51 protein-coding genes, 1 tRNA gene and 1 pseudogene (2 of these 53 only partly in view) are annotated in these 56,818 nt (G+C 63.2%); 22 read left to right on the top strand and 31 right to left on the bottom strand.

From position 1 onward, the window contains the following. From SO156_RS04745 to SO156_RS04725, 5 genes are all read right to left on the bottom strand, one after another. On the bottom strand, positions 1-1,361 hold the 5' portion of the coding sequence (locus tag SO156_RS04745) for a Dyp-type peroxidase (RefSeq protein WP_498534008.1). The gene continues 67 nt to the left of window position 1, outside the view; 1,361 of the gene's 1,428 nt are visible here — the first part of the coding sequence; the start codon lies at positions 1,359-1,361; its stop codon lies beyond the left edge, outside the window. Beyond that, positions 1,358-3,160 (bottom strand): hypothetical protein, encoded by a 1,803-nt coding sequence (locus tag SO156_RS04740; RefSeq protein ID WP_498534007.1) that lies wholly within the window; start codon positions 3,158-3,160, stop codon positions 1,358-1,360. The genes SO156_RS04745 and SO156_RS04740 overlap by 4 nt, the downstream gene beginning before the upstream one ends. Positions 3,161-3,180: 20 nt before the next feature. After that, positions 3,181-4,458: a cytochrome P450 gene (locus SO156_RS04735; protein ID WP_458146126.1), complete on the bottom strand. Its 1,278-nt coding sequence runs from the start codon at positions 4,456-4,458 to the stop codon at positions 3,181-3,183. After that, positions 4,455-7,457, bottom strand: a complete 3,003-nt coding sequence (locus SO156_RS04730) for an ATP-binding protein (RefSeq protein WP_498534006.1) — start codon at positions 7,455-7,457, stop codon at positions 4,455-4,457. The genes SO156_RS04735 and SO156_RS04730 overlap by 4 nt, the downstream gene beginning before the upstream one ends. Positions 7,458-8,312: 855 nt before the next feature. Next, the gene (locus SO156_RS04725) at positions 8,313-9,665 is read right to left on the bottom strand and encodes an Nramp family divalent metal transporter (RefSeq protein WP_498534005.1); all 1,353 of its coding nucleotides are present in this window, start codon (positions 9,663-9,665) and stop codon (positions 8,313-8,315) included. A 169-nt stretch (positions 9,666-9,834) separates the two neighbouring features. Here SO156_RS04725 and SO156_RS04720 point away from each other — a divergent pair, with 169 nt between their 5' ends. After that, a complete protein-coding gene (locus SO156_RS04720) occupies positions 9,835-11,082 on the top strand; it encodes an MFS transporter (protein WP_498534004.1) in 1,248 nt (415 codons plus the stop codon). A gap of 29 nt (positions 11,083-11,111) precedes the next feature. On the opposite strand, the gene pdxR is transcribed toward SO156_RS04720, so the two are convergent. Next, entirely contained in the window at positions 11,112-12,572 is a 1,461-nt protein-coding gene (gene pdxR / locus SO156_RS04715; RefSeq protein WP_498534003.1) for a MocR-like pyridoxine biosynthesis transcription factor PdxR, read from the bottom strand. 146 nt (positions 12,573-12,718) lie between these two features. Between pdxR and SO156_RS04710 the strand changes: the two genes are divergently transcribed. Beyond that, positions 12,719-13,282 (top strand): pyridoxamine 5'-phosphate oxidase family protein, encoded by a 564-nt coding sequence (locus SO156_RS04710; protein WP_498534002.1) that lies wholly within the window; start codon positions 12,719-12,721, stop codon positions 13,280-13,282. On the opposite strand, the gene SO156_RS04705 is transcribed toward SO156_RS04710, so the two are convergent. Next, entirely contained in the window at positions 13,279-14,538 is a 1,260-nt protein-coding gene (locus SO156_RS04705) for an adenylate/guanylate cyclase domain-containing protein (RefSeq protein WP_498534001.1), read from the bottom strand. The two genes, SO156_RS04710 and SO156_RS04705, sit on opposite strands and share 4 nt — an antisense overlap. Here SO156_RS04705 and SO156_RS04700 point away from each other — a divergent pair. The 3 genes from SO156_RS04700 to SO156_RS04690 are packed head-to-tail and all read left to right on the top strand — an operon-like array spanning position 14,537 to position 16,111. After that, positions 14,537-14,671, top strand: a complete 135-nt coding sequence (locus SO156_RS04700; RefSeq protein ID WP_498534000.1) for a hypothetical protein — start codon at positions 14,537-14,539, stop codon at positions 14,669-14,671. The two genes, SO156_RS04705 and SO156_RS04700, sit on opposite strands and share 2 nt — an antisense overlap. Positions 14,672-14,720: 49 nt before the next feature. Continuing rightward, the gene (locus SO156_RS04695; protein ID WP_458146118.1) at positions 14,721-15,878 is read left to right on the top strand and encodes an MFS transporter; all 1,158 of its coding nucleotides are present in this window, start codon (positions 14,721-14,723) and stop codon (positions 15,876-15,878) included. Positions 15,879-15,919: 41 nt separating this feature from the next. After that, on the top strand, positions 15,920-16,111 hold the full coding sequence (locus SO156_RS04690; RefSeq protein ID WP_458146117.1) for a hypothetical protein: 192 nt from the start codon (positions 15,920-15,922) through the stop codon (positions 16,109-16,111). 22 nt (positions 16,112-16,133) lie between these two features. On the opposite strand, the pseudogene SO156_RS04685 reads toward SO156_RS04690, so the two are convergent. The 3 genes and pseudogenes from SO156_RS04685 to dmeF all read right to left on the bottom strand — a co-directional run bounded on the left by SO156_RS04685 (position 16,134) and on the right by dmeF (position 18,983). After that, positions 16,134-17,002 (bottom strand): annotated as a pseudogene (locus SO156_RS04685) (DMT family transporter). Positions 17,003-17,099: 97 nt separating this feature from the next. After that, entirely contained in the window at positions 17,100-17,930 is an 831-nt protein-coding gene (locus SO156_RS04680) for an N-acyl homoserine lactonase family protein (RefSeq protein ID WP_498533999.1), read from the bottom strand. Between the two features lie 99 nt (positions 17,931-18,029). Continuing rightward, positions 18,030-18,983 carry a CDF family Co(II)/Ni(II) efflux transporter DmeF gene (gene dmeF, locus SO156_RS04675; RefSeq protein ID WP_458146114.1) on the bottom strand — a complete coding sequence of 318 codons (954 nt, stop codon included), beginning with the start codon at positions 18,981-18,983 and terminating at the stop codon, positions 18,030-18,032. 203 nt (positions 18,984-19,186) lie between these two features. On the opposite strand from dmeF, the gene SO156_RS04670 reads away from it, so the two are divergent. Both SO156_RS04670 and chrA read left to right on the top strand, forming a co-directional pair. Continuing rightward, positions 19,187-20,005: a chromate resistance protein ChrB domain-containing protein gene (locus tag SO156_RS04670; RefSeq protein ID WP_498533998.1), complete on the top strand. Its 819-nt coding sequence runs from the start codon at positions 19,187-19,189 to the stop codon at positions 20,003-20,005. Further along, on the top strand, positions 20,005-21,390 hold the full coding sequence (gene chrA / locus SO156_RS04665) for a chromate efflux transporter (RefSeq protein WP_498533997.1): 1,386 nt from the start codon (positions 20,005-20,007) through the stop codon (positions 21,388-21,390). The genes SO156_RS04670 and chrA overlap by 1 nt, the downstream gene beginning before the upstream one ends. Positions 21,391-21,714: 324 nt before the next feature. On the opposite strand, the gene SO156_RS04660 is transcribed toward chrA, so the two are convergent. Next, positions 21,715-23,070 carry an MFS transporter gene (locus SO156_RS04660; RefSeq protein WP_458146111.1) on the bottom strand — a complete coding sequence of 452 codons (1,356 nt, stop codon included), beginning with the start codon at positions 23,068-23,070 and terminating at the stop codon, positions 21,715-21,717. A gap of 554 nt (positions 23,071-23,624) precedes the next feature. On the opposite strand from SO156_RS04660, the gene SO156_RS04655 reads away from it, so the two are divergent. The 7 genes from SO156_RS04655 to SO156_RS04625 all read left to right on the top strand — a co-directional run bounded on the left by SO156_RS04655 (position 23,625) and on the right by SO156_RS04625 (position 30,490). Beyond that, positions 23,625-24,584 (top strand): ABC transporter substrate-binding protein, encoded by a 960-nt coding sequence (locus SO156_RS04655; protein ID WP_498533996.1) that lies wholly within the window; start codon positions 23,625-23,627, stop codon positions 24,582-24,584. A 521-nt stretch (positions 24,585-25,105) separates the two neighbouring features. After that, a complete protein-coding gene (locus SO156_RS04650) occupies positions 25,106-26,692 on the top strand; it encodes an FAD-dependent oxidoreductase (RefSeq protein ID WP_498534054.1) in 1,587 nt (528 codons plus the stop codon). 323 nt (positions 26,693-27,015) lie between these two features. Next, positions 27,016-27,177: a hypothetical protein gene (locus SO156_RS04645; protein WP_458143199.1), complete on the top strand. Its 162-nt coding sequence runs from the start codon at positions 27,016-27,018 to the stop codon at positions 27,175-27,177. Between the two features lie 572 nt (positions 27,178-27,749). Beyond that, the gene (locus SO156_RS04640; protein ID WP_498533995.1) at positions 27,750-28,673 is read left to right on the top strand and encodes a helix-turn-helix domain-containing protein; all 924 of its coding nucleotides are present in this window, start codon (positions 27,750-27,752) and stop codon (positions 28,671-28,673) included. Positions 28,674-28,756: 83 nt separating this feature from the next. Next, positions 28,757-29,695, top strand: a complete 939-nt coding sequence (locus SO156_RS04635) for an MBL fold metallo-hydrolase (RefSeq protein WP_458143195.1) — start codon at positions 28,757-28,759, stop codon at positions 29,693-29,695. A gap of 91 nt (positions 29,696-29,786) precedes the next feature. Next, a complete protein-coding gene (locus tag SO156_RS04630) occupies positions 29,787-30,278 on the top strand; it encodes a carboxymuconolactone decarboxylase family protein (RefSeq protein ID WP_458143194.1) in 492 nt (163 codons plus the stop codon). Further along, positions 30,275-30,490, top strand: coding sequence for a (2Fe-2S)-binding protein (locus tag SO156_RS04625; RefSeq protein ID WP_458143193.1), 216 nt, complete (start codon positions 30,275-30,277; stop codon positions 30,488-30,490). The genes SO156_RS04630 and SO156_RS04625 overlap by 4 nt, the downstream gene beginning before the upstream one ends. Positions 30,491-30,950: 460 nt before the next feature. Here the strand turns inward: SO156_RS04625 and SO156_RS04620 are convergent, their stop codons facing one another. Both SO156_RS04620 and SO156_RS04615 read right to left on the bottom strand, forming a co-directional pair. Further along, positions 30,951-31,394, bottom strand: coding sequence for a hypothetical protein (locus tag SO156_RS04620; protein WP_498533994.1), 444 nt, complete (start codon positions 31,392-31,394; stop codon positions 30,951-30,953). A gap of 785 nt (positions 31,395-32,179) precedes the next feature. Further along, entirely contained in the window at positions 32,180-32,605 is a 426-nt protein-coding gene (locus SO156_RS04615; RefSeq protein WP_498534053.1) for a hypothetical protein, read from the bottom strand. 318 nt (positions 32,606-32,923) lie between these two features. On the opposite strand from SO156_RS04615, the gene SO156_RS04610 reads away from it, so the two are divergent. After that, positions 32,924-34,231 carry a hypothetical protein gene (locus tag SO156_RS04610; protein ID WP_498533993.1) on the top strand — a complete coding sequence of 436 codons (1,308 nt, stop codon included), beginning with the start codon at positions 32,924-32,926 and terminating at the stop codon, positions 34,229-34,231. A gap of 70 nt (positions 34,232-34,301) precedes the next feature. Beyond that, positions 34,302-35,108: a hypothetical protein gene (locus SO156_RS04605; RefSeq protein ID WP_458143189.1), complete on the top strand. Its 807-nt coding sequence runs from the start codon at positions 34,302-34,304 to the stop codon at positions 35,106-35,108. Positions 35,109-35,323: 215 nt separating this feature from the next. On the opposite strand, the gene parC is transcribed toward SO156_RS04605, so the two are convergent. The 11 genes from parC to rpoZ all read right to left on the bottom strand — a co-directional run bounded on the left by parC (position 35,324) and on the right by rpoZ (position 46,322). Continuing rightward, the gene (parC, locus tag SO156_RS04600) at positions 35,324-37,582 is read right to left on the bottom strand and encodes a DNA topoisomerase IV subunit A (RefSeq protein WP_498533992.1); all 2,259 of its coding nucleotides are present in this window, start codon (positions 37,580-37,582) and stop codon (positions 35,324-35,326) included. Positions 37,583-37,815: 233 nt separating this feature from the next. Further along, the gene (locus tag SO156_RS04595) at positions 37,816-38,085 is read right to left on the bottom strand and encodes a hypothetical protein (RefSeq protein ID WP_498533991.1); all 270 of its coding nucleotides are present in this window, start codon (positions 38,083-38,085) and stop codon (positions 37,816-37,818) included. Between the two features lie 98 nt (positions 38,086-38,183). Beyond that, positions 38,184-38,933, bottom strand: a complete 750-nt coding sequence (gene recO, locus SO156_RS04590) for a DNA repair protein RecO (protein WP_498533990.1) — start codon at positions 38,931-38,933, stop codon at positions 38,184-38,186. Between the two features lie 135 nt (positions 38,934-39,068). Next, the gene (locus SO156_RS04585) at positions 39,069-39,449 is read right to left on the bottom strand and encodes a hypothetical protein (RefSeq protein WP_458143183.1); all 381 of its coding nucleotides are present in this window, start codon (positions 39,447-39,449) and stop codon (positions 39,069-39,071) included. A 22-nt stretch (positions 39,450-39,471) separates the two neighbouring features. Next, positions 39,472-40,401 carry a GTPase Era gene (gene era / locus SO156_RS04580; RefSeq protein ID WP_458143182.1) on the bottom strand — a complete coding sequence of 310 codons (930 nt, stop codon included), beginning with the start codon at positions 40,399-40,401 and terminating at the stop codon, positions 39,472-39,474. Further along, on the bottom strand, positions 40,391-41,206 hold the full coding sequence (gene rnc, locus SO156_RS04575; protein ID WP_458143180.1) for a ribonuclease III: 816 nt from the start codon (positions 41,204-41,206) through the stop codon (positions 40,391-40,393). Before rnc ends, era begins: the two co-directional genes overlap by 11 nt. Continuing rightward, positions 41,203-41,964 carry a signal peptidase I gene (gene lepB, locus SO156_RS04570; protein ID WP_458143179.1) on the bottom strand — a complete coding sequence of 254 codons (762 nt, stop codon included), beginning with the start codon at positions 41,962-41,964 and terminating at the stop codon, positions 41,203-41,205. The genes rnc and lepB overlap by 4 nt, the downstream gene beginning before the upstream one ends. 232 nt (positions 41,965-42,196) lie before the next feature. Then, a complete protein-coding gene (gene acpS, locus SO156_RS04565; protein WP_498533989.1) occupies positions 42,197-42,637 on the bottom strand; it encodes a holo-ACP synthase in 441 nt (146 codons plus the stop codon). Beyond that, positions 42,634-43,386 (bottom strand): pyridoxine 5'-phosphate synthase, encoded by a 753-nt coding sequence (locus tag SO156_RS04560; RefSeq protein ID WP_498533988.1) that lies wholly within the window; start codon positions 43,384-43,386, stop codon positions 42,634-42,636. The genes acpS and SO156_RS04560 overlap by 4 nt, the downstream gene beginning before the upstream one ends. Positions 43,387-43,424: 38 nt before the next feature. Further along, the gene (locus SO156_RS04555) at positions 43,425-45,710 is read right to left on the bottom strand and encodes a RelA/SpoT family protein (protein ID WP_498533987.1); all 2,286 of its coding nucleotides are present in this window, start codon (positions 45,708-45,710) and stop codon (positions 43,425-43,427) included. A 219-nt stretch (positions 45,711-45,929) separates the two neighbouring features. Next, complete coding sequence (rpoZ, locus tag SO156_RS04550; RefSeq protein ID WP_027522935.1) at positions 45,930-46,322, bottom strand: DNA-directed RNA polymerase subunit omega; 393 nt, start codon at positions 46,320-46,322, stop codon at positions 45,930-45,932. 326 nt (positions 46,323-46,648) lie between these two features. Here rpoZ and SO156_RS04545 point away from each other — a divergent pair, with 326 nt between their 5' ends. Together SO156_RS04545 and SO156_RS04540 are read left to right on the top strand one after the other, a co-directional pair. Next, positions 46,649-47,293, top strand: a complete 645-nt coding sequence (locus SO156_RS04545) for a LabA-like NYN domain-containing protein (RefSeq protein ID WP_254095709.1) — start codon at positions 46,649-46,651, stop codon at positions 47,291-47,293. Beyond that, on the top strand, positions 47,274-47,948 hold the full coding sequence (locus tag SO156_RS04540) for a uracil-DNA glycosylase (protein WP_458143173.1): 675 nt from the start codon (positions 47,274-47,276) through the stop codon (positions 47,946-47,948). The genes SO156_RS04545 and SO156_RS04540 overlap by 20 nt, the downstream gene beginning before the upstream one ends. On the opposite strand, the gene SO156_RS04535 is transcribed toward SO156_RS04540, so the two are convergent. From SO156_RS04535 to dapA, 4 genes are read right to left on the bottom strand one after another with little or no spacing between them, the layout of a single operon-like run. Further along, the gene (locus tag SO156_RS04535; protein WP_498533986.1) at positions 47,945-48,526 is read right to left on the bottom strand and encodes a peroxiredoxin; all 582 of its coding nucleotides are present in this window, start codon (positions 48,524-48,526) and stop codon (positions 47,945-47,947) included. The genes SO156_RS04540 and SO156_RS04535 overlap by 4 nt on opposite strands. Positions 48,527-48,530: 4 nt before the next feature. Then, positions 48,531-49,004, bottom strand: coding sequence for an SsrA-binding protein SmpB (smpB, locus tag SO156_RS04530; protein ID WP_449380856.1), 474 nt, complete (start codon positions 49,002-49,004; stop codon positions 48,531-48,533). Between the two features lie 59 nt (positions 49,005-49,063). Next, on the bottom strand, positions 49,064-49,477 hold the full coding sequence (gene mscL, locus SO156_RS04525; RefSeq protein ID WP_458143169.1) for a large conductance mechanosensitive channel protein MscL: 414 nt from the start codon (positions 49,475-49,477) through the stop codon (positions 49,064-49,066). Between the two features lie 42 nt (positions 49,478-49,519). After that, positions 49,520-50,410, bottom strand: a complete 891-nt coding sequence (gene dapA / locus SO156_RS04520) for a 4-hydroxy-tetrahydrodipicolinate synthase (protein WP_498533985.1) — start codon at positions 50,408-50,410, stop codon at positions 49,520-49,522. Positions 50,411-50,691: 281 nt separating this feature from the next. Here dapA and SO156_RS04515 point away from each other — a divergent pair, with 281 nt between their 5' ends. Beyond that, positions 50,692-53,061, top strand: a complete 2,370-nt coding sequence (locus SO156_RS04515) for a transglycosylase SLT domain-containing protein (protein WP_498534052.1) — start codon at positions 50,692-50,694, stop codon at positions 53,059-53,061. Between the two features lie 98 nt (positions 53,062-53,159). Continuing rightward, a complete protein-coding gene (locus tag SO156_RS04510) occupies positions 53,160-53,435 on the top strand; it encodes a DUF3551 domain-containing protein (protein ID WP_498533984.1) in 276 nt (91 codons plus the stop codon). Positions 53,436-53,582: 147 nt separating this feature from the next. Here the strand turns inward: SO156_RS04510 and SO156_RS04505 are convergent, their stop codons facing one another. Beyond that, positions 53,583-53,801: a DUF3551 domain-containing protein gene (locus tag SO156_RS04505; protein ID WP_458143210.1), complete on the bottom strand. Its 219-nt coding sequence runs from the start codon at positions 53,799-53,801 to the stop codon at positions 53,583-53,585. On the opposite strand from SO156_RS04505, the gene SO156_RS04500 reads away from it, so the two are divergent. Beyond that, positions 53,722-54,009, top strand: coding sequence for a hypothetical protein (locus tag SO156_RS04500; protein WP_458143216.1), 288 nt, complete (start codon positions 53,722-53,724; stop codon positions 54,007-54,009). The two genes, SO156_RS04505 and SO156_RS04500, sit on opposite strands and share 80 nt — an antisense overlap. Positions 54,010-54,028: 19 nt before the next feature. Here the strand turns inward: SO156_RS04500 and SO156_RS04495 are convergent, their stop codons facing one another. Further along, the gene (locus SO156_RS04495) at positions 54,029-55,531 is read right to left on the bottom strand and encodes a porin (protein WP_498533983.1); all 1,503 of its coding nucleotides are present in this window, start codon (positions 55,529-55,531) and stop codon (positions 54,029-54,031) included. A 634-nt stretch (positions 55,532-56,165) separates the two neighbouring features. Continuing rightward, positions 56,166-56,259, bottom strand: a tRNA-Ser gene (locus tag SO156_RS04490). Positions 56,260-56,603: 344 nt separating this feature from the next. Here SO156_RS04490 and SO156_RS04485 point away from each other — a divergent pair. After that, a protein-coding gene (locus SO156_RS04485; RefSeq protein ID WP_498533982.1) for an O-linked N-acetylglucosamine transferase, SPINDLY family protein crosses the window boundary here: on the top strand, positions 56,604-56,818 show its 5' portion. 1,795 nt of this gene lie beyond the right edge of the window; only the first 215 of its 2,010 coding nucleotides appear in the window; it begins with the start codon at positions 56,604-56,606; its stop codon lies off the right edge, out of view.

The following is a 56,818-nucleotide window of genomic DNA, read 5'->3' as shown; positions in this document are numbered from 1 at the left end:
AAGTCGAGCGCCGCGAGCCCGGGAAGGAAGAAGTAGCCCCCTCCGAGGGTCTGCGTGAAATACTCCAAAGAGACTTCACCGCCGCTCGGCAGGCCCGGAATGGTGAAGGTTTTCGGGCATTGTTGCGAACCCACGATCGGATCGTCCTGATTGTCGAGAGTCCCGAACCGGGGGTTTTGCACCCAGCGCTGGTGGATGAACTCGAATTGCCGCTCGAGATCCGCATTGCACGCAATGAAGAACAGGCCCTGGCTGCCCGACTTCTCGCGATAAGGACGTCCACGGCGAAGCAACCGATGCAGCTTGGATGACTTGATGCTCGATTGCACATCGACGCCCAAAGAATCTCGCGGGTTGGCCCGACGGACATGAGCTCCCTTGGGGCAAACGAAGCCGTTTGCATCCTGGACACGATAACGGAAGGCATCAGCGGCTGAATCCGATCCGGATTGGCCTTGCCATGATAGCGGCATGCCGTTCCTCCGACGCCCCATCAGCTTTTCACCGATCGTTATGCCGTTGGGGTCTTTGAACCCTTTGTTCGCATCCTCGAATGCCTTGAACTCGTCCACTTTCTGCTTGATCTGACGCACGGCCAGGTAGCTTCCGTTCAGGGTGAAGCTGCCGCTCGCGTGCGTCCATCCCTCCACGTTTGGACAGTAGGTGAGTTCGTCGTACTCATTGCGATAGCCGAGGATGAATTCGCCCGGCTCAACGACGCGATCTTCGTATAGAGCACCGGCGTCCTCCTTGGTCCGCTTCAGCGCTTTTCCGCTCTCATCCCTGAGGCCGCGGATCACCGGTTGTGCGAGACCATCGCGAAACCCAAATGGCTCGTGCAATTTGCCGTCTGCGTCGAAAAAGTCGGAGTCCTCTCCGATCTCGATGACCGAGAATGCGCTTTCATCAATCGTGGGCAGTCGCGAGGCTCGGTCCTTCCTCCTCCATTCGGCCAGCACAATATGCACCGTCTCGCCGCTGCCAGGTCCTTCGACATCTGCCCACCGCCATTGCCGATCGCCGTCTCTCAGAAGCTGGGCCCGCAACTCGCTGCCCATGCCACTGCGAAACGGCGTCGGGAACGGATGCTCGTTGCTCTCCTTGCAACCGAGTCTTGCAAGTCCCGAAAAGCTAAAGCCGATCGCCACGGCTGCATCGACAGGGTTCTTCTTCGTGTCGCCCACGTGCTTCGCACTGACGACCAAGCCAGTCTTGAGGAGCTCTGCCAGCCAAGCCCGGGCCCGGTCATCGTCGCGGATTGTCAGCAACCTGAAGCGGCTGGTGGTGAGCCAGCCGAAGCCACTCCTCATCATGCCCTGGATGTCGTGACTCTGTTCAGAGAGATTCGGCGCGTGCTTCATGTTTCGATGGCCCTCATGATCAGGTCGTCGTTTTTCTCGTTGCGCTCGCCGAACAGGGCGTCGCGCAGCCCGGTGGCGAGATTGATCTCGTCGATCGTCGCGTTGCACGCCACGAAGCGGTACAAGTTCGGAAGCATGCTGTCGCGCGCGTAGGATTTGAACTTCAGCTCACACTTCACGCCGCGGTAAATGACAAACCGCGTCGGCGGGAAACTGCGCGGCTGCGTGATGCCGGGCTGACCGTCAGCCGCCGGTGAGCGTGGGTTCAGCTCAGTCCACCGCCATGCCAGCGTCGTCCCGCTGGAAGCGCCATTGATGAAGTCGTCGAGGTAGCCGCCGAAATTCCCGTCATAATTGGAGCAGAACACGAAGCGGCGACCATTGTCGATGATGTGCCAGTGACCGAAATGGATGCCTGGCGCATCTCCCAGCAGCCCCTCCGTGAAAAACACGCGTCCAGCGAACGTCACGATGCGCAGGGCGACCCGGATGCACCACGCGCTCCACCCCTGCGGACCGCGCAAGTCCGTCAGGCTGATCATGTGCTGGATTCGGTTGACCTCTCGCGCCTCGCATCTCTCGATCGACGGGTGGATCTGCTGGGCGCGAGGAACGTCGTCTTCGAGTGGATGAAAGAACCTTTCGCTCAGCTTCGTGAACCGGCGATTGATCCAGGAAAACAACGCGCCGATGCAGAGCACCAGGATGATTGCAAAGATCGCAATGGCGCTGAGCTGCCATCCGGGAAGATTCGGGATCCAGGGCTCGATCGTGCCCGCGAGCCAGCTCGGGGCGAACGTGTAGGCAAGGGCGCCCGCAATGACGGCCGCGACCAGGGGCACGCCGATAAGCCAGCCGGCGATATAGGTGGCCAACGATGAGATCGTTTCTGTCGGACGTTCGAGCTCACGCTGAATGCTTTTCAGCCAGCGCCTCCACGGCTGGAACAGCGCCGGCAGCGCAACCAGGAACAGCCACGCGAGCAAGACGAGCGCAACTAACGCCAGTAGACCACGCCCGCTCACCTCCAGCAGCCCCTGGCTCACCTTGCTTACGGCGTTGAGAATGGACTGGATGATGGGATGCGGTTCTCCGAAGAACCAGACGTCGAACCTCATCAACCCCCTCGACAGCGCGCCAACCACCCAGACGGTGACGAACCAGAGAACGACCGCGCCCACCGGATACTTGAGCTTGGCGCCGATGCCTGCGCCCTTGCCGCGCCAATAGGATCGCGGTGCAGGCTCGGCCGCCCACTCGAAGCGAGGATTCGTGTATGCCCATCGTGCCAGCGCCAGGGCGAACGCGGTGCGATCATTGCCGTATTTCGGCTTCAGCGACCGCGCTTCGTTTCGCGTCTGCTCGAGCAGATCCCCCTCCATCTGGATCTGCCGAACCGACCGGTCGCGGGCGCCAACGAAGGCGCCATCGGCGATGCTGTGGCACTCCATCAGCCGATCGAGCAATTGCTGCTTGTGCTGATCTGTCAGCTCTTCGACATTTGGGAAATACATGCTGCCGAACAGCGACCACATCGCGCCGCCGGCATGGTAGATGAGCCGATACAACAGGTCGTACGGGCTGAGGCCCTCCTCGACGGCAAGCTCGAGCATCAGCGACGGCCGCTGGTCCGCCGCATCGGCCATCGCCGGCAGGAGACCGATCGATGCGAAGTGCACCACCGCCGCGTCCTTGAACAGATCATTCAGCGCGCTGGAAATGGGCTCTGAAATTTCGCCTCCGCCGGGCCAGCCTGGCGCAACGATGCAGATCATCTGCTGCCGGACAATCTCGAGCATGGCTGTCCTTCTCCGCTTGCTTACGCGATCCGCATGCGCATGCACGCCATTAGCGGCCCGTCGTACACGATGGCTTTGCCTTCATCGCGCGCCAGCTGCAGCCCGGGCAGGGTCAGCAAGCCGATCAGCGCGCTCGTCAGGATCTCGACTGCGTAGTCCCTGGCCGGACATTGGCGGTAGCCATATCCGAACATCAGATACCGCAAGGCATGTTCGTTGCCCCAATTGCGATGCGGGCAAAACTTGCCGGCGTCAGGAACCGCGGTTGAATCGAAGAGGGCAGCGATCGACAAGAGCGAGACCTTCCCGCCGCCTGGACATTTGGCATTGCGCCGCGCGCCCGTCTCGACTTCGGTATCCCGCGGCACATCGCGCGCAAGCAGCGGAAAGATCGGACGGAAGCGCATCAGCTCGAGCACATGGTCGCGCACGACGTTGCGGAAACTGGCGTCGGTCCAGACGGACGCGCCAAGACTTTTGGCATGCGATCTTAGCTGTTCGTAGACCTTCGGCCGTCCCAGGAGCTCCTGCACGGCAAGAGCGCCTGACTGCACCGTGACCGGATGCGAGATCCAGGCAAGGCCCACCGCGTTTCGTTCAATGTTCGCAGTGGAGCTTGTGACACCCCACGCCGTGCCGACGGAGCCGGTTACGCGACCGATCCGCGCCTGCAGCGCATCACCACAGGTTTCCGCCCGCCGCCGAACCCCTAATGTCGCCAAGCTGCCGGCCAAGAGCTGCCCAGCGACATATCGGATTTCCAGGAGATATTGTCGTTGCAGGCCTTGATCGACATTGCCTTGCGCGGCTCCGGTCGCCGAGCCCGCAACCACGGCGCCCGTTGCCGTTCCAAACAGAGGCCGCATGGCATGAAACACGACCCACATCAGGTAATCATCGATCAGATCGAAGGCGCCCGCTCCGGGTTGGCTCAGAGTATTGATCCGCCGCTGGGCCTCGGCATCAGAGTCGACCGGAACCTTCAGAGCGGCCAAGCGCTCATGGACCAGATCCCTGTCGGCTTCGTAGGTGGGACCTGGATCCATGCCGATCAGATAGGTCCCGGAGACCATGTTGGCCTCGTGCGCGGTGTTGGAAAAGCTTCGCGTTCTTGTCAGCACACCTTTGACTGCGCTGGCGCGGGCCACCATGCTGCCGCCCAACGAGGGCCAGCGCCTAAGCAAAGCGCCGAACGCGCGCAGGACGATGATGTGACGATTGAGCCAGCAAAAGGCGCCATAGGAGAGATTGCGGGCTCCCGGCGACAAGGCATCGGGTTCATACATCGAGAGTTTCATGCTGGGTGCCAATCCTCTTGTCGCTTTGCAAGCGCTGCAACGGCGCGCTTCTGGTAGTAGGGCATGCCGAGACGACGCGCCGCCTCGGATGTCTGTGCGAAGCACGCTTCGGCCGCTGGCTCGTCGCCCGCGCGCCGCAGCGTCACGGCCAGTTCGTAAAGGGCTTCCGTCCGGTGCCCGTACTGTTCGCCCGCCTGGTCGACTGCCTTGCGTCCGGTGCTGATCGCATCGTCCAGCCGTCCGAGCGCGCGATAGGCAATACCGAGGCCGACACGCATGAACGTCCTGCCGTAAGGATTGGCCGCGTCGTAGATGCGGTCAGCGAAGCCCTTCTCCAGCACCGAGACCGCTTCGGAGGCCTTGCCATTGCGCGCAAGCGCAATGCCGAGCACTCCGCAGCAAGCCGCCAGCGTGGTCGGCACCTTGTGCGCGATGCATTGCTGCACGGCCGTGCGCATCAAGGCCTCCGCACTATCGAGTTCCTCCTCCTCGACCCAGATCTGTGCCTGGACCGTGTCGACTATCAGACGCGAATACGGATGATCGACCTTGGACAAAATCTCATAGGCGCGAGCGCAGACCTCGTGCCCGGCTTCGCAATCGCCAAGGCGCCATAGCGTGCTGGCATGGAATGCGTACAGGTTGATGATGGGGATGACAGCCCATCCGGGTTGGACGTAGTGCTCAGCCAACTCAGGCGCGTAGTCGGCCAGCAGGACACGGCCTTCCGCGGCCGCCTCCGAATACCGCCCGAGAGCGTGAAAGTGCAGGAGGCGCGCCTGACGCGCCGCCATCGCCATGTGGCGACGTTGGGCAAGGCGGGCCGCTTCCAGGCCGTGCGTGGCATGCCGCAGCCCCTGTTCGAAGCGTCCGCGCATCCACAGAAACACCGCCGTCTGCGTCGAAACCGATGCGCGCGCGGGTTGGTCGTCCAACTGTGCGGCAAGGGTCTCGGCGCGCTCCATATTGCTGAAGATCTCGTCGATGTGCCCGAGCGCCATCATGGCGCCGATGGCTTCCAGCCGGAGCGCAAGTTCAAGGCCCTGCGCAGTCCGCGTGCCGCCGGCGCGGCGAGCTGCCTCGATGCCCATTTCGAACAGTTGCAGGGCTTCCTGATTGGCCGAGCGCGAGATGGCCCGCGCCATCGACTTCACGCCGTATCTTGCCGCATGCTCCCATTCCTCGCCCTTGAAGGCGTGATGGGCCAGAGCTGGCGCGGCATCGGCGTCCTCGGCACCGGGCTGCGACTGCAAGGCGAGGAAGGCGAGCCGATGCAGCGCCTTGAGGCGGGCGCGCGTCAGCGCTCCGAGCACGACGTCTCTGACCAGCGCATGACGGAACACGAATGCGTGCTGCTCCAGCGGACGCCCCGTGGAATCGGGGCTCGTCAGCAAGCCGGACGAGACGCAAAGACCAAGCAACTCCTCGGTCCGCGCGAGGTCTTCGTCCTGCATGGCGGCGATCAGCTCTCGCGTGATGGGATCGCCGAGAACGCTCGCCGCCTCCAGGGCCGACTTCGCAGCAGCCGGCAACCTGTCGACCCGCGCCCCGATCACGGCGGCGATTGAGCCCGGGACCCGCAACTCACCGCGGTGCCGCTGCAAACGATAGGCGCCCGGCGTTCCCTCCAGCGATCCGTCATCGATCAGCGTGATGACCAGTTGCTCCATGAAGAAGGGATTACCGTCGGCACGGCGAACCAGCTCGCTGGTCACCTCAAGCAGCGAAGGATCATCGCCGAGCAAGGCCCGCGCGAGGGCAAGCATCTCCACGTCGCGCAGGGGCTCGACCACGTGCTCGGCGAACCACGCCGTCTGCCCCCATTGATGCTCGAAATCCGGACGGTAGCTGACGCAGATCAGGACCGGCAGCCCCTGGAGCCGCGGCAACAAGGCCTCGAACAGCCGCCGGCTGTCCCGGTCGGCCAGAAACACGTCCTCGAGCACCAGCACGAACGGACCTGCCCGGACGCGCTGGCGAACGAGCCACAGCAGCGCCTCGCCGATACGGCGCCGCCTTTGCGCCGGATTCAGCGCCAGCCAAGCTTCGTTCGGCGCAGCCAGCCCGAGCAGATCGTTCAAAGCCGAGAGGTGGTCGGCGCCTTCTGCCGGCCATTTCGCGAGCTGGGCCTGCACAGCGGTCTGCTTGACGCCGGTCGCGCTCGTGCGAGGCAACTCCAACAGACTTGCGATCAGGTCAGCCGCAGTGTTGTAGGCTCTCGTACTCGCATAGCCTCTCGCCTGCGCGACGCACAGGTTCACACCGTGGCCAGCGAGAGCGGCTGTCCAATCGCCGATCAGGCGGGACTTTCCGATGCCGGCATCACCGCGCAGCCCAACGGTCCGCATGGTCCCCGTCATGGCCGTTTCGAGCTCGCTCGCCAGCACCGTCAGCAATTCCTGACGTCCGACCATCGGCGCCCAGCGCTGCTTTCGCGTCAACGGCGCGGCCGCCGAGCTTTCGGTCTCGACCACGACTTCATGAAGTTCGATCGGGGCGGCCAATCCGCGCACGGGCCTTATTCCGACCGGCCGTGTGTCGATCTGCTGCGCGACCAGGCGCTGCGTCGCCGCGCTGATCAAGATGCCGCCCGGCGGCGACAGCTTCTCCAGCCGCGATGCGATGTGGATCGTCTGGCCGTCCGCACCGTAATGCGACCACTGGTACTGTCCGACGATACCGACCAGGACCTCACCGGAGTTGATACCGATGCGCAGCGTCGGGCTGGCGACGCCTTGCGCTTCGTGGCCGGGAATGGTCGCCCTCTGCATCTTCAGAGCGGCCATGCAGGCTCGCAAGGCGTGATCTTCCTGTGCCCGGGGCGCGCCGAACAATGCAACGAGGCCGTCTCCAAGCAATTGGCTGACCGTGCCTCCAAAGGTTTCGACCGCGTCAGCAAGCAGGTCGAGCGTCCTGCCGAGGTAGTTCCGGGATTCCTCGGGGTCCGCGTGCTGCAACAACGAGGTCGAGTCGCAGACGTCGACGAACAGCACGCTCACCTGCTTGTTCTCGGTCAGCAGTTGCGCCCGCGCGCTGGGATGTTGCGCGGCGGATCGCGCCTCGCGCTCCGTTGCGCCTGAGGTTGAGGGCCCGGAAGACTTGTCGGCGGCACGGTTGAGGCCGGCGCCGCATTGCGAGCAGAATCGGTGCTCAAGTTCAACTCGGGCGGAGCAAGCAGGACACCTGGTCACGGCACTACGCACTCATCAATGGCTTCAACGAATAACCGACGCTCATCCGCATGATCATCGTCTCTTGAGGACGTGAACCTGCGCGCAAATAGAGTGGCGGGAAGCCTGACCAACGTGGCGAAAAGTCTTCCCGCGGGTAACAATCAAGACGTCGATATGCGCTTCGCGCGGCATATCCATGCTAGGCAGGTGCCAATTTCAAAAATGCCGGCACCTCATGCAAACGAATAAATTTGTGTCCTGCCCTATGAGGCGCGAGGCCAATCTTGCCCCCGAGCCGTCTGAATCAAACCAATGGATTCAAACCAAAGGTCCTGCGCCGACGAAGTTGCGCGTTGCCGACGAACATGTGTCTGATGAAGCGCGCTTGACGCGCTCATCTCAGCGCATCATTCCGCGGCGGATGAAAACCATCTTGAAAAAACCAACGCCATTATATGCCCCTATCAAAAATTGAATTCATTATACGCGCCTAGCCAAAATTGAAAAGAACGAATCCGTAAAAGCCCGGGGCCCAGGGATCTGGTCGCGAACCAAGCTCAATTATTCCGTCTAATGGCCGAATACGTTCCGGTTTCTCGCCTTTTGAGGGCTCTTTCGCGCGGGCGACGGTATCCCCGGGTTTCCGCACCGGCTGATCTTCCGGGGGAGTATGCCCCGCCCTCACCCGAACAGCGTATCGAATAGCAACTTAAGGTTGAGAGCGACAATGGCGCCTGCCACGATCCAGGCAATCGCGGCGACGCTGCGGGAAATCGCGAACTTGCCCATCTTGCGTCGGTCAGAGACAAAGCGCACCAGCGGAATGACCGCGAAGGGAAGCTGCATGGACAGCACGACCTGGCTGAACACCAGGAGCTGCCCGGTGCGCTGCTCGCCGTAGAGTGCGGTGACGACGATCACCGGAACGATCGCGATGCCGCGCGTGAGCAGCCGGCGCGCCCAGCTTGGCAGGCGCAAGTCGAGAAAGCCTTCCATCACGATCTGGCCGGCGAGCGTCGCGGTCACAGTGGAGTTGAGGCCGGAGGCGAGCAGCGCCACCGCGAACAAGGTCGAGGCGATGCCAAGTCCGAGCAGCGGCGACAGCAGCTCGAAGGCCTGGCTGATCTCGGCGACGTCGGAATGGCCGCTTTTGTGGAAGGTCGCGGCAGCGACCACCAGGATCGCGGCGTTGATGAAAAGCGCCAGCATCAGCGCCACCGTGGAGTCGGTCGTCGCCCATGTGATCGCCTCGCGCCGGCCTTCGTCCGTCCGCTCATAGGCGCGGGTCTGCACGATCGAGGAGTGCAGATAGAGATTATGCGGCATCACGGTGGCACCGATGATGCCGATCGCGATATAGAGCATCTCGGGATTGGTGAATATCTCCGTCCGCGGCGCAAATCCGCGGATCACCTCCGCTACCGGCGGCGCCGCCGCGGCGATCTGGATCGCAAAGCAGACCGCGATCACGACGAGCAGCGCCATCACGAAGGCCTCGAGGAAACGAAAGCCGCGGTTCATCAGAAGCAGCAGGAGGAAAGCATCGAGCGCAGCGATCAGCGCGCCGCCGATCAGGGGAATGCCGAACAGCAGCTTGAGAGCGATGGCCGTGCCGATCACCTCGGCAAGATCGCAGGCGATGATCGCCGCCTCGCAGGCCAGCCACAGCAGCCAGTTCACCGCCGGCGAGTAGGTCGCGCGGCAGGCCTGCGCGAGATCGCGATCGGTGACGATGCCGAGCCTTGCGGCGAGCGACTGGAGCAGGATCGCCATCAGGTTCGACAGCAGGATGACCGAGAGCAGCGTGTAGCCAAACTTCGACCCGCCGGCGAGGTCGGTCGCCCAGTTGCCGGGATCCATGTAGCCGACCGAGACGAGATAGCCGGGGCCGACAAAGGCGAGGAGCCGGCGCCACCACGCCGCGGCGGCTGGGATCGCGACGGTGCCGTTCACCTCGGCAAGGCTCTTGATGGTAGGCGCGTCAGTGCGCCAGCCTGCTGCGTCCTGGGTCAGATCGGGTGATCGGGCATCCATGGACAGGAAGAATACCGAACTCGGCTCTTATTGCAACTCATTTGCAACTGCATCTAGCCGGAATGGTTCCCGGGGATGAGCCCGTGACCGGGATTGTCGGGAAGCGGGTGGGTTTGGCCGCCCTTCGGGACGAATACTGGCCTCCAGATCGACTTTCAGGAAATGACCGATGTCAGCGACCCCTCGCCTCCCGGACACGTTCAACCGCCTCGCCTGGTCCAATCTCGCGGCGCAATCGGCGGAACAAATCGCGCTGGCAGCCGCCCCCATCGTCGCGGTGCTGACGCTGGGCGTGGCCGAAGGCCAGACCGGCCTGCTCCAGACCGCTCTCACCCTGCCATTCGTGCTGTTCGCGATTCCGGCGGGCCTGCTCGCCGACCGCATCTCGCGGCGCGCGCTGATGGCCGGCGCCGAGGCGCTGCGGGCCGCGGCGCTCGCGGCCATCGTGATCCTGATTGTGCTCGGCGCACTCAACCTGCCGCTGCTCGCAGCGCTCGGCTTTGCCGCGGTCTGTGGCACGGTCGTCTACAGCGTGGCGGCGCCCGCGCTGGTGCCCTCGCTGGTCGGACCGGAACTGCTGCCTGCCGCGAATGCGCGAATTGAGCTTGCGCGCACCATCGCGTTTGCGAGCGGTCCCGCACTCGGCGGCGCGCTGGTCGGCTGGCTTGGCGCCAGCCCGGCCTTCGGCTTTGCCGCCGCTCTTTCTGCGATCGCCGTCGTGCTGCTCGCCGGCCTCTACGAGCCAGCGCGCGCAAATCTGCCGCGACGGCACCCGTTCCAGGAGATCCGCGAGGGCGCTGCCTTCGTCTTCCATCACCCGCTGCTGCGTCCGGTGTTCGTCACCCAGTTCATCTTCAACACAGGCTGGTTCCTCCAGCTTGCGGTGTTCGTTCCCTACGCGGTGCGCCACCTCGGCCTGTCCGCGACCGGCGTCGGTGTGGTGCTCGCGATGTATGGAGTCGGCATGGTGATCGGCGCATTGGTCGCGACGCGAGTGATGCGGCGCCTCGCCTTCGGCACGGTGGTCGGACTTGGACCGGTAACCGGGTTCGTTGCAGCCCTCGTGATGGCGCTGACGGTGCTGGTACCCGCGGCATGGCTGCCGGCGTTGAGCTTCTTTCTGCTCGGCGTCGGCCCGATCCTCTGGGTGATCTCGACCACGACGCTGCGCCAATCGGTGACGCCGCCGCGCCTGCTCGGCCGTGTCTCCGCCATCAACATCATGAGCTACGGCGCACGCCCGCTCGGCTCGGCGCTGGGTGCGATGGTCGGCGGATTTTATGGCGCGGAGGCGTGCCTCTATCTCGCAGCCGCGATCTTCGCGGTGCAGGCGCTGGTGATCTGGCTCTCGCCGGCGGTCGCGCTGGACCGGCAGCCGGAGATGGTCCAGGACGGTGCCGTGCCGCGCGCTTGCTGATCGGGCCCGGGCGGAAGACGGTTACTCGTTTATCGATAGAAGGCTCGCGCCAGACGCGCAATCGCCGGCGCAATGATGTGGCGCGGATAACCGCTGAAGCCCAGCATCAGCGCCGATTGCGCCGGCGCCTCAACGTAGAGGCGGCTCATCGCGCGAACGACGACGCCGTGCTCGCGCGCCTGCCGTTCGATCGTCACGTCCGACACTCCCGGTCGCGTGTAGGCGACCAGATGCATCCCCTGGTCCGGTGGTTCGACGCTCAGGTGGTCGGCCAGCCGGCGCCTGAGAGCCGCGACGAGCGCATCTCGCTGAAGGCGGTACACCTCCCGCATTCTGCGGATGTGAGCCGCAAAATGACCCTCCTCCATGAAGGCGGCGACGACCGCCTGGCAGAGGCTCGACGGCTGGCGGTCCATCAGATAGCGCGCGGCGACGAAGTTCCGCATGAGTGAATCCGGCACGACTGCGTAGCCGAGCCGAAGTCCCGGGAAGAGCGCCTTGTTGAGAGTTCCGACGTAAATCACGCGCCCGGCCTCATCGAGGCCCTGAAGCGAGGCGAGTGGCCGGCCGCCGTAGCGGAATTCGCTGGCGTAGTCGTCCTCGAAGATCCAGGCGCCCGACTCTCGGGCCCAGCCAAGCAGTTCGAGGCGGCGTGCCATCGACAGCGGCACGCCCCTGGGAAACTGATGCGAGGCCGTTATGAACACCGCGCGTGCTTTGGGCGCGCGACGAATGCCCTCGGCGACGTTCAGGCCGTGCTGATCAACCGGGATGGGACAAACCTTCGCGCCTGCCGCGACCAGCGCAAGACGGGTCAAGCTGTAGCCGGGATCTTCGATCCAGACCTCCTTGTCCGGCCCCGGCATGATGCGGGCCACGATGTCCACGGCTTGTTGCGTGCCTGCAGTGAGCACGATCCGGTCCGGCTCGCAGCGCACTCCGCGGGCGGCCTCAAGATAATCGCAGAGCGACTTGCGCAGCTCCGGCAAGCCGCGTGGATCGCCATAGCCGAGATGATGCCGCTCAAACGAGCGCAGCGTGCGCGCGGTGAGCTTGCGCCACAATTCGGCGCTACGCGCGTCCAGCAAGGTCCGCCCCAGGTTGAAGGGACGTTCATCGTCTCGCGCCGTCACGTCGACGAAATCGCCAAGCTCCGCGAAGGTGGCGACGGCCGATGCAGGCCGCACCTTTCGGCCCTGAAAGGCCGCGAACGGTTCAGGAAGATCGAAGGCAACGTAGGTCCCGGCGCCTCTCTTGCCGACGGCATAGCCCTCGGCAAGAAGCTGCTCGAAAGCCGAGACGATTGCGGAGCGCGAAACGCTTAGTTGCGTTGCGAGCTCGCGTGTCGAGGGCAGCTTGGTCGCGGGACGGAGCGCTCCCGACAAGATCGCCGATCGCAGCCGCAGATAAATCTGGCGGAATACGGGCGTATCTGCCGCGCGATCCACCTCGAACGCATAAAGCTCTGCCCAGCTTTGCCGGCTCTTCACGTGTCCTTCCCCAACTGTGCACCGCAGGTGGTATGCCTCAACGAGACCAAGTGGATCTTTCCATAAGACCACAAAATATCCTATCCAATTTCGGATAACGAGGAAATTCCCGTTCATTCGAACGATGGCACGGAGTGTCCCCAACCATGAGCTCACCGCAGATCCGTCGCGCAGACCGCGCCATGTCGCACGAGCGGATGCTGGAGATGCTGGCACAAGGTTATAGTGGCCGTCTCGCGACAGTCAGCGAGGACGGTTTCCCCTACTGCATCCCGCTGCTCTATCTCTGGATCGACAACGAGGTGTATCTGCACACGACAGGTGCCAGAGGACATCTGCGCACCAACATCGAGCGGGACCGGCGCGTCTGCTTCGAGATTGATGAGCACGACGGTGTCTTCGACTATGGCCGCTTTGAATGCGATTCCGGTCTCGCCTATCGAAGCATATGCCTGTTCGGCCGTATCAGGGTCGTAGACGACAGGGACGTCAAGCAGCGGTTCTGCGAGGCGTTGATGGTCAAATACGGCAAGCCGGAAACAACGCGCCCCAAGGGATTCTTTCCGCGGCTCGATCTCATTACCGTCTATGCGATCACCGTTGAGCGCAGCACCGGCAAGGAGACTTCGATGCCGCCGCGTTCCGAACAATGGCCCGCAAAGGATCGGACGAAAACACCGAACGCCTCGTTCCCCGCGGACGGCCCCTAACCCGCCAGATACCGCTCGTAGCTGCCCGTCACCGGCTCGTTCGTGTCGATGTCCGGGTCGAGCGTATAGAGATCCTGCGCGCGGCCGATGCCACGCAGCGCGTAGCGGCCGGTCGAGACGAGATAGCGGCGACCCGCCGCATCGAGTCCCGCGTAAAACTCCGCCGATGCGAGCAGCTCGCGATCGACCGAGCGGCTCATCGAGGCGATGCGGCTGACCTCGTTGACCGTTGGCCCGACAACCGTGAAATCGAGCCGGTCCTCGCTGCCGATATTGCCGTAGAAGACCTCGCCGACATGCAAGCCAATATAGGCCGAGGTGGTCGGGCGGCCGTCGGCGGCCCGCTTCGCATTCAGCGCCACGATGTTCTTGCGGAATAGATGCTCGGCCCGCAGCGCCGCGCGGCGGGCACCCGCCATGTCCTCGCCGGTGAACATCGCGAGGACGCCGTCGCCGATCAGCTTCAGCACGTCGCCGCCGGCTTCGTAGATCGCATCGATCACGGCCTGTGCGTAGTCGTTGAGGAACGGAATGATCTCGTCGGGTCCGATGCTCTCGCTGATCCCGGTCGAGCCGCGCAAGTCCGAATACCAGAGCACGGCGTTGATGCGCTCGGTGACACCGCGCGAGATGCGCCCGCGCAGCACCTGCTCGGAAGCATCACGGCCGAGATAGACGCGCCCAAGCGTGCGCACGATATCGACCTGCTGGGCGGATTTGACCGTGAGCCCCAGCACCGGCACGAGATCGCGCAGCGCCGCGAGCTCGCTCTCGGCAAAGCCCTCGGGCCGCCGCGTCGTCCAGTAGGAATACAGGCAGTCCATCTGGCCGAGCGCGCCGGACTCACCGAAGCGATGCACGAAGGCGAGGATATGCCGGTGGCCTTTTTCCGCGAGCTCGCCAATTTGCGAGAAGTCGAGCGATGCGGCGCCCGCGAGATCGAGCTGCATCTCGTCCTCGCCGTGCTCGAGCAGATGATAGAATACCGAACGGCGCCAGTTCTTGGCCGGATCGCCCTCAGCCGTCGATCCATACTCGAAGACGTCGCTCTCATTGGACGGCACATCGCTCCAACGGAAGGCGCGCCCCTCATAGATCGGGTGCAGCGTGTCGATGACGACGAGCCCGCGCGACAGCTCGATCCCTTCGCCGCGGCAGCGCTCGCAGAAGCCGCGCAGCATCTCGATCTCGGGCAGTCCGGTGAGCCCCTGGACGGTCAGCCAGTTGATCAGTTCGAGGCGGGAGGTCAATTCCATGGGGCATTATAGCCGCACCTTCGTGACGGACGAAAGGCGGGCCTCACCTCGCGCAGCATCCCGCATGCCGCAGATCGAATATGCCCTCGGCGGTGTTGACGCCGCCCGCGCCGCGGAGGCAAAAGCGGATTGATGTTACCGATGCCGGCGACGACGAGAAACGCTGAGATCAACGCAAGCACATGAGCCAGCGACAGCTTCCGGTCATTCTGGCGCTCGGCACCACACAGACCCTGGCCTGGGCTTCGAGCTATTACCTGCCTGCCATCCTCGCCGATCCGATCGGGCGCGATCTCGGCGTCTCCTCCAACTGGATCTTTGGCGCCTTCTCCGCCTCGCTGGTGATCTCGGCCATGCTCGGCCCGCGCATCGGGCGGCGGATCGATCTCGTCGGCGGACGGCAGGTGCTGTCGGCCTCGAACCTGACGATTGCGGGCGGCCTCGTGCTGCTCGGCTTCTCGACCTCGGTGCCGATGATGGCAATCGCCTGGCTCGTGCTCGGCATCGGTATGGCGCTCGGACTCTATGACGCTGCCTTCGCCGCGCTCGGACGCATCTACGGCACCGAGGCGCGCGGCTCGATCACCGGCATCACGCTGATGGCGGGATTTGCCTCGACCGTCGGCTGGCCGCTGACGGCCTGGGGCCTTGCGCATATCGGATGGCGCAACACCTGCTTTGCCTGGGCGGCCGCCCACATCCTGATTGGCCTGCCACTCAACCTCCTGATGCTGCCGAAGGTGAAGGGCGCCAAGGAGGCGGCGACGAGGGCCGTCAAGCCGCATATCCCGCTCGACCGCACCATGATCCTTCTGGCCCTCGTCTTCGCCGCGGCCTGGACCGTCACCGGCGCGATGGCGGTGCATTTCCCGCGTATCCTCGAGGCCACCGGCGCGACCCCCGTCGAGGCAATTGCCGCGGGCGCCTTGATCGGGCCGGCGCAGGTCGGCGCGCGGGTTCTCGAGGCAAGCTTTCTGAGCCGCTTTCATCCGCTGTGGTCGACGCGGCTTGCCTGCATCACCCATCCGATTGGAGCCGCCGTGATCGCCATCTTCGGCGCAGCCGGCGCGATCGCCTTTGCGCTTCTCCACGGCTCGGGCAACGGCGTTCTGACCATCGCGCGCGGCACCCTGCCGCTCGCGATCTTCGGGCCGAAGAATTACGGCTACCGGCTCGGTATCATCGGCGCGCCGGCGCGCATGGCTCAGGCGGTGGCCCCGCTCGCCTTCGGCCTTTTGATCGACGTCATGGGCAGCAAGGTCCTGATCGTGTCCTCGGCGCTGAGCCTCACTGCGCTCGCGGCACTGTTCCTGATCCACCCCGAACGCCGGTCCTCTTGAGGCCCCTTCCCTTCGCGGCTGCTTTCGCGCAAAAGCAAGGCATGACCGACGACACCGAGCCCTCAGGCACATTCAAGCGTCTCTCGCGATGGGCGACCACGCCGCCGCAGGCCTATGGCGTCTATCTCGCCGCCGTGGTGCTGGTGTTCCTGCTGTCGTTCTATGCCGGCAGCCTGAAGCCGAAGAAGGCGCCGGAGGACGGACCGCCGCCCGTGACGGCGCCCAGGAACTGATCGAGCGCTGATCAAGCGCTGATCAGGCCGGCTTCGCCTCACCAGTCGCGATCCAGATGCCGGCAAACACCGCCACGAGGCCGATCAGAAGATTGGGGGTGACCGGCTCGCCGATCAGGAGCGCCGCGAGCACCGCCGCGGCGATCGGGTTGACCGTCATCGTGTTGGCGACACGGGTCGGCGTAGCGAGCGCGAGCGCCCGGACCCAGAGGATGAAAGCGAGTGCTCCGCCGCCGATGCCGAGATAGACGCCGGCGATCCACTGCGCGGTCGTGAAATGATCGAGCGCTGCGAAGCTGCCGCGCAAGAGGCCGACCAGCACCAGGGCGACAGCCCCTGCCCCCATCCCGACCGTCAGGAAGCCGAGCGCGCTCGAGCGCTGCATCAACGGGCGGGACCACACGTTGTAGAAGGCCATGCAGAACACGGCCGCAACTCGCCGCGCCAGGCTCCGGGCGGGCTTTGCGCCAGGCCCGTCGCGAGCGCGGCCACGACGCCAACCACGGCAACGCCGACGCCGAGCGCCTTGCGCGCCGTCAGGCGCTCGAGGCCAAGGAGCGCGCCGACCACCATGGTGTGAAGCGGAAGCGTTGCAAGCGCAAGGCTAGCCCGCGCCGCGGTCGTGTAGGAGATCGCGATGTTGTAGAGGATGAAGAACAGGCCGAAGAAGCTGAGGCCGAGCAGCAGAACCGCCGGCAGGTCGCGCCCCATCGGCCATCGCACGCGCAACAGCAGCGCAACCGGCAGCAGGCAGACAAATCCGATTCCCCAGCGCAGGACCGCGAGCAGGATCGGATCTGCACCACCGACGAGGTAGCGCGTGATCGCCGCCGCGGTGCCGCCGATGCTGCTGGACAGAAGCGCGATCGCAACGCCCGCCCATTCGCCCAAGCCTGCTCACTCCCATCGCGAAGCCAGTTTGGCGGACTGTTAGCAGCGTCCTGCTGACAGCATGGTGGCAGCAGCCTCATCCGCTGCCAGGGCGACTTCAGTCGTAAAACTCCGGCGCCATCTTCAGGCTATCTCGCTGCGCCTTGTCGTGGTTGATCCAGAGCTGCGCTTTCTCCTTGGCAAGCACGTCGGCGATTTTCTGCATCGAAGCAAGCGTCTGGTCCTTGCTGGTATTCATGCTGGGCACCACGCGGTTGCCCCAGTTGCTTTTGAAGTGCACGGCGTCGCCGGACAGCACTACCGCGCCGGTTTTCGGCAGTTTCACCAGCAACGACTGGTGGCCCGGGGTATGGCCGGGCGTTGCGAGAATGGTCAGGCTGCCGTCGCCGAACACGTCCTTGTCGCCGTCGAGCAACACGACGGGATGTGACGGCTTGAAGCGCGGCTCGTTGTTGGGGCCGGGCCACTCATATTCAGCCCTCTGAACATGAAGGACGGCCTGCGGAAACATCTCGACGTTGCCGGTGTGGTCGGGATGGGTGTGCGACACCGCCATCCATTTGATGTCGCTCGGTTTGAGGCCGAGCTGTTCGAGTTGCGCGAGAAGCGTCTTCGGCCGGCGCCAGACCGTCGCCTTCGGGTCGGAGGGAACGAGGCCATTGGGCATCGATGCAACCGCATCCGGGACGCCGGTATCCCAGAGGAACCAGCCCTGGCTGTGCTTGATGAGGTAGCAACTATCGACGAACTCCATCGGCTTGCCCTCATTCATGCCGGGCGTCCAGCGCGACACGTCACTGGTGGCCCCCTCCCCGCAATTGAGGATGTAGAGCCTTTCGACACCGGGCTTTTCCGACTGGGCCGAGGCGGTTTGGGTAAGCAAGGCGAACGCGATGGCGGCAAGAGCGAAGCTGATCCGGAGCATCATTCTGGTTCCTCATTTTTCGGAGGCGACGCGCTGGCGACGCATCCGTGACCGCTCAGAAAACCCCGACCACGCCAGGGAATTCCCGCCCGCCCGAACACGTCAATGTGGGCAGGTTTCCACCTCGACGGTGACATGGCTGAGGCCCTTCAGTCCCGCGAGCCGTTTCTTGTAGACGACCGGCTGCTTGGGCTGGTCTGAGACGAGCGAGACCAGCACGGCACGGTGGCCTGGGCCGACTTGCCAGAGATGCAGGTCGGTGACGCGGTCCTCGCCCACCTCCATGCGCGCGCGGATGACCCTTTCCAGCTTCTCGTCGGCCCTGACGTCGAGCAGCACCGCGCCCGAGGCTTTGATCAGGCCGAACGCCCAGCTCGCAATCACCACGCTGCCGATCAAGCCGACGGCCGGATCGGCCCACGCCCAACCCGAGTACATGGCGACGACGAGCGCGCCGATCGCGAGCACCGAGGTCGCCGCATCCGCCATGACATGGACGTAGGCGGCGCGGAGATTGTGGTCATGATGATGGTGATGATGATGATGATCATGGTCGTGATCGTCGTCATCATGCGCATGGCCGTGATGGTGATGCTCATGGCTGTCGCGCAGCAGCCACGCGCTGACGAGATTGACGCAGAGGCCGAGCACCGCCACCGCGATCGCCTCGCCATAGACGATCGGCACCGGCGAGACCAGCCGCAGCACGCTCTCATAGGCGATCTGGACCGCGATCAGCCCCAGGATGATCGCGCTGGAAAAGGCGGCGAGATCGCCGAACTTGCCGGTGCCGAACGTGAAATGCGCGTTGCCAACGTGCTGGCGCGCGAAGAGATAGGCGAACGCCGCGATCCCGAGCGCCGCCGCATGCGTTCCCATGTGCCAGCCGTCGGCGAGCAGCGCCATCGAGCCGAACAGCGAGCCGGCGACGATCTCGCCGACCATCATGATGAGCGTCAGCGCCACCACGAACCAGGTGCGCCGCTCGTTCTCGTCATGCTTTTCGCCGAGGAACGCATGCTCGTGCGTCCATTGCTCGATGGAATGTGAGTGCATCGGACATATCTCCGAGAAGGAATCCATTTGCCGGGAATATAGGCTCCGGCAGCAGAACTTTCTAAGGCCGATTGCCGGTCAAACCCGCGATTGACAGTCACTCGCAGTTTCGCTGTAATGCGAGGCATGGGGATTTGAGCGATCTCCCCACGAGGCGACATGCCCAAGTATCGCGTCCCGTTCACTCTTTACGAGGACGCATCATGTCTACTTTCACGACGATATCTTCTGACAAATTGGCGCGGCTGATCGGCACGGCGAATGCTCCTGCCCTGATCGACGTTCGAACCGAGGAGGACTATGCCGCCGACCGGCGGCTGATCCCGGGCTCCATCAAGCTCAGCCACGACAAGGTTCCGGATTGGGGCAACGAGTTCGCCGGCCGTTCGGTCATCGTCTCCTGCCTGCGCGGCGAAAAGCTCGCGCAAGGCACGGCGGCCTGGCTCCGGCAACTCGGCGTCAAGGCAGAGACGCTGGAGGGCGGCTTTGAGGGCTGGAAAGCGGCAAAACTGCCGCTTGTCGACACCAGCAAGTTGCCGAAGCGGGATGCCAGGGGTCGCACCGTCTGGGTAACGCGGGCACGGCCGAAGGTCGATCGCATCGCCTGCCCCTGGCTGATCCGCCGCTTCGTCGATCCCAATGCGGTGATCCTGTACGTCGCGCCGTCCGAAGTCGTCGGCGTCGGCGAGCGCTTCAGTGCCGCGCCCTTCGACATCGAGAACGTGTTCTGGAGCCACCGTGGCGCGCTCTGCACCTTCGACGTCATGGTCGAGGAGTTCGGGCTTTCGACCCCGCCCTTGCAGCGGCTCGCGACCCTGGTGCGCGGCGCCGACACCGCGCGGCCCGATCTTGCTCCGGAAGCTCCGGGCCTGCTCGCAGCCTCGCTCGGGCTGTCGCGGATGTTTGATGAGGACCTCGCGCAGCTCGAGGCCGGCATGCTGCTCTACGATGCCTTCTACCGCTGGTGCCGCGACGCCACCACCGAGACCCACAACTGGCCGACCAACAAAGTGAAGGCGTGATGGATACCCGCAATGTCCACGCAGGAGCTGATGCCGGTCACGGCATCAGCTTCAACGAAGCCTTTCGCGTCTGGCTGAGGGTCGCCGTGCTGAGCTTCGGCGGCCCCGCCGGCCAGATCGCTGTCATGCATCGCATCCTGGTCGAGGAGAAGAACTGGATCTCCGAAGGCCGTTTCCTGCATGCGCTGAACTACTGCATGCTGCTGCCGGGACCGGAGGCGCAGCAGCTTGCGACCTATGTCGGCTGGCTGATGCACCGGACGGCCGGCGGGTTGATGGCGGGCGGGCTCTTCATCCTGCCCGGCATCATCGCCATCATGGGCCTCAGCTACGTCTATGCTGCCTTCGGCAATGTCAGCTTCGTCGAGGCGCTGTTCTTTGGCCTGAAGGCCGCCGTGCTCGCCATCGTCCTCGAAGCCGTGGTGCGCGTCGGCAAGCGCGCGCTGAAGAACCGCATCATGATCGCGCTCGCGGGTGCAGCCTTCGTTGCGATCTTCTTCTTCGCCGTCCCCTTCCCGGTCATCATCGTCACCGCCGGCGTGATCGGCTACGTCGGCGCGCGATCCGGCCGGAGCGAATTCGCGCCCGCAGCGCACGGCCATGGCAGCAACACCGCCGTGATCGACAGCATGCTCGGCGAAGCCGCGCCCGATCATATCCGTCCCGACACCGCGCGCGCGATCCGTGTCGGCGCGTTATGGCTCGCACTCTGGCTGATCCCAATGATCGCCCTGCTCGCCGCGCTCGGCGAGGCCAGCGTGTTCAGCCAGATCGCGCTGTTCTTTTCCAAGATGGCGCTGGTCACCTTCGGCGGCGCCTATGCCGTGCTCGCCTATGTCGCCCAGCAGGCGGTGGAGCACTATCACTGGCTCAGCGCGCGCGAGATGCTGGATGGACTCGGCATGGCCGAGACCACGCCCGGCCCCCTCATCATGGTGCTGCAATTCGTGGGCTTCATGGCCGCCTTCCGCGATCCAAATGGGCTGTCGCCGATGCTCGCCGGCACGCTCGGCGGCTTGCTCGCGACCTGGGTCACCTTCACGCCCTGCTTCCTCTGGATCTTCGTCGGCGGCCCCTACATCGAGCTCCTGCGCGGCAACAAGGGCCTTGCCGGCGCGCTCAGCGCGATCACCGCGGCCGTCGTCGGCGTGATCCTCAACCTCTCGATCTGGTTCGCGCTGCACACGTTGTTCCGCAAGACCGTTCCGGTGCACGCATTTCCGCTGTCCTTCGACATGCCGGTGCTGGCAACCGTCGATATCGCGGCGCTTGTGCTCTCGATCGCGGCCGCGACGGCGATCTTTCGCTTCAAGCTCGGCATGCTGACGGTGCTGGCAGGATCGTGCGCCGCGGGCGTGGCGCTGCGGCTGGCGGGAGTGATCTAGGAACTGAGAGAGACGCGGCGTCCACCGCAATCTCAGCCATCGCAGTCGCTGAGTCTGGCCAATCGCAACGGACCGAGCCTGCCGAATTCGGTGACTACCACAGTGCCGAAGCTGTCGCGCACATGGCTCATTTTCGCGTCGGCTACCTCGTCGAGAATCTGACCACCTTGCCGTGAGGGGGCACGATGGCCGGCACCTTCCAGTGCGCCGCATCGCACGGCGCCCGCCAGCCGTTGCGCGCTGGTCGCTGTACCGCAACGAGCAATTCGCGTCGCCGCACCTTCGATGAAGGTGGTGGACCGGGAGCGGCAAGCACCACTTCCATCAGGAGATGGCCGAAGAGTTTGACGATGCATCGCCGACGATCGCGAAGGCCGGCCGCAAACGCACGAGCTTCGGTGCCGTCTCCCGCGCAACCAGCACGGCGAGCACGGTCGTCGACGCGATCAGGATCATCAGCAACGAGACCGGCCAAGTTGCGCCGCCAGTGAATCCCACGACCGCGGCGGAGGCCAACGGAACCAGCCCGCCCCCGATTGGTGCAGCGATCTGGTATCCAAGTGACGCGCCGCTGTAGCGCAGGTTCGACGGGAACATCTCGCTGAGGAAGCTTGCCTGGACGCCGTACATGATGCCATGTCCGACCGACATTCCGATCACGAAAGCAAGCACCACCACGACCGGATCACGCGACGCGATTGCCCAGAAAATCGGGAATGAAAGCAAGATCGCGGCGACGCAGCCGAGAAGATAGATCGGGCGCCGGCCGATGCGGTCCGAGAGTGCGCCAAACAGCGGGATGGTAATCAGCTCCACCGCCGCTCCGAGCGCGATGCTGCCAAGAACCAGCCCCCGAGGCAGTGCCAATGTCGTGACGGCGTAGCTCAGCCCGAAGATGGTCAACACGTAGATCCAGGAGATCTCGGTGATGCGCGCGCCGAGGCCGATGAGAATGTCCTTCGGATAGCGCCTTATGACTTCCCAAACCGGTATGCGCGCGACCTTGCCTTCGCTCACGACGCGCTTGAAATCCGGGGTTTCGTCGATCCGCAGCCTGATGAAGGTTCCGATCGCCACCAGTGCGGCACTCGCGACGAACGGGAGCCTCCAGCCCCAGGACATGAACTGCTGATCATCGAGATAGGCCAGCGCAAAGAACGAGGCGGTACCTAGGCTCATGCCCAGCGGAAAGCCAATTTGTACCAGGCTGCCATAAAAGCCCCGCTTGTGGGGTGGCGAATGTTCGGTGACGATCAGCACCGCGCCGCCCCACTCCCCGCCCACGGCGAGTCCCTGCACCAGGCGGCACGCGACCAGCAGGATCGGAGCCGCGATACCGATGCTGGAATAGGTGGGAAGCAGGCCGATCAGCGTCGTTGCGAAGCCCATGCTCATCAGCGTCAGGATCAGCGGCGCCTTCCGGCCCAGACGATCGCCGAAATGGCTGATGACGATGGCGCCGATCGGCCGGGCGAAGAAGCCGACGCCGATGGTGCTGATCGATATCAGCTTTCCAACGAGCGGATCCTCGGTAGGGAAAAACAGCTTATTGAGAACGAGCGACGCCGCCGTAGCGTAGATTAGGAAGTCGTACCACTCGATGGTCGTACCAATGGCGCTTGCCGCCACGATCGTGCGGATCGACCTTTGGTCGCCTTGTATGGTCGTGCGCGAATTCATTTCACCACCTCCAGCATCATCACCATGGCACCGGCTGTATCCGGCCTCTGACGAAGCCGGCCCGGCTTTGCGACACAATGCCCGTCAGGACGGCGCGGATGAGCGCTCATTGCGAACGATCGCGTCCGGCGAGCGAACCTGTCCAGCGATAAAAGGATTCGGTTCTGAAGGGCGGGAGCCCAGAGGTGGTAACCCGGAAGTGGTGCGGCCGCTTCTCGCCGCTGGAAATGAACCAAAAGCGACAGCGCATCGGAGACGTGTCGCACAACTTCCGCAATGAACGCTGGCGAGAAATGAAAGGCGGCCTCCCGGCCGCCCATAGGCATTATCGCTCATCACGCCGTGCGGCTCTAACTTCCGCTTGTGGCCTTCGCGTCATTTGCTGCGTCTGCTCAAAAGCGGTCGCTATCGAGACTGAAGCGGACATCGATTGGTAGCGAGCACTGCCTAGCTTAGTCGCGAATGACCCCGAGCGGACATCGGTCGGTCCATAGATTTGTACTGAAAAGCTATCTTGCTTGTGCGACCCTATCGTCGACTAAGCGGGCGCAGACATGTGGCGACGGAAATTCATTCTCGGTCTGGTTGGCGCGGTAGCATTCCCGCTGGCTGCTCGCGCCCAGACGCCAAACCGGATCTACCGCCTTGGCCATCTTGCGAGGTTGGCGGACGCCGAAGCCCTTACCCGCCAGACAACCTTGCCGGAACTTGCAAGGCTCGGCTTTGTTGAAGGCCGCAATCTCGTGTTCGACGCGCGTGTCGGCGAGCCGGATTTGATGCCGGCTCTAATGCGCGAGTTGCTCGCCGGCCAACCGGACGCCGTCGTCGCCATTGGCCCCGACGAACTAAGGGCTGCCGGCGCGGCCACTCGGATTGTGCCAATTATCTCTTTCGGTGTCGACCCGATTGAATTTGGTCTCGCCGCTAGTCACGCGCGGCCGGGAGGCAATGTTACAGGGGTCGTCATCTTGGCCGACGACCTTGAGGGCAAGCGACTTTCACTCTTGCTCGAGGCGATGCCTGGCCGCCGACGAATAGCAGCGCTGGTCCCGACCACAAGCGAGGCGAACGAGGCCGCAGTGCGGAAGGCGGCGGCAGGACTTGGGGTCGAATTACTTATATTTCCGACCGCCGCACCGAGCGATTACCCGGCTGCCTTTGCGGCCATGCAGGCCCAAGGTGCACAGGCATTGATAATCGCAGCGAACCCGGGATTTTTTCGGGATCGGAGCCAGCTGGCAGGTCTTGCTCTCGAAGCCCGGCTACCAACAGTGTGCGAATGGGCGGAAATGGCGCATGCGGGGTGTCTGATCGGATATGGCCCCAGCCGCATAGCGCTGCGTAAGCGAATGGCCGACCAGATTGCTCAGATATTTCGCGGCGTCTCGCCCGGAGACATTCCGATCGAGCAGCCGACTGCATTTGAATTCAGCTTGAACCTAAAAATTGCCAAGTCGCTCGACCTCATTATCCCTTCCGTGGTGCTGACACGCGCCGACGAAGTGATCGAATAACGACTTCCGGATTTGGCCCCTCGCGTCATTTGCTGCTTCTGCACAAATGCGGGCGCTATCGGGACCGAAGCGGACATCGATTGGTAGCGAGCCCCGGCTCAATCGCGAATGACCCAGAGCAGACCTTTGCTGGCTTTTCATGCTTCAATTAGAGCTGCGGTGCGACCCGACTGCCGCCGAGCCCGAGCATTGCAAAGGTAACCAAGAAGCAGCGATCTGAAACTGTATCGACATGCGCTCCTGTGATGCTCGGTTTTGTGAGGACGGGGACATGCGCCCTTCGTCCGGCAAGAGCAAGAGATCGGGCATGCCTCTCACGCTGGCACCTTCTACCGCCATTCCCCGTCCTCGATTTTGTCGATTTTGAAGAAATATCGGGCACGGCATTCGTAAGGCTCAATCTCCATTCGTGGTGACACTTAGCACATCTCAGCGACCTCTTATCACTATCTGGCGACCAAGGGAGACTTACATTGCTAGAGACTCGTGAGCACGCGTGGGACCAGTCTTTTGACGTTGTCGTGGTTGGTTCGGGAGCAGCAGGTTTGTCTACGGCCGTCACCGCCGCCCATTCAGGCGTCAGCGTTCTGGTTCTCGAGAAGGGTAGCAGTATCGGAGGGACTACCGCGAAGTCGCACGGGTACATCTGGATCTGCGACAACAGCTATCAACGTTCGGCCGGGATCAAAGATCTGAAGGCCGATGCCCTACGGTACTTGGCGCGGACGTCTCGACCGGCTCACTACGATCCGACACACCCGACCCTTGGACTCGATCCGAACGAGTTCGACCTTCTGGAAGCTTTCTACGACAACGGTAGAGACGCGTTCGCATTCATGGACGAAATCGGGGGACTCAAGGTGCAGCACGCCGAGGGCTTCCCAGACTACAGCACGATTTTACCGGAGGACACGACGGGGCTTAGCCGTACGTTCGCCCCGATCACGTCCGACGGCGAGCCCGGTTCTGGCTCCTCTATGATCGAGCAACTGGCAGGCGCGAGCGGCAGGCTGGGTGTACACATCTTGACCGATCACAGAGTTGAGGACGTGATCATTGACAGCGAGGGCAGGGTCACAGGCGTCTCGGTCGCGACCGCGCGCGGTCGCAGGGCGATCCACGCGCGCCGTGGTGTTGTCTTTGCATCGGGTGGGTTCACTCACGACGCAACCCGACGACGCAACTTTCTGCATGGACCTGCCCTGGGCGGCTGCGCGGCCTTGACCAACGAAGGCGACTTCCACAACATCGCGGAGTCAATGGGCCTCCCGTTGCGCAATATGAATTTTGCCTGGTATTGCCCGATCCCTCTTGAAGCGATGCTCAAGAAGAACCCTGATCCTAAGACGATGTCAATCTTCTCGCCCCAAGGCGACAGCATGCTTTATCTCAACAAATATGGGCATCGGGCGGTAAACGAAAAGGGTTCGTACCATGAGGTTGCACGAGCCATGTTCCGATGGGACCAGCGGCAAAGGGAGTACGCGGATCTGATTCAGTTTCCGATTTGGGACCAGCGGACGACCGATCTTTGCGCGGGTATTGGATATGGCCATTTCATTCCCGCGCTCGGCGATCCACGATGGTCCGAGATCGTGGTCGCTCCCACAATTGAAGGCATTGCCGCTGCCCTCGCTAATCGCTTGGAGAAATTGCGGCCGCAGATCGGTAGACATACTCTCGCAAAAGACTTCGTCGAGCAGGCCAAGAAATCAATCGAACGATTTAACCAGTTCGCGACGACCGGTCTCGACGAGGACTTCGGCAGGGGGAGCGCCCCGATTGACCATGCGTTCCATGCTGTCGCTATGGACCCCAAGGCTTCCGAACGGACCGCGTCCGCCAAGAACACCATGTACCCTCTAGCAGAGAGCGGTCCATACTATGCCACGATACTGGGAGCCGGCACCCTAGATACGAAGGGGGGGCCGAGGACGGATACTTTCGGGCGTGTGATCGATGCTCGAGGGAAGGTGATTCCCGGTCTTTACGGTGTGGGTAACTGCGTCTCTTCTGCCTCGGCAGAGGCCTACTGGGGCGCCGGCGGGACGTTGGGCCCGATCATCACTTATGGTTGGCTCGCGGGCCGTCACATTTCAAAAGCTTGACCTCGTCACGAGGCAACCCTGGCGCAAGACTGCCGCGGGCAGCCTAGCGCCATTTCCCCAATAGTCACACCGGAAACGCGTAAACGGAGACTGACATGTCACGCACGATTAGATTTGTACAGGTCGGAGGGCCTGAAGTCCTGGAGTTCATCGAGGCCCAAGAGCCGCCCCCTAGTCCAAATCAGGTCCGCGCCAAAGTTAAGCCAATCGGCATCAACCGCGCCGAAGCCATGTGGCGGATCGACGACTACGTCGAAGCCCGTCAAATCTCCAGCGGGTCTGGGCTATGAGGCTGCGGCATCGTCGATGCCGTAGGTGAAGGCGTGAGCGATTTCTCCGCCGGCAACGAGGTCAATGTCATCCCGTCGTTCTCATTGAACGACCATGCGACTTTTGGCGAAGTCATCATCGTTCCCGCCCGTGCTGTCGTGAGGCATCCGAAAACGCTTTCGTACGTCGAGGCTGCTTCTATTTGGATATCGTGACTGCATGTGGCGCCCTCATTGACGACGCCAAGGTCACGAAAGGGGATTTCCCGATAATTCCCGCGACCTCTAGCACTAATTGCCATGCCTGAGATGCTGGAAGCTCTTTTGTGGTGCGCCGCACTTGCGACTTGGCTGGTGCTTCTCTGCGCCTTTGCGGGTCACAACATCCAGTCCCTGGGCCAAAGCATCCGCCGATTGGTACTCGGGCTGAGAGCGAAGAACTGAGGGCAACACGAGTCCGGCTTTGGCCCATCAGCGAAATGGCGGCGCGTCTCGGTAAGGTTCGCTCCGCGCGGTGAAGCGGACTAGGCCGTGTACCTAGAAACTCGGCGGCGTCATGTGACTGGTGACACGTCCGCTTTGTCCTATGGCGACCAAGTCCGCGCCGCAGCGCAATGTGTCGCGATTCACACAAGCGAGGTGCCGTCGCACTATCCGCCGGAACCCGCGAAACCCGAGCGATTGGCCGAGCCTGAGGAGCAATCGCTCTACAGCTACGGCAATCGCTCTGGCGCAGCCGCAGCTCCGAACGGCTAAAGGCAGACCTTCTCCACGGCGAGAACAGGTCCATGAGCGAACTTCGCTTGCGAGATATTTCGCAGAATCCAGACACTTCCCAGCTGTCGATCGGCGAGTGTCCCAATGCGGAAATGACGCGCGTACTAAAGACGAAACCCGTTCGCATGGCGTCAGCGTCTTGCGGCGCGATCACACTTTGGAAGCATGATCCCCTGCACGACGTCGTCAAGCCTATGGACGATCATGTCATCATGATGTTCCCCGCCGGGTCGGTGCGGTTCGAGCGCCGTAACGGGAAAGAATTTGTGAGTGGAATGACGCGTCCCGGGACTGTGACGGCCATTCCCGCCGGTTCGAGCTCACGATGGGACATTTACCAGCCCCTGAATGTCGTTCAGCTCTACCTGCCGCACGCAACGCTCCAGCGCGTTGCCCACGAAGCCGACGTGGCCGCTCCTGGCGATATCGTGGAGCGAACGGCGTATCCCGACCCCGTTACATCCCGATTGCTCTTGAGTGCGGCCGATGCCCTCGAAGGCAGCGCGGCTCTGGATGCGCTGTTCAGGCACCAACTGACGGACCTTCTGGCCACGCGTTTGCTGGTTGCCCACGCAGGTTCGCCTGTCACGATCCAGCCGGTCATTGGTGGATTGTCGCCAAGGGTCCTGCACCGCGCCATCGAACGCCTGCGTTCGGACAGCGATGCGGACGTGTCGCTCGCGGCGCTGGCGTCCGATGCAGGCCTGTCGCGCTTCCACTTCTGCCGCGCCTTCAAGAAAAGCACCGGGCTGTCGCCGCAAGCTTGGCTGCGCCAGCGCCGGCTCGAGCAGGCCATGAACATGCTGCGCGACACCGACGACTCGATCGTGTCGATCGCAGCCGCGCTTGGTTATTCCTCGCAGACCGCCTTCGCTGCGGCATTCAGGAAGCTGACCGCCGAGACCCCGAGCGGTTGGCGACGGCGCATGCGTTAGCAGCAATTGCTCTACAGGCACGCCAATCGCTCTGGAGCAGCCGCACCTCCCATCCGGTAGACCATCACGGTGCCAAGATCCACATGAGAAAGGAGACACACATGAGCCTAGACTATACCTCACCCACCCCGCGCCTTGGCAGACCGATGCACGACGAGCTGGTCCCGTCGCGCTACGCGCTGAAGGTCGGCGACATCGACGTGTTGGTGATCAGCGATGGGGTGCTGTCGCTGCCAACTACGGTATTGGTAGCCACTGCCGACCCAGCCGCCCGAGCCGCCGTGCTGAACAACTTGCTCTTGCCGCGAGAAATGCTCGATTGGCCGCTGAACGTCGTCGTGGTGCGGAGCGGCGGCCGGACCATCCTGGTCGACACCGGTGCGGGGGTGAACTCGAACCTGCCGAAGGCCGGGCAGTTGACCCATCGACTGGAGGCCGCCGGCATCGATCTTGCGGACCTGACCGACGTGGTGCTGACCCACTTGCACATGGACCACGTCGGCGGGCTGCTCGTTGACGGGGTGAAGGAGCAGCTACGTCCGGACTTGCGGATCCACGTGGCCGCCGCCGAGGTCAAGTTCTGGGCGAAGCCCGATTTCTCCCTCGTCTCCATGCCGGAAGGTTTCCCGGAGGTGCTCGAATCGACCGCGCAGAAGTTCCTGCGCGAATACCGCAGTTTTCTGCGGACGTTCGAGGACCGGGCCGAAATCGCGCCGGGCGTAGTCGCCCAGCGCACTGGTGGCCACACCCCCGGCCACTGTGTGGTCCGCCTCAGCTCCGGCGGCGAGCGGCTGACGTTCGCCGGCGACGCCGTGTTCCAGGTCGGGTTCGACCACCCCGACGTGCACAACGGCTTCGAGCACGACCCCCAGGAGGCGGCCCGCGTCCGGGTCCGGCTTTTGCAGGAAATGGCGGAGACCGGCGAACTGCTGCTGGCCACTCACCTGTCGTTCCCATGCGTTTGCCATGTGAAGGCCGACGGCGACGTGTTTCGCTGTATGCCGGTCAACTGGGACTACTAGCCGCTTGCTGTTGAACAACTGGCACTTTCGTTCCTGACGAAGGTGCCAGCATGAACAGCAACAGAAACAGGCTAACAGAAGGAATTCAACAATGTCACAGCGGATGGATTACAACGCAGCCTCGCCGGCTGGAGCGAAGGCACTCGGCACAGTACACGGATACGTTTATCAGTCGGGACTGCCCGCACGGCTTATCAACCTCGCGTGTCTCCGCGTGTCCCAGATCAACGGATGTGCCTTCTGTATCGACTTTCATTCGCAGGATCTTCTCAAGGCCGGGTTATCTGTCGAACACCTCGTTCTGGTAGCCGCCTGGCGTGAGGCCGGCAATGTGTTCGACGAGCAGGAAAAGGCAGCGCTGGCTTGGGCAGAGGCAGTGACCCACCTCGGAGACCGTGGTGTTTCGGACGAGGTTTTCGAAGCGGCTGCGGCTGTTTTCAACGAGAAGCAACTCGCCGACCTGACAATCGCGATTGGCCTGATGAATGCCTACAATCGGCTGGCCATCAGTTTCCGCACGACGCCTCTTGCGGTCGCCAGGCACAGCGGGGAACGGCGTTCGCCGGCGAGAACCACGCCATGATTGTCTGTTCGTGCAATGTGCTGAGCGATCAGGACGTCCGTTCCGCCGTCGAGGCAGAGCGGACGCGGTCGACCAGCCGGGTGTATGGCTGTCTCGGCTGCAGCGCGCAGTGCGGCCGCTGCGCGCACACTGTCCGCCGCCTCATGGACGAGACGCTCGGCAGCGCCCGCGCGTCATCCTGCAACGGCTGCGCGCAGTCCTCGCATCCCTGACTCGGCCCGCCGCACCGCCGGCTTCCTGGTCGATTTCAAGGTCTTCTTTGCGACGCTACGCGATCAGCCGCTGCTCGTTGTCGGCGTGCTTGCAGCGGTTTTCTTCGCATTTTTCTCAAGAGACACTGCTGTCGGCACCCGCCTAGGTTCCGGAAATTTTTGGGGGCGCCCATCTGTTCCTATGCGCGGGGGATGCAGCGTCCAAAGTAGAATTGCGGAGTGTTCTAAGTTGCATAGGAACTTTGCTCGCGGCCTTTTGTTGGCGGGCATGAAAAGACCCCGAGAATATCTCAAGCTAGCTAAGCGCTGCAGAGAGCTAAAGGACCAAGAGCGAGACTACGCGTCTCGAAGTCAGCTTGCCACTCTTGAGTGTAGCTACCTTACGCTGGCCGAAAGTTCTCGGGTGCTTCGCCGCTCAGTGAGGCTGCAGAAAGCATTAGAAAGGCTTCACCGGAGGTCCCTATTCAGCCGCAACGGTTGACGGCTGAACCGGCAATCCTTTTTGCCCCGGTCGATAAACGATCCATGCAAATAGAAGCATGTCGCCGAGAATAACTAGCGAACCTAGCGCGGCAATTGGTTTGCCTATTGTGTATCCGGAATGCACCAAGCCGACGCCGGCGGTAAGAAAAGTTGTTGCCGCGATCCAGATCCAGGCTTGCAAGGAGGCCAAGTGTTCTCGGTCGATTGCCGGATGCAGATGATAGTAGATGCCGAACAGAAATAGCGACACCCAGCCGAGCAGGTTGAGGTGTGCATGGGCCGGAAACGTGGAATGATCTTCGGTGATGGCCATCACGATACCCCAAATCATGCCCGCCACGACCATGACCACGGCGGCTCGGAAGCTTAGAACAGAAGCTTTCATTGGAAACTTTCCGCCACTCATCTGTTGTCCATCCATTGAATCTGCTTCCTCTCGTTTCGAGGACATTTGCGCGGCCGCGCTATGTTCGTGACCAGCGAAGAAATGCGCTGCTGTGTGGAAGTGCGTTAGAGCAGCTTGCGAACTACATCGAGCTTGTTCGCCGCGGGCATCAGCGATCGTTGCTCTCGCGTCTTGCAGGACAATGACTCTAGTCGACATTCGAGTTACAGGCGTAGTAAATGCCGCACGTTCGCTGTCTGCAAATCGCCTCGCTCCATTTCTTCTGGCCGGCATGATTGGCAGGGTTGTAATCTGATCACGCAATCGACCGTGAGAGGGTCGCTGGTCGGCGCGGCCCCGGCAAACGCATGCTGGTCTTGATGATTCGCGAACGCCAGGTTAGCCGCAGCCCGTTCTCTGCCCAGAAGGTGAGTGGAAGAGCGTAATGAATTCGAGAGGGACCGCTGTGGCCACTTGCCTGCTATCGACATTAGAGTTTGCGATTAACAACAGGTTCGACGGCAGCACCGCCAACGGCGTGGAGCAACGCTCCTTAAGAGCGCGATGCGCGCGGTTTCGCGCTTTGCCGATTAAGAGCGGTTTGTCAATGTCGCCTATTGGCCCTTCGCGACCATATTGCGCCGCCGCGCAGCTGAGTCGCTAACGGGGCAAAGCAGACTTAGCCTTGGTTGTGTCACGCCAACAGATTTAATCGGCTACGCTTGTGGCGTTTGCGTCGTAGGGCCTGAGCACCGAGATGGCGGGGTCCGAAGAGCAGCGACGATGCACGCAGAGGCGCACGTGCCGTGCGCCAGACCCGATCATGTCGGCACGCTGGCGATATAGGGAATGCAGGCCACGACGACGGCAAGCTGGATCGCATTGCCCAGCATGCCACCCCAATGCAGTCGCCGCAGCCGGCGCGCGGCCTCCGTATCGCCGGCGTCTCCGTCACTGATCCGGGCGTCCATCTGCCGCAAGAACCAGCGGCGCGAGGACACGGCGAGAGCCGTGATCACGCCGACGCCCAAGGCGAGGACCGGGCGGCCCTCCACGGCAACGGCAATCGTGCCTACGGCACTGGCGACGGCCAATGTCAGGAAGTAACCGTTGAACATGGCGCGCAACAGCAGCGCGACAGGTCGGACGTCCAGCTTCACCAGCAGAAAGGCCGGCGCCGCCAGCAGCAGATAAAACATCGGAAGCAGCAGGATGATCGTGGCGAACAGGGCGACGTTGTCTGGCATCATCCGAACACCCCCTCTTTCCTGTGCCGGGCAAGGGCCTTTCCCGCGGCACAGTATCAGCTTCGACCTGTCACCGGCACCATTGCTTTGGTTGGATGCACACTGCTTCCGCCGCCCCAGAGTATGATCCGGATCCGAAGGGCCGCGCCAGCGCAAAGTGTGGAACGGTTTTCCCTCGCGACAAACGCGGAACGCGTTTGCGCGGAGATCATGCTCAAACAACAACCCAAAGCGCGATGACGATGCATTCCCAATCTCATCGCGCTTTAGGACCCGATCTCCACCGGAAACGTTGATAGGCGTCATCGAAGGCGCGCCATGGAAACACTTTCTGCGTATCTCGACCGGAAGCACGAAGAACTTGCATTGTTGAATGGTTGCCTTGCGAAGCCTTTGGCGCTGCGAAAGCCGGTTGCGGTCGTGGAGGTGATCGAACAGAAATTCCGCGTTGCCGCGGCGCTGAAGGCCGAACACGCCCTGCACGACTGGGCGCGCACGGAAACCGACTGGGCACATTGGGGGCGGCTGCGGGCCGGTCCGTTCGAGTTCAGCTACGATTACCAGCGCGCCGATCTCGAAGTCCGCGGTCCTCCGTTCTACGACGTCGAGGACGCCGCGATATCGAGGACCATCTACACGTCGTCAGGTATGGCAGCGATAGCGGCGCTGCTGCTGGGCTCGGCGCGCCTGATCCCGAATGCGGACATCCTGGTCCTGCCCGGCTCCTATGGCGAGACCATCGAGCTGATCGAGCGTCATGCCCGGCATCTGCGCCTCGTGGCGCTGAACCGGGCGCCCGGTGAACTCGCGCTGCGCGCGGAACGGCCGAAAATTCTTCTCTTCGACTCCTGTGCGCCGGCTGCCGACTTCGAAGCGACGCTGCGCTGCGATGCGAGCGGGCTCGATCTCATCATCTTCGACACGACCTGCTTCTCGATCGGCTCGGGACGCATCCGCCGTGTGCTGGACTGGGCCCGCCGCCACATTCCCGCAGTCCTCGTGCGCAGCCACACCAAGCTCGATTCCCTCGGCCTGGAGTATGGCCGGCTCGGCTCTGCGGCATTCGTGGACCCCGACGACCGCATGAGCGCGAAGGGCCGGCAATTGCTCGCCGATCTGAGGACTGAAATGCGTGATGCCGTACGGCTGTTCGGCGGCGCAGCCCTGCCGGCACATTTTCCGCCCTATGTCGGGTCGGAAGCCTACCGTCGGCTGACCGACCGGCGCGTCGCAGCCATCCTTCGGAACAGCCGACGAACGGCCCACTGTTTTGCAGCGGCGCTTCCCGGCTCATCGGCAGAGCTGCATTTCGCCCATGGGCTCTACGTAACGCTGGCACCGAAGCGCAGCATGAACGAGCGACAGGTCCGGCGGATCGCCGTGGATCTGTCGGGCGACCTGAGCAGGGCCGGATTGCCGCTTCGCCACGCGGGAAGCTTCGGCTTTGACTTCGGTGCGACGGAGTGGTTCCGCGACACGACCAGCGATCGCTATGTGGTCAGGATCGCCGTACCGGATCTGCCGACGCCATTGTGGGACGAGGTCGCTCGGGCTGTGGCGCGCTGGTGGTCGTCGCGTGAGCAGGACGTCGCCGCGTGCGATCTGCCCGTCAATGCATCGGCGTAGCCTTACGTCTCGTCGGGACTCCTCGGCCCCGGTGAAAGACGCTAAGGTGCCCCGAGGGGGAATCTGCGTCGTGGAATCGTTTCCGGATCAGAACGCCAGGCCGCGTCGACGACCCGTCATCGTTCTCGTGCTCCTGTCCGTGCTCCTGATCGCTTGCTTCGTCGCCATGTATTACGCCGGCGATCTGTCGAAGTATCAGGCCGTCGTTTCCGCCGAGGAGACCCGCGCCGCCTTGCGGGACGTGACCGATGCCGACCAGCTTGATCAGGTCATCAAGCTGCACCCTTCCAACAAGCGGCTCAAGCTGCTTGCGCTCGCAAACAGCGACGCGATGGAGATCGATGCCGCCACGCAGAAGTTGTTGACCGAGGTCGAGCCGAAACCGCTGCCAAAGCTCAGCGATCTCGGTGCATCCAGTCGCGCTGACCTTGAGGGGCTGCACCGCGATCTCAAGGCCGCGGAAAGCAATGCCACAGGCCTCGCGACTCGTTACGCCGAGATGATCAAGACCACGCGTGACCGGATCGAGAACGACGCGCGCTCGCTGAGCGTCGGGGACGAGCGGCTCTCCGGGTTCATGTCGCTGATCGACGAGCAGCATGCGGCATGGACCGCGCTCACCTCCAAGGCGCTCGTCTCGCGGGCGGACTATTACAGTGCTTTCGATAAATGTGTGGCGCTTCTGATCCGCGAGTTCGGGGTCTACAAGGTCACGAACGGTCAGTTCGTGTTTCCCTTCCAGTCTACGGCCGACGGCTACAATCGCGCCGCGACCGCCATGGCTGCTGCGGCCAACCACGCTTCCGAACTCGACGACGAAAGGAAGACCCTGCGACAGTCACAGTTCGCCAAATGGAAAGCCTTTGTCGACGGTTAGCGCCTGACGGCCTATCCAGCTGACTTGCCCGACGCGCCAAATCCGTCCGGTACCCGCAGCAACCTGCCGGCCACCGCGTTACTTTGCATGGGGTTGTTTTCGAGTTTTCGATCTGGGAGCGCTGCGGCCGTACCCCGCCACCGCCTCTGCAAGACCAGATCGCCCGCTTTCGCGGGCGATCACAGCGGTATGCGGGCAATAGTTCTGCCGTGCCTCTACCCGATCACGCGCCCGAACTTGTTCGACTTCGGGAAGCCCTTCGGCGGCATACGACCGGCGTCGGCGCGGGTGCCCTGCCACTCGGCGAGTTCCTTCATGGTCGCGCTAAATTCGCGGCCGGCGGAGTCCTTCCAGGTCAGGCCCGCCTTGGCGTCGAACACGGCAACATCGGACAGACCGCCGTCTTTGAACTTCTGCAAGCGCACGCCGCGGCCGCGGGCCATTTCCGGCACCTGGTCGAGCGGGAAGATCAGCATCTTGCGGTTCTCGCCGATGACCGCGACGGTGTCGCCGAGCACTTCCGTGATCGCGCGCGCCTCGTTCGGCATATCGACGTTGAGGACCTGCTTGCCCTTCTTCGTGGTGCCGACGCAGTCGTCCTCGTTGACGACGAAACCCTGGCCTTCGTGGCTTGCGATCAGGAATTTGCGCCCACCCTTGTTGACGAACAACGCGACGGGTGCGGCCTCCTGCTCGAGGTCGATGAACAGGCGGATCGGCTCGCCGTGGCCGCGGCCGCCCGGCAGCTTCGCAACGTCCAGCGCGTAGAACTTGCCGTTGGTTGCGAACAGCAGGAGCTTTGAGGTCGTTTCGGCGAAGAAGGCAAAGCCGAGCTTGTCGTCCTGCTTGAACGCAAGCCCCGACAAATCCTCGACATGGCCCTTCATCGTCCGGATCCAGCCCTTGTCCGAGACGACGACGGTCACCGGCTCGCGCTCGACGAAGGCTTCCTCAATCGCGGCAAGATCGTGCTCGGGCGCGTCCGCAAAGGTGGTGCGGCGCTTGCCGAGCGGCGTCTTGGGCCCGAACATGTCGCGGACCTTGCCGACCTGCTCGCCGACCTTCTTCCACTGCTCGGCTTCGGAGGCGAGCAGGCCTTCGATACCCTTCAGCTCTTTGCGCAGATCCCTGTCTTCATTGCGGATCTCCATTTCCTCGAGCCTGCGCAAGTTGCGCAAACGCATGTTGAGGATGGCCTCGGCCTGGACTTCAGTGAGCTTGAACGCCTTGATTAAGGCCGGCTTCGGCTCGTCCTCGGTGCGGATGATCTTGATCACCTTGTCGAGGTTCAGATAGGCGATCAAATGGCCGCCAAGGACCTCCAGCCGGTGCTCGATCTGGGTCTTGCGGAAGTTGGAACGGCGGATCAGCACATCGCGCAGATGATCGAGCCATTCCCGCAAGACTTCGGCAAGACCGACCACCTTGGGGATGCGGCCCTTGATCAGCACGTTGAGGTTCAACGGAATCTTGCTTTCGAGCTCGGTCAGCCGGAACAGCGATTCCATCATCAAGGCGGGATCGACGTTCTTCGACTTCGGCTCGATCACGAGACGGACGTCTTCGGCAGATTCGTCACGGACTTCGCCGACGAGCGGCAGCTTCTTCTGGTCCAGAAGCTCGGAAATCTTTTCGACCAGCCGCGACTTCTGCACCAGCCACGGGATCTCCGTGACGACGACGACCCAGGTACCGCGGGCGCCCTCCTCCTGCTCCCATTTGGAGCGGACGCGGAAAGAGCCACGGCCGGTGGTGTAGGCTTCCGCAATCGCCTGCTTGGAGTCGACGATGATGCCGCCGGTCGGGAAGTCCGGGCCCTTCACCCACTTCAGGAGCGACTTGGATTTCGCGTCCGGCTTCTCGATCAGGTGTAGCGCCGCGTCGCAAAGCTCGGCCGCATTGTGCGGCGGGATCGAGGTCGCCATGCCGACAGCGATGCCCTGCGCGCCGTTGGCAAGCAGGTTGGGGAAGCCGCCGGGCAGAACCACCGGCTCCTTGGACTGGCCATCGTAATTGGCACGGAACTCGACACCGTCCTCGTCGATGCCATCGAGCAGAAGCCGCGCGACGTCGGTCATGCGCGCTTCGGTGTAGCGGTAGGCGGCCGGGTTATCGCCGTCGATATTGCCGAAATTGCCCTGGCCGTCGACCAGCGGATAGCGCGACGAGAAATCCTGCGCGAGGCGCACCATGGCGTCGTAAATCGCCTGGTCGCCATGCGGATGGAACGAGCCCATCACGTCACCGACGATCTTGGCCGATTTCTTGAAGCCGGAGCCCGGGTCGAGCCGGAGCAGGCGCATGCCATAGAGGATGCGCCTGTGTACCGGCTTCAGGCCGTCGCGCGCATCCGGCAACGCGCGGTGCATGATGGTGGAGAGTGCATAGGCGAGATAGCGCTCTTCGAGCGCATCGCGCAGCGGCACCTCGTGGATTTCAGCCGGCTCTTCCGGCGGTACCTGTCGTTTTCCCATGGGGAGGCGTTAAACCGAGATGCTGAATCGGGCAAGCCGCGAATCAAAGCGCTCGATTTGGCGGGCTAACCTCCTCACAGAAAAAGGATTTGCAGGCCGATTCGGGTCGGGCTCGCGCCGCTATTCAGGTTGCAAATCGCGGCCGATCGACTCAAAGCCCCGCCTTCCCGCCTTTACGTCGCCGCACCGGCAGCCGGATCAAGAAGCCCGATCTATTGATTCCCGTCGGTGAATTACTGCCCGGCCCAGCCCGCGGTCACGGCCTGGCTCTTCGCCTGTGCAGGCGCCGGCGCATTGGCCAGACAGCGCCGCGCGGCCTCGATTTCCGCGTCCGTCGCGCCGTGGGATCGCGCCCACGTCTCTGCGGCGGCTGCCGAATATTTTGCAACATAATACCGCACGACGGTGCAGGAGGCGCGGTGAAACAGGCCGGGCTGCTCACCAGCCATTGCGTCCGGCGCCAGCGCAAGCAGCGCGGCGGATACCACAAATCCTCTGATCATTTGGGATGTCCCCCCGTGGAACCAACACGTCAACTCAGTTAACCCGATTTGGTTCCATGGCGGACCGCCAGATCCGGCAATGCAGAGCCGCATACCACTCATGGCGAGGCAATCGCCCTCGCCTGCTGCCGCGCCAACGCATTGAGGAAGCCGCTTCTGGCGTCCGAATGGCCTTGCCCGCGCGGCTCCAACACGTGGCGGAGCAGGAACAGGCCGGTGAGCCGAAAGCCATCCTGGAGGTCCTGGTCCGTGAGCTCGCTCGCCGCCTCGCCCTGCCGCAGGAACGGCGGCAGGCGCAACAGCCGGTCGCGCCATGGCTCGCCGGCGGAGCGTGACACCGCGCCGCCGGATTTCGGCGAGACGTAGATCAGGTCCGTGGTCTCGCCGGTCACCGCGCAATTCTCCAGCGCGAGGCCGAAGCCGAGTTCGGCGAGCATCGCGAGCTCGAAATGGATGATGTGCACGGCGGCCACGCCGATATCATCGAAGTCATCGAGCGCGTGTTCGAGCTGTGCAAAGATCTCCTCATGCGGATCGCGCTCGGGCAACAGCCGCGCGAGCGAGGCCAGATGCGTGACGCCATAGACGCCGTGCGAGGACGCAAGCAGCCCCGCAGCCCGCAACCGCAGGCCTTCGATCGCGTAGGTGCCGAGATGCTCGTCCAGCCGCGCCCGCCACACCGCGCGCACGCTGTTTCCGGGCTGGAGCAGCGGCCGCATCCGCGAACTGGCGCCGCCGCGCACGAGCCCGAGATGCCGCCCGCGCGCGCGCGTCAGGAGCTCGACGATGGCGCTCGTCTCGCCATGCCGCCGCACTCCCAGCACGATGCCGTCGTCGGTCCATTCCATGGGATGAAGTCTAGCGCATTCATGCTTACGTAGGGTGGGCAAAGCGAAGCGTGCCCACCACTTCTGTCTCGGTCAAGCAAGGTGGGGGGCACGGCGCTGCGCGCCTTTGCCCGCCCTACGGCATCGCGCGAGAGCTCACGCGTTGAACCAGCCCTGCGCGTCGCCAGTGAACGAGAAATACAAGCCGATCGTCGTCAGCACGCAGGACACGATCTCGATGCCGCTGTCGAGCTCGACGCCCTTCTCGCCGATGATCTGCGCAAGCGAGATCACCGACAGCACGAGGGCGGCCGCCAGCACCCAGCGCGGCCAGTTCTTGCGCTTTTGCGCGGCCAGCCAGACGAAATAGACCAGGAGCAGGATCATCCCGCCAGCGATCAGCGTCGCCGTCGTGATCATCTGGTCCGTCATGTCGGGGTTCGGCGTGCGGTCCTGGAATGCAACCGACAGCGCATCCAGCATCAGCGATGCGTAGAGCAGCACTTCGAAGCGCAGGACGTTGCGGGGCACGCTCATCACCAACCGATCTTCTTCTTGTTCATTCTTTGGGGAATTCCAGGCCCATTTCCCGATAGCGGTCGGGATCGTCGCCCCAGTTCTCGCGCACTTTGACGAACAGGAAGAGATGCACGGGCACGCCGAGAATATCGATGAGCTCTTTTCGCGATTCCGCGCCGATCGACTTGATGGCAGCGCCGCCCTTGCCGAGCACGATCTTGCGCTGGCTCTCGCGCTCGACGAAGATCGTCTGCTCGATGCGCACCGACTTGTCCTTGCGCTCCTCCCATTTGTCGGTCTCGACCGTGGACTGGTAGGGCAATTCCTGGTGCAGCTTCTGATAGATCTTTTCCCGCGTGATCTCGGCCGCGAGCTGTCGCATCGGCGCGTCCGACATCTGGTCGTCGGGGTAGAGGAACGGACCTGCCGGCACCATCTCGGCAAGCGCGTGGCGGATGTCGTCGACGCCATCGCCCGACAGCGCCGAGATCATGAAGGTCTTTGCAAAGCGAATGCGCTCGTTTGCGGCCTGCGCCAGCGCAAGGAGCTTCTCGCGCTGGACCAGATCGACCTTGTTCAGCACCAGGATCTTCTCGTGAGCGACGCTTGCGACCTTGGCGAGGATCGCCTCGGCCTCCTCGTCCAGGCCCGCCTTGGCGTCGAGCAGCACGCAGACGAGATCGGCATCATGTGCGCCGCTCCAGGCGGTCGACACCATGGCCCGATCGAGCCGCCGCTTCGGCAAGAAGATGCCGGGCGTGTCGACCAGGATCACCTGTGCATTATCCTCGATGACGATGCCGCGGATCAGCGCCCGCGTGGTCTGCACCTTGCGCGAGACGATTGTGACCTTGGCGCCGACCAGCGCATTGACCAGGGTCGACTTGCCCACATTGGGGGCGCCGATCAGCGCCACGAAGCCGCAGCGTGTGGCGGGCGGCGTCGCCGCTTCGCTCGTTTCAGCCATCATTGCCGCCGCCAACGCCTTCGCGCTCGATCATGACTGAGGCCGCGACCTTCTCCGCCGCGCGCTTGCTGCCGCCGATGCCTTCCGCCGATGCCAGCCCCGGCAGATCCACGGCGACGCGGAACTGCGGATCGTGATGCGGCCCGGTGCGCTCGACCTCGCGATAGACCGGCGTCGGCAAGCCCTTCCCCTGCGCCCATTCCTGGAGCACGGTCTTGGGGTCGCGCAGCGGCCGTCGCGGCTTGTGCATGCGCTCGGTCCAGTTGCGTTTGACGAACTCGGCCGCGGCGCCATGCCCGCCATCGAGATAGATGGCGCCGATCACGGCTTCGCAGATGTCGCCGAGCACGGATTTGCGCAAGCGGGCGTCGGCGGCGGGGCCGACGCTGCCGAGCTTGATGTCCTCGACGAGGCCCAGCAACTTCGCAACGTCAGCGCAGCTTTCCTTGCGCACGAGTTCGGCGAGCCTCTTCGACAGCTCGCCTTCATCCGCGCTCGGGAAGGCGTGATAGAGCATGTCGGAGACGACGAGCCCGAGCACGTGGTCGCCCAGAAATTCCAGCCGCTGGTAGCTGTCGCCGCGCTTGCGCCCAGACTTGAGGGCGGAGACATGCGTGATCGCCTGGATCAGCAGGTTCGGATCGGCGAAATTGTGCCCGATGCGCGCCTCGAGCGCCGCGTTCGCGCCCTTGGCCTTGCCGCTCCTCGCCCGCTTCTTCTTTGCGGGAGCTTTGGGAGCGGCTTCGGCGTCAGGGCTCGCAGCGGCCTCGATCGGTTGGATTGCGATGTCCTTGGCTTCGTCTTTCATCGGACGATTTTGAACATTCGGTTCCAGCGCACCGCCCAGGGCCAGCGCCAGAACATCCAGGCGTGCTCGCCTTCGGCGATGGAGAAGAAGATCATCTGGGCACGGCCGATCAGGTTCTCCTGCGGCACATAGCCCACCGCCGACTGCACGCGGCTGTCGGTCGAGTTGTCGCGGTTGTCGCCCATCATGAAGAAGTGGCCGGCCGGCACCGTGTAGACGTTGGTGTTGTCGTAGAAGCCGTTGTCGACGCAGTCGAGCGTCTCATAGGTGACGCCGTTCGGTAGCGTCTCCTTCCAGCGCTTCACCCGCGCTGTGGCGTCCGACGAGCCGCAGGGGTCTTCGCCGACGAAATCGCTCAAGCGTTCGCGCTGCACCGGCACGTCGTTGATGTAGAGCAGCCCTTCCTTCATCTGGACGCGGTCGCCGGGCAGCCCGATCACGCGCTTGATGTAGTCGGTGGTGTCGTCCTTCGGCAGACGGAAAACGACGATGTCGCCGCGGTTCGGGTCCGAGCCAAAGATGCGTCCCGAGAACAGCGGCGGCGAGAATGGAATCGAGTAGTGGCTATAGCCGTAGGAATATTTCGACACGAACAGGTAGTCGCCGACGAGCAGCGTCGCCTTCATCGAGCCGGAGGGAATGTTGAACGGCTGGAACAGGAAGGTGCGGATCACCAGCGCGATCAGGAGAGCATGGATGACGACCCGGACGGTTTCGCCGAGGCCGCTCTCAGATTTGGTTCCTGAAGTCACGCTCATTGCTTTCCCAATTCCGGCCCCGCGGTCACGGAACGCCCGTTCCCGCGCATGGCCCCGTCGCTTTGCGGCGTAAGGAGATTGTCCTGATTCTGATAGTAAGGACCAATTCCGGCGTAAAGCCGAATTCGCCCCGGGCTGAGTTTGCGCCGGCGAACTTTTAGACGGTTGTCGCCAGCCACGCAATCAAGGGCGGCATCAACAAAGTATAAGATATTGAATTTGTTATATTCTTTTAATTTTCGCGCCGGCAGATCAAGTTTTCTGCCAGCGGTATGGCCGAAATGATGACGAAGGCCTGGGCGAGCGGCCAGTCGTCGGTGATCGACAGGTCGATCCGCGCCTCGAAGCCCTCCGGCGTCAGCGCCTTCAGCCGGGCCAGCGCCCCGCCGGTCAGTTGCATGGTCGGCCGTCCCCCTGGCAGGTTGACCACCCCCATGTCGCGCCACCAGACGCCTAGCCGGATGCCGGTCCCAAGCGCCTTGGAGCAGGCCTCCTTGGCGGCGAACCGCTTGGCATAGGTCGCGACCACCATCTTCTCGTTCTTGGCGCGGCGCTCCGCCTTGGCACGTTCGGCCTCGGTGAAGATGCGGTCGAGAAAACGCTCGCCATGGCGCTCGATCACGCTGGCGACGCGGGTGATGTCGATGAGGTCGGAGCCGATGCCGATGATCATGCCTTGCTCCGACCGCGATCCATCGCGGCGCGCATGCTGCGGACGGTTTCGGCAAGGCCGACGAACAGTGCCTCGCCGATCATGTAGTAGCCGATGTTCAACTCGACGATCTCGGGGAGGCCTGCGATCTTCTCCGCCGTCGCATGATCGAGCCCGTGGCCGGCGTGGACCTCGAGGCCTGCGGCGCGCCCCAGCTTGGCACCGGCCACGATGCGCTGCCATTCGGCCTCGGCCTTGTCGATGTGTCCGTCGACCACGGCGTCGCACCAGGCACCGGTGTGGATCTCGATGACCGGCGCGCGCAACCGCGCCGCCATCTCGATCTGCTGGGGGTCGGCGGCGATGAACAGCGACACGCGAATGCCGGCGTCGTTCAGCCTCGCGATGAAGGGCGCCAGCGCATTGTGCTGTCCGACCACGTCGAGCCCGCCTTCGGTCGTCACCTCCTGACGGCGCTCAGGCACCAGGCATACCGCATGCGGCTTGGTGGCAAGCGAGATGCGCATCATGTCGTCGGTCGCCGCCATCTCGAAGTTCAGAGGTTTCGAGATTTCCGCCTTGAGCCGCGCCATGTCCTCGTCGCGGATATGCCGACGGTCTTCGCGCAAGTGTGCCGTGATGCCGTCGGCGCCGGCCTCGATCGCCAGCAAGGCAGCGCGCACCGGATCGGGATTGCGGCCGCCCCGCGCGTTACGCAGGGTCGCGACATGGTCGACATTGACGCCGAGGCGAAGCGGAGGAACAGGCATGGCAAGCTCACGTAATCGGAAGGACAGGCAAACTCCGCCTATCCATTAACACGTTCGACGCGGGCGACGACCGCCTTCGCGCGCAACTGGGCTATGATCGCGCTCAGGTGCTTCAGGTCGTAGACCTCGAGATCGATGGTCGTCTCGGTAAAGTCCGGCGAGCGGCGCTGCATGCTGATATTGTCGATATTGCCATCGTGCTCGGCGATCACGGTCGCGATCTGCGCGAGCGCGCCGGGCTCGTTGACGTTCTCGACCTTGATGCGGGCCGGGAAGCGCTGCGGAGCAGTGTCCTCGATGTCCCAGCGCACGTCGAGCCAGCGCTCCGGCTCCTCCTCGAAATCCTTCAAGGCCGGCGCCTGGATCGGATAGATGGTGATGCCCTCGCCCGGGGTGACGATACCGACGATGCGGTCGCCCGGCACGGCGCCGCCGTTCGGCGCGAATTTCACTGGCAGGTCGGAATTGATGCCGCGGATCGGGATTGCGGTCGGAGGGCGCGGCGTCCCCGGCACCACGGTCTCCTTGAGCTTGGTAGCCAGCCCCTTCTTGGCGTAGCGGCCGACCCGCTCTTCCTTGTAGTCGGGATACATGGCCCGCGCGACGTCTGAGGCCTTGATCTCGCCCCGGCCGACCGCCGCCATCACGTCCTCGATCGAGGAGCGCGCAAGGCGCGGCAGCGCCCCCTTCAGCTTGTCGTCGGCGTAGTCGATCTTGGCACGCTCGAACAGGCGCTCGACGATACGCCGGCCGAGGCCGGCATATTGGTCGCGCACTGCGGTGCGGGTAGCGCGCCGGATCGCCGCGCGCGCCTTGCCGGTGACGGCAAGCGATTCCCAGGCCGACGGCGGCGCCGATTGTGCCTCCGAGGTCAGAACCTCGACCTCATCGCCGTTCTGCAGCTCCGAGGACAGCGGCGCGAACTTGCCGTTGATCTTGCAGCCCACGGCGCTGTTGCCGACGTCGGTGTGCACCGCATAGGCGAAGTCGATCACATTGGCATGGCGCGGCAGCGCGATCAGCTTGCCCTTCGGGGTGAAGCAGAACACCTGGTCGTGGAACAATTCGAGCTTGGTGTGCTCGAGGAATTCCTCGGGATTGGTGCTCTCGGAAAGAATTCCGACGGTATGGCGCAGCCAGGCAAACGCATTGGACTCGCGCTTCAGGAACTCCGTCGGCGAGCCGGCGCCCTCCTTGTAGAAGACGTGCGCGGCGATACCGCGCTCGGCGATCTGGTCCATTTCCTCGGTGCGGATCTGGAGCTCCACGCGCTGGTTGCCGGGACCTATCACCGTGGTGTGGATCGAGCGATAATCGTTCTGCTTGGGCGTCGAGATGTAGTCCTTGAAGCGGCCGGGCACGACGGGCCAGGTGGTGTGGACGATGCAGAGCGCGCGGTAGCAGGCCTCGACGTCGTTGACCACGACACGGAAGCCGAAGATGTCGGACAATTGCTCGAAGCCGACCGACTTGCGCTCCATCTTGGTCCAGATCGAGAACGGCTTCTTGCGACGACCGTAGACGCGCGCGCCAAGGCCCCTGTGGCGCAGATTGTTGGAGAGCTGAGCCTCGATCTCGCCGATCAAATTGCGGTTGCGCTCGGCCAGCGCATCGAGCCGCTGCATCACCACGTTGTAGGCTTCGGGATCGAGGGTGCGGAAGGACAAATCCTCCAGCTCCTCACGCATCTCCTGCATACCCATGCGGCCCGCGAGCGGTGCGTAGATGTCGAGCGTCTCCTCGGCGATCCGGCGCCGCGATTCCGGCCGCACGAATTCCAGCGTGCGCATGTTGTGCAGGCGGTCGGCGAGCTTGACCAGGAGCACGCGGACGTCGTCGGCGATCGCCAGCAGGAGCTTGCGCAGGTTCTCGGCCTGCTTGGCCTCGCGCGATACCAGCTCCAGCCGCTTCAGCTTGGTCAGGCCCTCGACCAGCGCACCGATCTCGGGGCCGAAGATCTGGTCGATCTCGGCGCGGGTCGCCTCGGTGTCCTCGATCGTGTCGTGCAATAGCGCCGCGACGATGGTGGCGTCATCGAGCTTCAGGTCGGTGAGGATCGCCGCCACTTCGAGCGGATGGGAGAAATACGGGTCGCCCGAGGCGCGGGTCTGCGAACCGTGCGCCTTCATCGCGTAGACATAGGCGCGGTTCAGCAGGTCTTCGTTGGTGTGGGGGTTATAGGACCTGACGCGCTCGACGAGGTCATATTGCCGCATCATGCGCGCCCGCGGTTTCGGGGGCCGCACCGTCGGCGCAGTCGGCGCCACGGCGACCGAGTCGGTCGCGGCCTCCATCTGCGTAAATTTGCGACGCCGATACACCATCTCTGCCGCGTCTTCCTGCCTTCAAACGAACCAGGCAATGGCCCGTTGTATACATCCTAACGCCGATCGCGCGCCTGTCCGACACAATCGGAAACGGCTCTCGCAAGCGCGCTGCGACAACGCCATGGTAACCACGAAAAGGTCAACAAAAGCAAAGGCCCGAACGCAGGTTCGGGCCTTTAATGAAATCAAAATTTCGTCGGCGCGGCGCGGGGACGATTACTCGTCCTCCTCGGGCTGCTCCTCAGGCGGCGCGAGGCCCTCGAGGCCCTTCAGGAGCTCCTCTTCCGTCATGCGTTCGACAGCAACCTCGGTGTCGTCGGCATCGACGCTGGCGCCAGCGGAACCGATCAAGGGCACGGTATCGGGCTCAGGCTCGTCCACCTCGACGAATTTCTGGAGGGAATGGACCAGCTCCTCGCGCAGATCCTCCGGCGAAATGGTCTGGTCGGCAATTTCGCGCAAAGAGACAACAGGGTTCTTGTCGTTATCCCGGTCAACCGTTAGTTGTGAACCGGACGAAATCATGCGGGCGCGGTGGGCGGCCAGCAGGACGAGGTCAAACCGGTTGTCGACCTTGTCGATACAATCTTCTACGGTGACGCGAGCCATTAGACTGTCGCTCCGCTCTTGGGTGGGTCAAAACATGTGGATGATGCTGGCTAGTTATAGAGACCGGGGCGGTTTCGCAAGATCATTTTGCGATTTGGGCTCGCCAAACGCCTTTGATAACCCCACATTGGGGTTAGAATCGGCGTTTCCCGGGTCGCCAAGGTGGACGGCGCCGGACGGGCCGGCCGCCATAACTATACCTTGGTTTGCCCCGACTTCTCCGGATTTACGGTTTCGACGGGTTTTGGCAGCCTCTGATCTGCGCGGATTACTGCCGTCGCGCCAACAATAAAACGATTGAACACGAACACTACGCGAGCAACTGAATGTCACCTTCTCCGACCAACAAGATCGCGCTCTTCATCGATGGAGCCAATCTGTACGCGACGGCAAAAACGCTGGGTTTCGATATCGATTACAAGCGCCTGCTAAAGGAATTCCAGAGCCGGGGGACGCTTCTGCGCGCTTTCTACTACACCGCCATCATCGAAGATCAGGAATACTCCTCGATACGTCCGCTGATCGACTGGCTGGACTACAACGGCTACACCGTCGTCACCAAGGCCACCAAGGAATTCATCGACGCCAGCGGCCGCCGCAAGGTCAAGGGCAACATGGATATCGAGCTCGCGGTGGACGCTATGGAACTGGCCGAGCACATCGACCAGATGGTGCTGTTCTCCGGTGACGGCGATTTCCGCTCGCTGGTCGAGGCCGTGCAGCGCCGCGGCGTGCGCGTCACGGTCATCTCGACCATCGCAAGCCAGCCGCCGATGATCGCCGACGAGCTGCGCCGGCAGGCCGACGTCTTCACCGACCTCGTCGAGCTTCAGTCCAAGCTTGGTCGCGACCCGTCCGAACGTCCGGCTCCGCGCGAGCGTGGCGACCGCGAAGCACGTCATCACGCCCCGCAATTCCTCCAGCGCGCGACGACGATGGCGCCGAGGGGCGATGACGACTTCGACGAGTGAAGCGATCCGGTTAAGCCGCCAGGCCCCCACCGTCGTACCCGACCGTGACTGCCCGCTCTGTCCGCGTCTGGTCGCCTTTCGCGAGGCGAACCGGGCGCGTGAGCCGTCCTGGCACAATGCCCCGGTTGCACCCTTTGGCGACGTCAAGGCGCGCCTGCTGATCGTCGGTCTCGCACCGGGGATGCAGGGCGCCAACCGCACGGGGCGCCCGTTCACGGGCGACTATGCCGGTGACCTGCTCTACGCAACGTTGATCGAATACGGATTTGCCAAGGGCACCTATCGGGCGCGGCCCGACGACGGCCTGAAGCTGGTTGATTGCCGGATCGCCAATGCGGTGCACTGCGTACCGCCGCAGAACAAGCCGCTGCCGGCAGAGATCAACACCTGCCGCCGCTTCCTCGCCGCGAACCTCGAGACGATGCCGAACCTGCGTGCCATCGTCGCGCTGGGACGGATTGCGCACGATACCGTGCTCAAGCCGCTGGGCCTGAAGGGCGCGCAGGCGCCGTTCGGTCACGGCGCAGTGCACCAGGCGGGCGCATTCCGACTGTACGACAGCTATCACTGCTCCCGCTACAACACGAACACCGGCGTGCTCACGCCGGACATGTTCCGCAAGGTGTTTGCGAAGGTGAAGGCCGATCTCGACTAGGCCTTCGCCGGATTGGCCTTCAGCCACTCCAGCACATCTCCGGCGTTCCGATCCGGCGGAAACACCGGGTAGAATACGTGCGAGATATTCGTATCATCGATGATCATCGCAAGGCGCTTGATCAGCGTCAGCCCGGCAACCTCCATCGTCGGCAGATTGAGCGCACGGGTCAGTTCGAGCTTCTCGTCTGACAGCACCGGGAACGGCAGGTGCAAGCGCGAGGCCATCTCGGCCTGATAGTCGTTGCTCTGGGTCGAGAGCCCGAACACATGAGACGCGCCGGCCGCCTTCAACTCGGCGAAGAGGTCGCGGAACGCGCAGGTCTGCGGCGTGCAGCCACGCGCGCCGGGGATCATGTCCCAATCGTCGACCAGCGCGATCTTGCCCGGCTCGCCGGTGCGCGGATAGCCGAACACCACGGTACGGCCGCGCAGCGCCGACAGCGTCACTGACGTATCGTCGGTCGCGCGCAGACTGACCGGCGGGATCGTCATGCCCGTCAGATGCGCCGCGCCGCCATCGTCGGTCGGCGCCGGGATCTTGCTCCAGTCGACCTCGAGCAGGTTTCTCTGGTTCATCGTCTCATCCCCTCGCCCGCATCAGCCGGCCCTTCTCCCGGCCCCAGTCACGCTTCTTCTCGCTCTCGCGCTTGTCGTGCAGCTTCTTGCCCTTTGCGACCGCAAGCTGAAGCTTCGCCCGCCCGCGCTCGTTGAAGTAAAGCTTGAGCGGGATCAGCGTCATGCCTTCGCGGTCGACCGCGCCGATCAGCTTGTTGATCTGCCGGCGATGGAGCAGCAGCTTTCGCGGCCGCTTGGGCTCATGGTTGAAGCGGTTGCCCTGGAGATATTCGGGAATGGTGGCGTTGATCAGCCAGATCTCGCCGTTCTTCGAATCGGCGTAGGATTCCGCGATCGTGCTCTTTCCGTTGCGGATCGATTTGACCTCGGTGCCGGTCAGCGCAATGCCCGCCTCGACCGTATCTTCGATGGCGTAGTTGAAACGGGCCTTGCGATTTTCCGCCATGACCTTGATCGGGCGTTCGTTCTTGTCGGCCATGGCGAGTAAACCTGATCGAGATGCGCGCAGACGCTAACAGTTTGGATGAAGCGCACGCTTCAAGACTTCTTGAGGAGATCGCGGATCTCAGTCAGCAGCAGAACTTCGGCGGACGGCTTCGGCGGCTCAGCGGTCTTGGCCTCCTCGCGGCGCTTGAGCTGATTCATGATGCGGATCACGATAAAGAGCGAGAAGGCAACGATGACGAAATTCACCGCCAGCGTGATGAAGTTACCATAGGCCAGCACCGCGCCCTGCTTCTTTGCGTCGGCCAGATTGGTGGCCGTCACCTTCGCCGAGAGCGGAATGAAATAATTTGAGAAATCAAGGCTGCCGATGGCGCCGATGATCGGCATGATGATGTCGTTGACCAGCGAATTGACGATGCCGGAAAAGGCCGCACCGATGACGATGCCGACCGCGAGATCAACGACGTTGCCTCTCATGGCGAAATCGCGAAATTCCTTCAGCATGGGCAAGATCCTTCAGTCATTGGCGAAGAAGGTTAGATCAGCCTAGTTAATCAGGCCGGCATGCACCATGGCGCTGCGCACCGCGACGCGGGTCGGCTCGGAGACCGGCACCATCGGCAGCCGCAAGGTCTCGTCGAGCTTGCCGAGCAGCGACAGCGCGTACTTGATCGGGGCCGGATTGCTCTCGATGAAGAGGTTGTTGTGCAGCGGCATCAACTTGTCGTGCAACTTTAGGGCGGTTGCATGGTCACCCTTCTGCCAGGCGATGTGGAATTCCGAGCACAGGCGCGGCGCAACGTTTGATGTCACCGAGATGCAGCCATGGCCGCCATGCGCCATGTAGCCGAGCACGGTCGCATCCTCGCCCGAGAGCTGGTTGAAGTCCTCGCCGATCGCCGCGCGCTGCTGCGACACCCGCACCATGCTGGCGGTGGCGTCCTTGACGCCCGCGATGTTCTTCAAGTCCCACAGCCGCTTCATCGTGTCGACCGACATGTCGATCACCGAGCGCGGCGGGATGTTGTAGATGATGATCGGAATTCCAATCGCGTCGTTGATCGCCTTGAAGTGCTGGTAGAGCCCTTCCTGCGTCGGCTTGTTATAATAGGGCGTCACCACCAGCACGGCATTGGCGCCCGCCTTCTCGGCGTGCTGGGCGAGCTCGACGGCTTCCTTTGTGGAGTTGGAGCCGGCGCCGGCAATCACGGGCACCCGCCCCTTGGCCTCCTGGATGCACCATTCGACGACCTTCTTGTGCTCGTCATGGCTGAGCGTCGGGCTCTCGCCGGTTGTGCCGACCGGAACCAGGCCGTGGGTGCCCTCGGCGATCTGCCAGTCGACCAGCGAGCGGAACGCGGCCTCGTCCAGCGAGCCGTTTTTGAACGGCGTGACCAAGGCGGTAAACGACCCCCGGAACTTCGTCTTGGCTGCCATGGGCTTCCTCCGTACGCGTGCAGGCCTGAAAATAGGCCTCTTTCATATCGGGTCTAACGAGCCGGTAAAAGGCCCGGTCCAAGGTGACCCACCGTTTAGGCCGCGATTTTGCCGCGGTGATGGTCCAAACACGGCCGCGGTAAGCGGCTGTTGGTATTTTTTCCTCATATTCAATCAAATACAGCTAGGTCTTGAACCTGTTGAACGATTCGGGGCGACGAAACGCCGTGACCTTCTTTCCCCATGCCACGTGGCGATCCGCCGGCCTCGTTATGTGCCTGATGGCGGGGCTATCGGTCGGCTGCGCGACGTTGGCCAAGTCCAATGAGACCACCGCGGACGGGACCAAGGACACAGCGAAACCAGCCGCCAAGGATACCGCGAAGGGACCAGCCAAAGGATCGGCCAAGGGAACGGATAAGGGAACGGATAAGGGAACTAGCAAGGACTCGGCCAAGGGCGGCGTTAGCAAGGGAACGGCTGGCGCACCGGCCAAAGACGCCGCGAAGAAACCTGTCAAGGATGCTGGCAAGGAACCTGCAAAGGACAAGCCCAAGCCTGCGGCCGGGGTACCTGCGCCAAAATCACAGCCGACCGCCAACAGCTCGTCCCGCAAAACGGTACCCGCCCCGGCTGTGACGACTGCCGTCAAACCGATCGCAGCCCCCGTGCTGGCACCAGCAACGCGCCAGCACGCCGCACCACGCAAGCCCGTCACGCCGGCCGCGGTCGCTGCAACCTCGTCGACCTCGCAGGCCGACAAGGACACGCTGGAGAACGTCATCGAGCTCGTGCGCAAGCACAGGCCGGGTGACGCCACCGACAACGCAGCGACGATCTCGGATCCCGTTGCACGAAAACTCGCCGAATGGATCATCCTGCGCAGCGACGACAATGGCACCAGCGTCGAGCGATACCGCGCCTTCATCAGCGCCAATCCGAGCTGGCCGTCGCAGACCTTCCTGCGCCGCCGCCTCGAAGCCGCGCTCTGGGACGACCGGCGTGAGGATCAGGTCGCCTGGTCGTGGTTCGAGAATGAATCCCCAGTCTCCGCCAAGGGCCGCTTCTCGCTCGCCAGGGCGATGCTGGCGCGCGGCGACCGCGCCAATGCCGAGCGCCTCGTGCGCGAGGCCTGGCGGTCCGACCCGATGTCGGAGGAGACGGAGAACAACGCGCTCGACCAGTTCGGCGCGCTGCTCACGCCGGGCGATCAGAAGGCGCGGATGGACACGCTGCTCTATGGCAGCGAGCACGAGGCCGCGCTGCGCGCCGCCAAGCGGCTCGGTGCAGGCTACGTGGCGCTCGCCAAGGCGCGCATCGCCTCCTACAAGAAGGCGCCGAACACGCGCGCCTTGCTCGAAGCCGTGCCGTACGAGCTGCACGGCGATCCCGGCTTCATCTTCAGCAAGATCCAGCTCCTGCGCCGCGAAGAGAAGTTTGCGGAAGCAGCGCAGCTGATGCTGTCGGCGCCGAAGGATCCGAACCGGCTCTATAATCTCGACGAATGGTGGATCGAGCGGCGCCTGATCGCGCGCAAGATGATCGACACGGAGGAATTCCGGAGCGCCTATCTGATCGCGCGCGACGCCGCCCTGCCCTCGCGCGACATCTACAAGACCGAGCAGGAATTCACCGCGGGCTGGATCGCGTTGCGCTTCCTCAATGATCCCGCGACCGCCGCCCAGCACTTTGCCCGCATTGGTGTCGGCAGCGTCAACCCGACCACGCTTGCGCGCGCCGGCTATTGGCAGGGCCGCGCGGCGGAAGCGATGGGCCGCCAGCAGGAGGCACGCAACGCCTATGCACGCGCGGCCGAGCAGTCGACGAGCTATTATGGCCAGCTTGCGCGGGCAAGACTCGGCCTGCCACAGATCGAGCTCAACAGCGCGCCGCGCGGCCGCGGCGCCGAGCGGCTGGAGATCGTGCGCGCGGCGCAACTGCTCTACGAGCTCGACGAGCGCGAGATCGCTGTCCCGATGCTTGCCGACATGGGCGAGAACGGCGACCCCGAAGCGCTTGCCGGTCTCGGCGAGCTGACCCAGCGCTACAGTGACGCCCGCGGCATGCTGCTGGTCGGCAAGGCCGCACTCAACCGCGGGCTGCCTTTCGATTTCTACGCCTATCCGGTCAACGGCATCCCGCAGTTCAGCCAGATCGGGCCCGAGGTCGAGCGCAGCATCGTCTACGCGATCGCGCGGCAGGAAAGCGCGTTCAACCCGGCGGTGGTGTCGCCGGCGCAGGCCTACGGGCTGATGCAGGTGACGCCGGACGCTGCGCGCTACGTCTGCAAGCGACACGGCGCGACCTACGACCTGTCGCGGCTGAAGAACGATTCGGGCTACAACGCCACGCTTGGCGCGGCCGAGCTCGGCGGCCTGCTCGAGGACTACCGCGGCTCCTACATCATGACCTTCGCCGCCTACAATGCCGGCCGCGGCAGCGTGAAGAAGTGGGTCGAGCGCTACGGCGATCCGCGCGAATCCAAGATCGACGCTGTCGACTGGGTCGAGCTGATCCCGTTCTCCGAAACGCGCAACTACGTGCAGCGTATCATGGAGAACCTTCAGGTTTATCGCGCGCGCTTCGGTGGCGGTTCGCGGCTGCAGATTGAAGCAGACCTGCACAGAGGCACGACCGGCAGCGTCGAGTAACTGCTCGACGCCGCGTTGATCGTGTTCCCACCGTTGCGATCAAGCGAATCGTGGCCGCATTCAATGCCTGGGGACGTGCTGCGAACCGGAGGCGCGTCATGTTTCGTGTGATCTGCGCGGTGATATCGATGGCCCTGATCCTGTCAGGTATCGCGACCGGTCGCTCGACGGGGCACGCCAAGCAACGCCTCCACCCGGCTCCCCAGGCCGTCGCGCAGGATCGCTATTGCCTGCAAGGACGACGCTGGGGGTATCCAGGCAACTGCCAGTTTGCCACTTACAGCCAATGCATGGCGACCGCGTCGGGCACGATAGACGCCTGCGGCCTCAACCCCACCTACGCCTTCCAGGAATGGAAGGGACCCAAGTGGTAGCTCGCAGCGAGGCTAGAGCATGATCCGGAAAAGTGTGGAGCGGTTTTCCGAAAAGATCATGCTCACACAACAACCTAAAGTGCGATGACGATTCATCCTAATCTCATCGCGCTTTGGGGGGATACCGGCCAAACGGGCGTTCGTCCGTCACCACGTCCGGGGCGGAGCCAGCCTCCCGGGAGCCGGGGCGAGGCCCGTTGTGGTCGACTGCGACCAGTATGGATTGGCCAGACACATCGCCGATAATCCCGCAGCTGACGCCTTGCACGCCTCCCAGGACGGATAGTTGCAGTACATCGTACTGCTGCCGCCCCACTCCCACTTCTGGAGGCAGACGGGAAATCTGGGATCGAAGCGTTCGGCCATCGCTGGCGCAGGAGCAAAGATCGTGGCGCTGGCCATGATCGCCGCGCCGAGCATACCCATCATCGCTGCTGTCCGAATTGTCCAACTGCTCACCGTGAAATCTCCAACTCCGCTCCTTTCAGCGGAAAGAAGCCGTTACGTTCGAGCGAATATACGCCGCAACACCCTCAAAGAAAAACCCCGGCAGTTTCCCGCCGGGGTTCTCTAGATCGGTCGAAAGATCGATCTTAGAAGTTACGCTGAGCGCGGAGGAGCAGGGCGAGCGAGTCCTGGTCCTTCAGCTCGTATATAGCTGCCGGCTTGGCGGTTGCAGCAAAGGCCGGGAGCGCAATCGTGCCCGAGTACTTCTGGTCCAGATGCGACCAGCTCAGGTCCGCCGTGAACGCCAGGTTCTTCACCGGGGTCCACACGGTGTTGACACCGATGACGGCGAAGTTGAAGTCCGGATTACAGGTCGCAGTGGTACCGAACGCGGCGACGAAGTTGCCGCAAATCAGCGACTTGCCCGTAGTGCCGTACTGCGCTGCGCCGTAGCCACCATAGATGGCGCTCGCCCAGTTCGGGTTCCAGTTGTGGGTATAGCCGCCACGGAAGCCCCAGGTCTTGACGGTATCAATGCCGGTACCGAGACCGAAGACGCCGTCAGCAAGAGCGGCGATACCGATGCTCTGGTAAGCAATGCTACTACCGCCGTACATGAAGAAGGTCTGCGGGAACAAGCTCTGGAAGTTGTAGCGAGTCGCGCCATCCGTGTAGACGGCCTGCAAGTTGATCGAGTCGCCAGGTCCGGTCGGGATGTTCTTGATCGACAACGAACCCTGAACCGCCCAGCCCCACTTGTCGCCGGGGTGGCCGGTGACTTCCGTGGTGCCGTAGTAGCCAGGGTGCATGTTATGCCCAACAACCGACAACTGGGCCAGACCCCAGGCCTGGTCGACGCGGACCGCACCGACGAGATCGGGAACGCGCGTTCCACCCCAATCGTTGACACCGTAGGCGCCAGTCGTGAACCCATTGCCGAAAGCAGTAATAATAGCAGCAGGCGTCCCCGCGCCAAATGTGGTGTTAAAGAGGTTCGACTCGCCACCTGCCGACGTCGTTTCATCCTGCAACGCCACCGAAGCGGTGATGCCCTGACCGAAATCAGCCGTATAAGCGACCTGGTTCACACCGGTGACGTGGTTGGAACCGCCGGGCAGCGTATCGGGACCGCCAGCCGGATAGCTCTGCCACGGCGCGTCGAAGATCGAGACCGTGCGGCCGAACGTGAAGCCAGCGAACTGGATGAACGCATGGTAGAGGCCGAGCGAGGCGGAACCGGTCGAGAATATCGACGGGCTGGTGCCGGTGACCGAGGTCGTATCCCAGGTGAAGACCATATCGGCGTAGGTGCGAACCACGCCATACTCGGTGGCCGTGCGCGTATCGACCGTGAAGTCCATACGGGCGCGGCTGCCCCAGTAGTTCGTCAGACGGTTGTTCGAACCCTGGTTCACCCCGCTCCGGAAACCGTAGTCGCCGCCCCAGGCCCAGGCATCGGCGCGCAGGTAGCCGCCGAACTTGATGCAGGTGTCGGTGCCCGGCATGTAGTAGAATCCGGCACCGTACAGGGAGCAGATCTTCACGTATTCGACCGCTTTGGCCTTCACGGGGAGATCGGCTGCCTGTGCTCCGCCCACGGCGATCAGACCCGCCGCTGAGCCGAGCAAAAGGCTCTTAACCAACTTCATGTTAAACCTCCAAGTTTGCTCTTCAGGGAAGGTCACTGACCGGATGGCCAATTTCCCATTCCCGTTCTAAATCACCGCTTAGCCGCTTCGCGCCTTCGGACACACCCGCATGAACGCGAGGGACTTAAGCGAACCACCTAAAACGGGACGACCTCGGGATGCCCCCCTCCGTCGCCCGGTCACAATTACCGAACGTCCTTGCACACACAACAAAAGAACGCTCCGAACCGGACCTACAAAGCGCGTTTTCCAACGGGTGTTGCACAAATAACACGTGGACGTGATCGCGGCGCTGCCGTAAGTAATTGTTTTCCATATTGTTTTCGAAGTGGCTCCAAATGCCTTCAAATTTCCCGCCTTGAAGCGGCGGGAGCAAAGGCTGTCCGTGATGCGCTTGCGACGCACTGGAATCGGAGAATCGGCAACCGACTCGGAAAGGGTGTCGCAGACCTCATCGCTGCGCCGTCAGAGGACGGAGCTTTCGCGTGCGCGACACCGATTCCTCGGATCAACGGAACAGCAAAGTGTGTGATTTCCCGCTAGGGGCGAGCCACCGCCGGCGGACTTATCTGGACTCTATATATTGTGCGGAGAATTTGCGGGGATTTGCAGCAGGGGCGCCTGGCTCCACGGCTGGCGGAGACGGAGGGATTCGAACCCTCGATAGGCCTTTACAAGCCTATAACGGTTTAGCAAACCGCCGCCTTCAGCCACTCGGCCACGTCTCCGGCTTTGCCGGGTATGCCCGACCCCGCGGCGAGCCGCAAGCGGCAGAATTGAGGCTAGCGGGTTTCTTTACAGATGAAAGCTTTGACAGCGACCGTAGCCAAGGACGAGTCGGGACCGGCTTGATGCCCGGAGCACCGGACGGCCGTCGACGCCCGAGGGTAACCATCGCATCAGTTGGGCGGCATCTATATTGTCGCGCGGGAAATCTCGGCACGAGCGCGGTCGTTTCGTGCCTTGAAGCGCGGGCGGCGCGGCCGTTGTTCTCACCCGCAAAGGCGACTAGAGTTTTTGCACCAGTTCGCCAAAGCACAGACCCGTCATCGGGGTCGGGAAATCCAATCACATGCCGCAGCAAGGCCGCAACAAGGGAGCTTCGGCCCCCTCCTCTCTCCATCCGTCGGCTATTCTGGACCAGGCAATTGCGGCGCACCGTTCGGGCAAACTGTCGGATGCGGAATGGGGCTACACGACCATCCTGAGGGCAAGCAGAACGCATCCCACCGCGCTCCATATGCTGGGGTTGTTGCAGGCCCAGCGCGGCAATTTCGCGGACGCCGA

The organism is Bradyrhizobium sp. UFLA05-125 (genome assembly GCF_059803515.1).
Note: the sequence above shows the minus strand (reverse complement) of the source record. Positions and strands in the feature narration are given on the sequence as shown.

Excerpts from the sequence above, each read along its gene's own strand:
- SO156_RS04740 (WP_498534007.1), bottom strand. The coding sequence starts at position 3,160 with ATGCTCGAGATTGTCCGGCAGCAGATGATCTGCATCGTTGCGCCAGGC.
- SO156_RS04735 (WP_458146126.1), bottom strand. The coding sequence starts at position 4,458 with ATGAAACTCTCGATGTATGAACCCGATGCCTTGTCGCCGGGAGCCCGC.
- SO156_RS04725 (WP_498534005.1), bottom strand. The coding sequence starts at position 9,665 with ATGGATGCCCGATCACCCGATCTGACCCAGGACGCAGCAGGCTGGCGC.
- SO156_RS04720 (WP_498534004.1), top strand. The coding sequence starts at position 9,835 with ATGTCAGCGACCCCTCGCCTCCCGGACACGTTCAACCGCCTCGCCTGG.
- SO156_RS04710 (WP_498534002.1), top strand. The coding sequence starts at position 12,719 with ATGAGCTCACCGCAGATCCGTCGCGCAGACCGCGCCATGTCGCACGAG.
- SO156_RS04700 (WP_498534000.1), top strand. The coding sequence starts at position 14,537 with ATGGGGCATTATAGCCGCACCTTCGTGACGGACGAAAGGCGGGCCTCA.
- SO156_RS04705 (WP_498534001.1), bottom strand. The coding sequence starts at position 14,538 with ATGGAATTGACCTCCCGCCTCGAACTGATCAACTGGCTGACCGTCCAG.
- SO156_RS04695 (WP_458146118.1), top strand. The coding sequence starts at position 14,721 with ATGAGCCAGCGACAGCTTCCGGTCATTCTGGCGCTCGGCACCACACAG.
- SO156_RS04690 (WP_458146117.1), top strand. The coding sequence starts at position 15,920 with ATGACCGACGACACCGAGCCCTCAGGCACATTCAAGCGTCTCTCGCGA.
- SO156_RS04680 (WP_498533999.1), bottom strand. The coding sequence starts at position 17,930 with ATGATGCTCCGGATCAGCTTCGCTCTTGCCGCCATCGCGTTCGCCTTG.
- dmeF (WP_458146114.1), bottom strand. The coding sequence starts at position 18,983 with ATGCACTCACATTCCATCGAGCAATGGACGCACGAGCATGCGTTCCTC.
- SO156_RS04670 (WP_498533998.1), top strand. The coding sequence starts at position 19,187 with ATGTCTACTTTCACGACGATATCTTCTGACAAATTGGCGCGGCTGATC.
- chrA (WP_498533997.1), top strand. The coding sequence starts at position 20,005 with ATGGATACCCGCAATGTCCACGCAGGAGCTGATGCCGGTCACGGCATC.
- SO156_RS04660 (WP_458146111.1), bottom strand. The coding sequence starts at position 23,070 with ATGAATTCGCGCACGACCATACAAGGCGACCAAAGGTCGATCCGCACG.
- SO156_RS04655 (WP_498533996.1), top strand. The coding sequence starts at position 23,625 with ATGTGGCGACGGAAATTCATTCTCGGTCTGGTTGGCGCGGTAGCATTC.
- SO156_RS04640 (WP_498533995.1), top strand. The coding sequence starts at position 27,750 with ATGAGCGAACTTCGCTTGCGAGATATTTCGCAGAATCCAGACACTTCC.
- SO156_RS04635 (WP_458143195.1), top strand. The coding sequence starts at position 28,757 with ATGAGAAAGGAGACACACATGAGCCTAGACTATACCTCACCCACCCCG.
- SO156_RS04630 (WP_458143194.1), top strand. The coding sequence starts at position 29,787 with ATGTCACAGCGGATGGATTACAACGCAGCCTCGCCGGCTGGAGCGAAG.
- SO156_RS04625 (WP_458143193.1), top strand. The coding sequence starts at position 30,275 with ATGATTGTCTGTTCGTGCAATGTGCTGAGCGATCAGGACGTCCGTTCC.
- SO156_RS04620 (WP_498533994.1), bottom strand. The coding sequence starts at position 31,394 with ATGGATGGACAACAGATGAGTGGCGGAAAGTTTCCAATGAAAGCTTCT.
- SO156_RS04615 (WP_498534053.1), bottom strand. The coding sequence starts at position 32,605 with ATGCCAGACAACGTCGCCCTGTTCGCCACGATCATCCTGCTGCTTCCG.
- SO156_RS04610 (WP_498533993.1), top strand. The coding sequence starts at position 32,924 with ATGGAAACACTTTCTGCGTATCTCGACCGGAAGCACGAAGAACTTGCA.
- parC (WP_498533992.1), bottom strand. The coding sequence starts at position 37,582 with ATGGGAAAACGACAGGTACCGCCGGAAGAGCCGGCTGAAATCCACGAG.
- SO156_RS04595 (WP_498533991.1), bottom strand. The coding sequence starts at position 38,085 with ATGATCAGAGGATTTGTGGTATCCGCCGCGCTGCTTGCGCTGGCGCCG.
- recO (WP_498533990.1), bottom strand. The coding sequence starts at position 38,933 with ATGGAATGGACCGACGACGGCATCGTGCTGGGAGTGCGGCGGCATGGC.
- SO156_RS04585 (WP_458143183.1), bottom strand. The coding sequence starts at position 39,449 with ATGAGCGTGCCCCGCAACGTCCTGCGCTTCGAAGTGCTGCTCTACGCA.
- era (WP_458143182.1), bottom strand. The coding sequence starts at position 40,401 with ATGATGGCTGAAACGAGCGAAGCGGCGACGCCGCCCGCCACACGCTGC.
- rnc (WP_458143180.1), bottom strand. The coding sequence starts at position 41,206 with ATGAAAGACGAAGCCAAGGACATCGCAATCCAACCGATCGAGGCCGCT.
- lepB (WP_458143179.1), bottom strand. The coding sequence starts at position 41,964 with ATGAGCGTGACTTCAGGAACCAAATCTGAGAGCGGCCTCGGCGAAACC.
- acpS (WP_498533989.1), bottom strand. The coding sequence starts at position 42,637 with ATGATCATCGGCATCGGCTCCGACCTCATCGACATCACCCGCGTCGCC.
- SO156_RS04560 (WP_498533988.1), bottom strand. The coding sequence starts at position 43,386 with ATGCCTGTTCCTCCGCTTCGCCTCGGCGTCAATGTCGACCATGTCGCG.
- SO156_RS04555 (WP_498533987.1), bottom strand. The coding sequence starts at position 45,710 with ATGGTGTATCGGCGTCGCAAATTTACGCAGATGGAGGCCGCGACCGAC.
- rpoZ (WP_027522935.1), bottom strand. The coding sequence starts at position 46,322 with ATGGCTCGCGTCACCGTAGAAGATTGTATCGACAAGGTCGACAACCGG.
- SO156_RS04545 (WP_254095709.1), top strand. The coding sequence starts at position 46,649 with ATGTCACCTTCTCCGACCAACAAGATCGCGCTCTTCATCGATGGAGCC.
- SO156_RS04540 (WP_458143173.1), top strand. The coding sequence starts at position 47,274 with ATGACGACTTCGACGAGTGAAGCGATCCGGTTAAGCCGCCAGGCCCCC.
- SO156_RS04535 (WP_498533986.1), bottom strand. The coding sequence starts at position 48,526 with ATGAACCAGAGAAACCTGCTCGAGGTCGACTGGAGCAAGATCCCGGCG.
- smpB (WP_449380856.1), bottom strand. The coding sequence starts at position 49,004 with ATGGCCGACAAGAACGAACGCCCGATCAAGGTCATGGCGGAAAATCGC.
- mscL (WP_458143169.1), bottom strand. The coding sequence starts at position 49,477 with ATGCTGAAGGAATTTCGCGATTTCGCCATGAGAGGCAACGTCGTTGAT.
- dapA (WP_498533985.1), bottom strand. The coding sequence starts at position 50,410 with ATGGCAGCCAAGACGAAGTTCCGGGGGTCGTTTACCGCCTTGGTCACG.
- SO156_RS04515 (WP_498534052.1), top strand. The coding sequence starts at position 50,692 with ATGGCGGGGCTATCGGTCGGCTGCGCGACGTTGGCCAAGTCCAATGAG.
- SO156_RS04510 (WP_498533984.1), top strand. The coding sequence starts at position 53,160 with ATGTTTCGTGTGATCTGCGCGGTGATATCGATGGCCCTGATCCTGTCA.
- SO156_RS04505 (WP_458143210.1), bottom strand. The coding sequence starts at position 53,801 with ATGGCCGAACGCTTCGATCCCAGATTTCCCGTCTGCCTCCAGAAGTGG.
- SO156_RS04495 (WP_498533983.1), bottom strand. The coding sequence starts at position 55,531 with ATGAAGTTGGTTAAGAGCCTTTTGCTCGGCTCAGCGGCGGGTCTGATC.